The 55,737-nt window shown below is 68.4% G+C and carries 55 protein-coding genes, 1 pseudogene and 1 riboswitch (1 of these 57 only partly in view); of the genes and pseudogenes, 41 read left to right on the top strand and 15 right to left on the bottom strand.

The window, feature by feature from the left end; genetic code table 11:
• Window positions 1-452: the 5' end (the start) of a diacylglycerol/lipid kinase family protein gene (locus tag ASF72_RS19765; RefSeq protein ID WP_050683703.1), read on the bottom strand. The gene continues 613 nt to the left of window position 1, outside the view; 452 of the gene's 1,065 nt are visible here — the first part of the coding sequence; it begins with the start codon at window positions 450-452; its stop codon lies beyond the left edge, outside the window.
• A gap of 89 nt (window positions 453-541) precedes the next feature.
• On the opposite strand from ASF72_RS19765, the gene serS reads away from it, so the two are divergent.
• The gene (serS, locus tag ASF72_RS19760) at window positions 542-1,822 is read left to right on the top strand and encodes a serine--tRNA ligase (RefSeq protein ID WP_050683702.1); all 1,281 of its coding nucleotides are present in this window, start codon (window positions 542-544) and stop codon (window positions 1,820-1,822) included.
• A 10-nt stretch (window positions 1,823-1,832) separates the two neighbouring features.
• Here the strand turns inward: serS and ASF72_RS19755 are convergent, their stop codons facing one another.
• The gene (locus ASF72_RS19755; protein ID WP_056601733.1) at window positions 1,833-2,369 is read right to left on the bottom strand and encodes a GNAT family N-acetyltransferase; all 537 of its coding nucleotides are present in this window, start codon (window positions 2,367-2,369) and stop codon (window positions 1,833-1,835) included.
• Window positions 2,370-2,627: 258 nt separating this feature from the next.
• Between ASF72_RS19755 and ASF72_RS19750 the strand changes: the two genes are divergently transcribed.
• Window positions 2,628-3,062, top strand: coding sequence for a hypothetical protein (locus tag ASF72_RS19750; protein ID WP_056601732.1), 435 nt, complete (start codon window positions 2,628-2,630; stop codon window positions 3,060-3,062).
• 47 nt (window positions 3,063-3,109) lie between these two features.
• On the opposite strand, the gene ASF72_RS19745 is transcribed toward ASF72_RS19750, so the two are convergent.
• The gene (locus ASF72_RS19745; RefSeq protein ID WP_056601731.1) at window positions 3,110-4,483 is read right to left on the bottom strand and encodes a PLP-dependent cysteine synthase family protein; all 1,374 of its coding nucleotides are present in this window, start codon (window positions 4,481-4,483) and stop codon (window positions 3,110-3,112) included.
• 202 nt (window positions 4,484-4,685) lie between these two features.
• Here ASF72_RS19745 and ASF72_RS19740 point away from each other — a divergent pair, with 202 nt between their 5' ends.
• Window positions 4,686-6,191, top strand: a complete 1,506-nt coding sequence (locus ASF72_RS19740) for an MFS transporter (protein WP_082484596.1) — start codon at window positions 4,686-4,688, stop codon at window positions 6,189-6,191.
• Here ASF72_RS19740 and ASF72_RS19735 read toward each other — a convergent pair.
• Entirely contained in the window at window positions 6,188-6,574 is a 387-nt protein-coding gene (locus ASF72_RS19735; RefSeq protein WP_050683697.1) for a rhodanese-like domain-containing protein, read from the bottom strand. The genes ASF72_RS19740 and ASF72_RS19735 overlap by 4 nt on opposite strands.
• Window positions 6,534-7,679, bottom strand: a complete 1,146-nt coding sequence (locus ASF72_RS20225; RefSeq protein WP_235504802.1) for an LLM class flavin-dependent oxidoreductase — start codon at window positions 7,677-7,679, stop codon at window positions 6,534-6,536. Before ASF72_RS20225 ends, ASF72_RS19735 begins: the two co-directional genes overlap by 41 nt.
• Before the next feature lie 191 nt (window positions 7,680-7,870).
• A riboswitch (SAM riboswitch) is annotated at window positions 7,871-7,979 on the top strand.
• Window positions 7,980-8,018: 39 nt separating this feature from the next.
• Here ASF72_RS20225 and ASF72_RS19720 point away from each other — a divergent pair.
• The 9 genes from ASF72_RS19720 to ASF72_RS19680 all read left to right on the top strand — a co-directional run bounded on the left by ASF72_RS19720 (window position 8,019) and on the right by ASF72_RS19680 (window position 17,909).
• A complete protein-coding gene (locus tag ASF72_RS19720) occupies window positions 8,019-9,116 on the top strand; it encodes an LLM class flavin-dependent oxidoreductase (protein ID WP_050683695.1) in 1,098 nt (365 codons plus the stop codon).
• Between the two features lie 13 nt (window positions 9,117-9,129).
• Entirely contained in the window at window positions 9,130-10,545 is a 1,416-nt protein-coding gene (locus tag ASF72_RS19715) for an NtaA/DmoA family FMN-dependent monooxygenase (RefSeq protein WP_050683694.1), read from the top strand.
• Complete coding sequence (locus ASF72_RS19710) at window positions 10,542-12,185, top strand: ABC transporter substrate-binding protein (RefSeq protein WP_056601725.1); 1,644 nt, start codon at window positions 10,542-10,544, stop codon at window positions 12,183-12,185. The genes ASF72_RS19715 and ASF72_RS19710 overlap by 4 nt, the downstream gene beginning before the upstream one ends.
• Window positions 12,186-12,242: 57 nt before the next feature.
• The gene (locus tag ASF72_RS19705; protein ID WP_050683692.1) at window positions 12,243-13,190 is read left to right on the top strand and encodes an ABC transporter permease; all 948 of its coding nucleotides are present in this window, start codon (window positions 12,243-12,245) and stop codon (window positions 13,188-13,190) included.
• Between the two features lie 8 nt (window positions 13,191-13,198).
• Window positions 13,199-14,215, top strand: a complete 1,017-nt coding sequence (locus ASF72_RS19700; RefSeq protein ID WP_056601723.1) for an ABC transporter permease — start codon at window positions 13,199-13,201, stop codon at window positions 14,213-14,215.
• Complete coding sequence (locus tag ASF72_RS19695; protein ID WP_056601721.1) at window positions 14,212-15,897, top strand: dipeptide ABC transporter ATP-binding protein; 1,686 nt, start codon at window positions 14,212-14,214, stop codon at window positions 15,895-15,897. The genes ASF72_RS19700 and ASF72_RS19695 overlap by 4 nt, the downstream gene beginning before the upstream one ends.
• A 99-nt stretch (window positions 15,898-15,996) precedes the next feature.
• Window positions 15,997-16,854: a Cof-type HAD-IIB family hydrolase gene (locus ASF72_RS19690; protein WP_050683689.1), complete on the top strand. Its 858-nt coding sequence runs from the start codon at window positions 15,997-15,999 to the stop codon at window positions 16,852-16,854.
• Between the two features lie 12 nt (window positions 16,855-16,866).
• Window positions 16,867-17,253 (top strand): hypothetical protein, encoded by a 387-nt coding sequence (locus ASF72_RS19685; protein ID WP_327019600.1) that lies wholly within the window; start codon window positions 16,867-16,869, stop codon window positions 17,251-17,253.
• A gap of 71 nt (window positions 17,254-17,324) precedes the next feature.
• A complete protein-coding gene (locus tag ASF72_RS19680) occupies window positions 17,325-17,909 on the top strand; it encodes a histidine phosphatase family protein (protein WP_050683688.1) in 585 nt (194 codons plus the stop codon).
• A 50-nt stretch (window positions 17,910-17,959) separates the two neighbouring features.
• Here the strand turns inward: ASF72_RS19680 and ASF72_RS19675 are convergent, their stop codons facing one another.
• Window positions 17,960-18,559: a MarR family transcriptional regulator gene (locus ASF72_RS19675; RefSeq protein WP_050683687.1), complete on the bottom strand. Its 600-nt coding sequence runs from the start codon at window positions 18,557-18,559 to the stop codon at window positions 17,960-17,962.
• A gap of 121 nt (window positions 18,560-18,680) precedes the next feature.
• Here ASF72_RS19675 and ASF72_RS19670 point away from each other — a divergent pair, with 121 nt between their 5' ends.
• Window positions 18,681-21,077: a phosphoketolase family protein gene (locus ASF72_RS19670; protein ID WP_056601781.1), complete on the top strand. Its 2,397-nt coding sequence runs from the start codon at window positions 18,681-18,683 to the stop codon at window positions 21,075-21,077.
• A gap of 40 nt (window positions 21,078-21,117) precedes the next feature.
• On the opposite strand, the gene ASF72_RS19665 is transcribed toward ASF72_RS19670, so the two are convergent.
• A complete protein-coding gene (locus tag ASF72_RS19665; RefSeq protein ID WP_056601718.1) occupies window positions 21,118-21,861 on the bottom strand; it encodes a siderophore-interacting protein in 744 nt (247 codons plus the stop codon).
• Window positions 21,862-22,008: 147 nt separating this feature from the next.
• On the opposite strand from ASF72_RS19665, the gene ASF72_RS19660 reads away from it, so the two are divergent.
• Window positions 22,009-22,599, top strand: coding sequence for a GNAT family N-acetyltransferase (locus ASF72_RS19660; RefSeq protein ID WP_056601716.1), 591 nt, complete (start codon window positions 22,009-22,011; stop codon window positions 22,597-22,599).
• A 33-nt stretch (window positions 22,600-22,632) separates the two neighbouring features.
• Here ASF72_RS19660 and ASF72_RS19655 read toward each other — a convergent pair whose 3' ends face one another.
• The 3 genes from ASF72_RS19655 to ASF72_RS19645 all read right to left on the bottom strand — a co-directional run bounded on the left by ASF72_RS19655 (window position 22,633) and on the right by ASF72_RS19645 (window position 25,306).
• On the bottom strand, window positions 22,633-23,385 hold the full coding sequence (locus tag ASF72_RS19655; protein ID WP_056601779.1) for a DUF429 domain-containing protein: 753 nt from the start codon (window positions 23,383-23,385) through the stop codon (window positions 22,633-22,635).
• Between the two features lie 7 nt (window positions 23,386-23,392).
• Complete coding sequence (locus ASF72_RS19650) at window positions 23,393-24,718, bottom strand: carboxylesterase family protein (protein ID WP_056601715.1); 1,326 nt, start codon at window positions 24,716-24,718, stop codon at window positions 23,393-23,395.
• Between the two features lie 96 nt (window positions 24,719-24,814).
• The gene (locus tag ASF72_RS19645) at window positions 24,815-25,306 is read right to left on the bottom strand and encodes an inorganic diphosphatase (RefSeq protein ID WP_050683682.1); all 492 of its coding nucleotides are present in this window, start codon (window positions 25,304-25,306) and stop codon (window positions 24,815-24,817) included.
• Between the two features lie 158 nt (window positions 25,307-25,464).
• Between ASF72_RS19645 and ASF72_RS19640 the strand changes: the two genes are divergently transcribed.
• Window positions 25,465-26,997 (top strand): D-alanyl-D-alanine carboxypeptidase/D-alanyl-D-alanine-endopeptidase, encoded by a 1,533-nt coding sequence (locus tag ASF72_RS19640; RefSeq protein WP_082484601.1) that lies wholly within the window; start codon window positions 25,465-25,467, stop codon window positions 26,995-26,997.
• Between the two features lie 17 nt (window positions 26,998-27,014).
• Here ASF72_RS19640 and ASF72_RS20525 read toward each other — a convergent pair whose 3' ends face one another.
• Complete coding sequence (locus tag ASF72_RS20525) at window positions 27,015-27,221, bottom strand: hypothetical protein (RefSeq protein ID WP_050683679.1); 207 nt, start codon at window positions 27,219-27,221, stop codon at window positions 27,015-27,017.
• Between the two features lie 187 nt (window positions 27,222-27,408).
• Between ASF72_RS20525 and ASF72_RS19630 the strand changes: the two genes are divergently transcribed.
• From ASF72_RS19630 to ASF72_RS19555, 16 genes are all read left to right on the top strand, one after another.
• On the top strand, window positions 27,409-28,539 hold the full coding sequence (locus ASF72_RS19630) for a zinc-dependent metalloprotease (protein ID WP_050683674.1): 1,131 nt from the start codon (window positions 27,409-27,411) through the stop codon (window positions 28,537-28,539).
• Window positions 28,540-28,662: 123 nt separating this feature from the next.
• On the top strand, window positions 28,663-29,718 hold the full coding sequence (tilS, locus tag ASF72_RS19625) for a tRNA lysidine(34) synthetase TilS (protein ID WP_056601775.1): 1,056 nt from the start codon (window positions 28,663-28,665) through the stop codon (window positions 29,716-29,718).
• A gap of 31 nt (window positions 29,719-29,749) precedes the next feature.
• Entirely contained in the window at window positions 29,750-30,301 is a 552-nt protein-coding gene (gene hpt, locus ASF72_RS19620; protein WP_050683673.1) for a hypoxanthine phosphoribosyltransferase, read from the top strand.
• Window positions 30,302-30,507: 206 nt separating this feature from the next.
• Window positions 30,508-32,571 (top strand): ATP-dependent zinc metalloprotease FtsH, encoded by a 2,064-nt coding sequence (ftsH, locus tag ASF72_RS19615; RefSeq protein WP_050683672.1) that lies wholly within the window; start codon window positions 30,508-30,510, stop codon window positions 32,569-32,571.
• A gap of 9 nt (window positions 32,572-32,580) precedes the next feature.
• Window positions 32,581-33,213: a GTP cyclohydrolase I FolE gene (folE, locus tag ASF72_RS19610; protein WP_050683671.1), complete on the top strand. Its 633-nt coding sequence runs from the start codon at window positions 32,581-32,583 to the stop codon at window positions 33,211-33,213.
• Between the two features lie 10 nt (window positions 33,214-33,223).
• Window positions 33,224-34,144: a dihydropteroate synthase gene (folP, locus tag ASF72_RS19605; RefSeq protein WP_056601714.1), complete on the top strand. Its 921-nt coding sequence runs from the start codon at window positions 33,224-33,226 to the stop codon at window positions 34,142-34,144.
• Between the two features lie 7 nt (window positions 34,145-34,151).
• Window positions 34,152-34,529, top strand: coding sequence for a dihydroneopterin aldolase (folB, locus tag ASF72_RS19600; RefSeq protein WP_050683669.1), 378 nt, complete (start codon window positions 34,152-34,154; stop codon window positions 34,527-34,529).
• Window positions 34,526-35,071, top strand: coding sequence for a 2-amino-4-hydroxy-6-hydroxymethyldihydropteridine diphosphokinase (folK, locus tag ASF72_RS19595; RefSeq protein ID WP_056601713.1), 546 nt, complete (start codon window positions 34,526-34,528; stop codon window positions 35,069-35,071). The genes folB and folK overlap by 4 nt, the downstream gene beginning before the upstream one ends.
• Window positions 35,068-35,601 carry a DUF3180 domain-containing protein gene (locus tag ASF72_RS19590; RefSeq protein ID WP_056601711.1) on the top strand — a complete coding sequence of 178 codons (534 nt, stop codon included), beginning with the start codon at window positions 35,068-35,070 and terminating at the stop codon, window positions 35,599-35,601. The genes folK and ASF72_RS19590 overlap by 4 nt, the downstream gene beginning before the upstream one ends.
• The gene (locus tag ASF72_RS19585; protein ID WP_050683666.1) at window positions 35,582-36,094 is read left to right on the top strand and encodes a PH domain-containing protein; all 513 of its coding nucleotides are present in this window, start codon (window positions 35,582-35,584) and stop codon (window positions 36,092-36,094) included. The genes ASF72_RS19590 and ASF72_RS19585 overlap by 20 nt, the downstream gene beginning before the upstream one ends.
• A gap of 35 nt (window positions 36,095-36,129) precedes the next feature.
• Window positions 36,130-37,662, top strand: coding sequence for a PH domain-containing protein (locus tag ASF72_RS19580; protein WP_056601709.1), 1,533 nt, complete (start codon window positions 36,130-36,132; stop codon window positions 37,660-37,662).
• Entirely contained in the window at window positions 37,655-38,548 is an 894-nt protein-coding gene (locus tag ASF72_RS19575) for a Rossmann-like and DUF2520 domain-containing protein (RefSeq protein WP_056601707.1), read from the top strand. The genes ASF72_RS19580 and ASF72_RS19575 overlap by 8 nt, the downstream gene beginning before the upstream one ends.
• Window positions 38,549-38,550: 2 nt before the next feature.
• Entirely contained in the window at window positions 38,551-39,477 is a 927-nt protein-coding gene (locus tag ASF72_RS19570) for a 4-phosphopantoate--beta-alanine ligase (protein ID WP_056601704.1), read from the top strand.
• Between the two features lie 33 nt (window positions 39,478-39,510).
• Window positions 39,511-40,101: a TOPRIM nucleotidyl transferase/hydrolase domain-containing protein gene (locus ASF72_RS19565; RefSeq protein WP_056601702.1), complete on the top strand. Its 591-nt coding sequence runs from the start codon at window positions 39,511-39,513 to the stop codon at window positions 40,099-40,101.
• Window positions 40,102-40,223: 122 nt separating this feature from the next.
• Window positions 40,224-40,790 carry a type 1 glutamine amidotransferase domain-containing protein gene (locus ASF72_RS19560; protein WP_050683661.1) on the top strand — a complete coding sequence of 189 codons (567 nt, stop codon included), beginning with the start codon at window positions 40,224-40,226 and terminating at the stop codon, window positions 40,788-40,790.
• Window positions 40,791-40,932: 142 nt separating this feature from the next.
• Entirely contained in the window at window positions 40,933-42,414 is a 1,482-nt protein-coding gene (locus ASF72_RS19555) for a DHA2 family efflux MFS transporter permease subunit (protein ID WP_056601699.1), read from the top strand.
• A 111-nt stretch (window positions 42,415-42,525) separates the two neighbouring features.
• Here ASF72_RS19555 and ASF72_RS19550 read toward each other — a convergent pair whose 3' ends face one another.
• Window positions 42,526-43,365 (bottom strand): alpha/beta fold hydrolase, encoded by an 840-nt coding sequence (locus ASF72_RS19550; RefSeq protein WP_050683659.1) that lies wholly within the window; start codon window positions 43,363-43,365, stop codon window positions 42,526-42,528.
• A gap of 51 nt (window positions 43,366-43,416) precedes the next feature.
• Window positions 43,417-44,271: an alpha/beta fold hydrolase gene (locus ASF72_RS19545; RefSeq protein WP_050683658.1), complete on the bottom strand. Its 855-nt coding sequence runs from the start codon at window positions 44,269-44,271 to the stop codon at window positions 43,417-43,419.
• A gap of 68 nt (window positions 44,272-44,339) precedes the next feature.
• On the opposite strand from ASF72_RS19545, the gene lysS reads away from it, so the two are divergent.
• From lysS to ASF72_RS20745, 10 genes are all read left to right on the top strand, one after another.
• Window positions 44,340-45,878, top strand: coding sequence for a lysine--tRNA ligase (gene lysS, locus ASF72_RS19540; RefSeq protein ID WP_050683657.1), 1,539 nt, complete (start codon window positions 44,340-44,342; stop codon window positions 45,876-45,878).
• A 2-nt stretch (window positions 45,879-45,880) separates the two neighbouring features.
• Window positions 45,881-46,048 (top strand): hypothetical protein, encoded by a 168-nt coding sequence (locus ASF72_RS20750; protein ID WP_164468860.1) that lies wholly within the window; start codon window positions 45,881-45,883, stop codon window positions 46,046-46,048.
• 130 nt (window positions 46,049-46,178) lie between these two features.
• A complete protein-coding gene (locus ASF72_RS19535) occupies window positions 46,179-46,508 on the top strand; it encodes a histone-like nucleoid-structuring protein Lsr2 (protein ID WP_050683656.1) in 330 nt (109 codons plus the stop codon).
• Window positions 46,509-46,830: 322 nt separating this feature from the next.
• Window positions 46,831-49,323, top strand: a complete 2,493-nt coding sequence (locus ASF72_RS19530; protein WP_050683655.1) for an ATP-dependent Clp protease ATP-binding subunit — start codon at window positions 46,831-46,833, stop codon at window positions 49,321-49,323.
• A 145-nt stretch (window positions 49,324-49,468) separates the two neighbouring features.
• Entirely contained in the window at window positions 49,469-51,586 is a 2,118-nt protein-coding gene (locus ASF72_RS19525) for a S9 family peptidase (protein ID WP_056601697.1), read from the top strand.
• 99 nt (window positions 51,587-51,685) lie between these two features.
• Window positions 51,686-52,195 (top strand): amino-acid N-acetyltransferase, encoded by a 510-nt coding sequence (locus ASF72_RS19520; protein WP_050684788.1) that lies wholly within the window; start codon window positions 51,686-51,688, stop codon window positions 52,193-52,195.
• 229 nt (window positions 52,196-52,424) lie between these two features.
• Window positions 52,425-53,426, top strand: a complete 1,002-nt coding sequence (gene dhaK, locus ASF72_RS19515) for a dihydroxyacetone kinase subunit DhaK (RefSeq protein ID WP_056601694.1) — start codon at window positions 52,425-52,427, stop codon at window positions 53,424-53,426.
• 2 nt (window positions 53,427-53,428) lie between these two features.
• Window positions 53,429-54,061, top strand: coding sequence for a dihydroxyacetone kinase subunit DhaL (gene dhaL / locus ASF72_RS19510; protein WP_056601691.1), 633 nt, complete (start codon window positions 53,429-53,431; stop codon window positions 54,059-54,061).
• The gene (gene dhaM, locus ASF72_RS19505) at window positions 54,058-54,747 is read left to right on the top strand and encodes a dihydroxyacetone kinase phosphoryl donor subunit DhaM (RefSeq protein WP_056601689.1); all 690 of its coding nucleotides are present in this window, start codon (window positions 54,058-54,060) and stop codon (window positions 54,745-54,747) included. Before dhaL ends, dhaM begins: the two co-directional genes overlap by 4 nt.
• Window positions 54,748-54,825: 78 nt before the next feature.
• Window positions 54,826-55,002, top strand: a complete 177-nt coding sequence (locus ASF72_RS20745; protein ID WP_164468859.1) for a hypothetical protein — start codon at window positions 54,826-54,828, stop codon at window positions 55,000-55,002.
• A gap of 17 nt (window positions 55,003-55,019) precedes the next feature.
• Here the strand turns inward: ASF72_RS20745 and ASF72_RS19500 are convergent, their stop codons facing one another.
• Both ASF72_RS19500 and ASF72_RS21190 read right to left on the bottom strand, forming a co-directional pair.
• Window positions 55,020-55,505: a hypothetical protein gene (locus ASF72_RS19500; protein WP_056601686.1), complete on the bottom strand. Its 486-nt coding sequence runs from the start codon at window positions 55,503-55,505 to the stop codon at window positions 55,020-55,022.
• A 24-nt stretch (window positions 55,506-55,529) separates the two neighbouring features.
• Window positions 55,530-55,737: pseudogene (locus ASF72_RS21190) on the bottom strand (DUF3592 domain-containing protein); the annotation flags it as partial.

Genomic DNA, 55,737 nt, shown 5'->3' with positions numbered 1-55,737 from the left:
AGGTCGTGGACATCAAGGTCCACGTTCCGGGCCAGGAGGTTGCCGGTTCCCAGCGGGATCAGGCCCATGGCCACGCCGCTGTGCGCCAGCGATTCGGCGGCAACCCGCACGGTGCCGTCGCCGCCGCCCACCAGGACCACGTCCGGGCTGCCGGCCAGGGCCGCCTTCACCTGGGAATACCCCGGATCCTCGGCGGTGGTCTCGAAGAACACCGGCTCGTCCCAGCCGGCGGACAGGCAGGCGCGCTGGATGGTGGCCCTGGCCTCGCCGGCGCGGGCTTTGATGGGGTTCAGGATCACTGCCACGCGCTGCCGGGCCAGCCCGGACTCGTGCGCGTCGCCGCCCACGGCGCTGCGGATGTGCAGGGCCTTGAGCCGCCGCACCCCCCACCAGCTGGAGACGGCGAAGGCCAGCGCCGCCGCGCTCAGAAGGTACAGGATCCAGTCGCTCATGGTGCTTCAACAGTAGCCCGGCGGGCGCCGCACCCGCGCGCCCGCCCCGGCTGCCCGCCGTCGTGCGCTGGATTGGATACCCTTGGGGAGTGATCGACGTAAAAGACCTCAGCGAAAACCCGGACAAGTTCCGTGCCAGCCAGCGCGCCCGCGGCGCCGACGAATCAGTGGTGGACGCGATCATCGCCGCGGATTCGGACCGCAGGGCTGCGCTGATCCGCTACGAAAACCTCCGCGCCGAGCAGAACGTGTTCGGCAAGAAGGTGGCGCAGGCCAAGGGTGAGGAAAAGCAGGCGCTGCTTGCCGAGGTCCGCGAGCTGGCCAACTCGGTCAAGGCAGCCTCGGCGGAAGCCGACGCCGCGCAGGCCAAGCAGGAGGAACTGCTCCGCGCCGTCCCCAACGTTATTGAAGACGGCGTCCCCGAAGGCGGCGAGGACGACTTCGTGGTGGTCAAGACAGTGGGCGAGCCGCGGGAATTCGCCGGCTTCGAACCCCGCGACCATCTGGAAATCGGCGAGCTGATTGGCGCCATCGACATGGAGCGCGGCGCCAAAGTGTCCGGCTCCAGGTTCTACTTCCTCCGCGGCGTGGGCGCCCGGCTGGAAATGGCACTGCTGCAGATGGCCATGGAACAGGCCATCGACGCCGGTTTTGTCCCTATGATCACGCCCACCCTGGTGCGCCCCGAAACCATGCAGGGCACCGGCTTCGACGTCAAGCACGACGCCGAGATCTACCGTCTCGCCGAAGACGACCTTTACCTTGTGGGCACCTCCGAGGTGGCCCTGGCCGGCTACCACGCGGACGAAATCCTTGACTTCAGCGCCGGGCCCATCCGGTTCGCCGGGCAGAGTTCCTGCTACCGCCGTGAGGCGGGCTCGCACGGCAAGGACACCCGCGGCATCATCCGGGTGCACCAGTTCAACAAGGTGGAGATGTTTATCTACACCACCGTTGAGGAAGCCGCTGCCGAGCACCTGCGGCTGCTGGCCTGGGAAGAGGAGATGCTGGCCAAGTGCGAGCTGCCCTACCGCGTCATCGACACCGCAGCCGGTGACCTGGGCATGTCCGCGGCCCGGAAATTCGACTGCGAGGCCTGGGTTCCCACCCAGGGCGCCTACCGGGAGCTCACCTCCACCTCGAACTGCACCACGTTCCAGGCCCGCCGCCTCAACATCCGCGAACGCACCGTCAACGACGCCGGCGTGGCCAAGGGCACCAGGGCTGTCGCCACCCTGAACGGAACCCTGGCCACCACCCGCTGGATCGTGGCCATCCTGGAGCACCACCAGAACCCGGACGGCTCCGTCAACGTCCCCAAGGCGCTGCAGAAGTACCTGGGTGGGCTGGAAGTACTGCCCGTCCTGTAGCCAGGTGCGGTCAGCCGGCCAGGTCCAGCGTGTAGACCACCAGTTGCACCTTGGGCGCGGGCCGGGGCTTTTCCCGGTCCGGCCGGCGGATGAAGCCGAACTGCCGGTAGAGCTCCTGGGAGCCCAGGTTGTCCACGCCGGTGTCCAGGACCACGCCGCGGGCGCCGTTCCGGGCTGCGAGCTGCACCGAGTGTTCCAGCAGGAGCCGGCCCAGACCCTGGCGCCGTGCCTCCGGCAGGACCGCGAGCAGTCGAACCTCCGCCTCCCCTGGTTCAGCCTGTCGGGCCAGCGGTGATCCGTGCAGCAGTACCGTGATGGTGCCCACCAGCTTTCCCGTCCGCACGTCCTCGGCGACCAGCAGGGTGCCCGCATCTGCGCGTGCCTCCGCATCCACCAGCAGGTTCAGGCGCTCGCTGTCCGGCTGGTCCGCCGCCGGCAGGTGGTGGCCGAACCCGCGGTAGGTCAGCTCACCCACCGCTGCGTACTCGGATTCGCGGGCCCGCCTGACGATCAGCGGCTCAGTGGACGTGGTGGCGGTGGCGGTCATGGTGGCGCCCTCTCGTGTTCGGCCGGCCCCGCACCGGCTGCGCGGGTTCCCTGACCGACAGGCTAAGCATGCCGGCAGCCCGTGGTCATCCCGGGCCGCAACGGGGCGTCGCGCCTTGTCATCCAAGGAAACGGGAGGACATCTGTTGCGCCGCGCGTCGGCGGGTTGCGTCCGTGTTGGAAAGCCTCCTGCCCGGTGGTTGGCTGGTTGGAAAAGGCCCCGGGCCGCCGTCGGCCCCGCAATGAACAAGGAGACCGGATGGCCGGCACCCTCACCCACCGGATCACCAGGCTGTGCGGCGGCGAACTGGCAACCTTCCGGTCCCAGCTTGCCGCCCTGGCCCGGGAGGACATGTACAGCGGCGGCCTGGAGAGTGCCGTTACGGCGCTGCAGCGCAGGCCCGCCCTCCTGACGGAGGGTTCATCCGTCACCATTGTGGGTTTCGGAACCAAACCGGCGGCCGGTCCGCCCGTGCTGACCCTGTCCGTTTCGCTGCTGCTGGACTACCAGCGGTGGCCCCTGGATGTGTTCTGGGATGAGGCGCACGCCTGGGCGGACGCTGTGGCAGCCCCCGCCCTGGTCGTGGCGGGGATCAGTGCCCGGCACGAGGACGAAAACGGCATGGTGTTCCATTACCGGCTCAAGGCCGCATCCAGCGCAGTTCCTAAGCTTGTCCGCAGCTCAGGGACCTAAAGCCTGGGCTTTGCGGACAAGCTGACGAGACCTGGCCTGGCTTGACTTCAAGCCGGACGCAGCGCCGCGGCGGCGATCCGGCCATCCACCAGGACCGCGAGGAAACCCGGCGCTGCGTCCGGCCGGCGCCCCGGCGCCGGCTCCCCGGCACCCAGGGCCTGGTACGCCACTCCAGCCAAGGCGGCGTCTTCCGGGCTGCCGGAGCCGGCAGCCAGTTGCCGGAGGGACTCCGGCGTGACCACGGCACGGACCTCGCGGGGATGCACTGTGCCGTGCCGGGTTCCCCGGTCCAGGGCCAGGAACACCGGCGCCGTGGGTTCCAGGCCCAGTGCCGCTGCCGCCGCGATGGCTTCGCCAGCTGTCAGCGAGGCCGGGAGGATGGGCACGCCGGCCGGTTCGCGGCCCGCCAGAAGGCTCCGGACCGTTCCTGCCGGGTCCGGTGGTTCAAGGAAGCCCAGCCGGGTGAGCCAGCCGTCGTCGAAGCAGGTCGAAAGGTAGTTCCGGCCGGAATCGGGCAGGACCACCACGATGGTGTCATCCGCATCGAGGGTCCCGGCCAGCCGGAGCGCTGCGGCCAGGGCCAGGCCGCCGGTTGCCCCCGTCAGGAGCCCTTCCTCCCGGGCGGCGCGGCGGGCGGTGAAGATGGCTTCCCGGTCGCTGACCCGAACGTACTGGTCCACCACCGAAGTATCAAACGCTTCGGGCCAGATGTCTTCCGTGGAATCCGGGTGCAGCGCGTGGCCGGCACCTTCCACATACTTGAGGGCGCCGTCGCCACCGGCGTAGCGGGAGTGCTCCGGATCCGCGGCCACCACCCGGATCCGGCCGCTGCTGGCCTCCTTGAGGTGTCCACCCGTTCCGGACAGTGTGCCGCCGGTTCCCACGCTGGACACCAAATGGGTAACAGTGCCTTTGGTGTCCGCCCAGATTTCCGGCCCGGTGGATTCCCGGTGCGCTGCCGGGTTGGCAGGATTGTCGTACTGCTGCGCCAACCAGGCTCCCGGGGTGGCGGCAGCGAAGTCCGCGGCGCGGCTGGCCAGGTGGTCCGGGTGTCCGCGCGGCACAAAATCAGCCACCAGGTGGACCTCGGCACCGTATGCCCGGAGCAGGCTGATCTTTTCCGCCGCCGTGGCCGTCGGTGCGAAAATCACCGACCGGTAGCCCAGTTGCGCCGCCACCAGGCTCAGCCCGATGCCGGTGTTGCCGCTGGTCCCCTCCACCACTGTGCCTCCCGGCCGCAGGTGTCCGGCAGTTTCGGCAGCCCTGACCATCGACAACGCTGCCCGGTCCTTGACGCTGCCGCCGATGTTCTGGAACTCGAGCTTCGCGTAGATCCGCGGGCTGAGGCCGGCGCCGAGCCTGCGGAGGCGGAGCAGCGGTGTGCCGCCGATGGCGTCGAGGACTGATTCGTGAACGGTCATGGGGCCACGGTAGGGGGCAGCCGGCAGGGGCCCAAAGCTGCGTTTCCCCGGGTGTCGCAGGATGAGCCAATGCGTCCGGCAATGGCCCTGCAGCCGTCATAAATATGCCCTCCCAGGTCCGCTGATGTCACCTGCGGTCACTGGGATTCACGTTCCGACTCGAAATTCCGGAACGCCCGGAAACCCGCCATAGAGTCCGGACATGGCCCTCCGAATCCAGCAAAGACGTCAACCCAGCGGTGGCCGCAGCCAGGAAACCCCGCAGCGGCAGGTGCCGCCCCGGACTGTCCTGTGGCTGTGCCTGGGGGCCGGGTTCATCACGCTGCTGGACCAGTCGGTATTTGTCCTGGCAGTACCGGCCATGGCCGCCGGATTGCAGGCGGACGCCGGGCAGGTGCAGTGGATCCTGGCCAGTTATTCACTGGCGTTCGGGCTGGCGCTGGTACCGGCGGGCCGGCTGGGTGACCTTGTGGGCCGCCGCACCCTGTTCGTGGCAGGGCTCAGCGTCTTTGGCGCGTTCAGCCTGCTGGGCGGCCTGGCCACCGACCCGACCGTGGTCATTGGGGCACGGCTCCTGCAGGGCCTCGGTGCAGGGGCCCTCAACCCACAGGTCCTGGGCCTGCTGCAGGATGTCCATGCCGGTGCCGGCCGGGCCAAAGCCTTGGGGTACTACGCGGCGGCGGGCGGAACGGCTGCCGTGTGCGGTCCGCTGATTGGGGGCGTGATCCTCTCCGTGGGCAGCCAGGAAGGGAGCTGGCGGTTGCTGTTCCTGGTCAACGTTCCGCTGGTCCTGGTCCTGGTTCCGCTGGCCCTGGTGTTCCTCCCGCGCCGGTCCCGGTCGCCGGCGGTGCCCGGCCAACGCCGGCCCACCATCGATGCAGTAGGCGCGCTGCTCCTGGGTGCCGTGGTGCTGGCCTCGCTGGTGCCCACCATCCAGGGCCCGGGTCCGGAAACGCCCATCTGGCTGGGGAGCGGCGCCGTGGCGCTGGCCGTGTTTGCCGGCTGGGAGGTCCTGTACCACCGGCGCGGCCGGACCCCGCTGCTGGTCCCGGCACTGGTCCGCTCGCCCGGCTACGTCCTTGGCACCGTGGTTGCCTTGTGCCAGTTTGGCGTGGGCGCGGCCATGGCCGCGGTCACCGCGTTCTACTTCCTTGCCGGCACCGGCCTGCCGCCGTTGGGGGCCGCCGCGATCCTGGCGCCGCAGGCCGCAGGGATGCTGCTGGCCTCCAGCTTCAGCTGGCGGTTCCTGGGCCGCTACGGGCGGGGCGGTGTCGTCTGGGCGCTGGTGGCCGGCCTGGCCTGCCTGCCCGGCAAGGACTTGGCCGTCCAGTACCTGGACAGCGGAGCCGCTGCGATGGCGGTGGCCGCCGTCGGGCTCCTGCAGGGGCTAGCCGTGGGTCTGGTGGTGGCCCCCAACCAGACCCTGACACTGGCCCAGGCCCCGCCCGGTGCCACGGGGGTGGCCGCGGGCTTTTACCAACTCAGCCAACGGTTCACGGCGGCGCTGTGTTCAGCGGCCGCCGCTGGCATGTTCCTCACCGCCGGCGCGGACCCCCGCCGGGCCTTCCACCAGGGTGTGGTGCTCTGCTCGGTGCTGCTGGGCGTCGCTGTGCTGGCCGGCAGTGCGGACTGGCTCCGCACAGCCGCTGTCGCCGGGCGGCAGGCCACCCGCCGGCAGCCTTCGAAGCGCCGGCGGGCCGGTCCTTAAGCGGCCGGGCTCTGGGCGCCCGGGTCCGTGGGGCCTGTGGTGGGCACCCCGGCCTCCCGCAATGCCGGGAAGCCGCCGTCCACATGGACGGCGTTGGCGTAGCCCAGCACCTTCAGCTTCTCGGCTACAGGGCGGGAGCCGTTGACGGAGCCGCAAAACACCACTATGTTCCGGCCCGCGGCTTCCACTTCGGGCAACAGTTCGGGGGAGTCGGGGCCGAAGTCCTGGTCCACCCGCTCCCGGTTGACCACCAGCGCCCCGGGGATCGCCCCGGTGCTGTTCCGGCCGGCGTCACTGCGGACGTCAACCAGCAGGGCCCCTTCGGCGATGAGGCGGGCGGCGTCAGCGGCGCTGACCAGTTGGGTGTCGGTTTCGGTGCTCATGGTTCTCCTTTGAGGATGGGTTGGTTGGACCGGGGTCTAGCCGCGGGCCCAGGCGTCGGCAAGCAGCCCGTAGGATGCCACCCGCTCCGCCTGCCCGTGGGCGATGGTGGTGATCAGGAGCTCCTGGGCGCCCGTGGCCCGCTGCAGCGCCCTCAGGTGGGCGGTGACCGTCCCGGGGGCGCCCACGAACCGTGTTTCCACGCGGTCCCGGACCAGCTCCGGGGAGCCCACCGCGGCGTCCAGCCGGCCGCCGGGCGTCCTGTTCGCGTTCGGCCACCAGCACGTCCGCGGATACCGTGACGTACGGTTCCGGCACCGCCGCCGAGGGCCGGAAGTGGGCCCGGTATTCGGCCACCGACTCCAGTACCGTGGCCGGCGACACGTGGTAATTCGCGCCGAACCGCAGGCCCAGCTTCCCGGCAAGCCGGGCGCTGGGCCCCGCCGTGGAACCGTGGAGCCAGAACTGCGGGGCATGTCCCAGGGCAGGTGTCACCGTGATCCCCTCGCCGTGCCGGGTGCGGTAGCCGCCGTCGAAAAAGCCGATGACGTCCTGCACGTCGCTCTCGAAGTTGTCCGCATCCCCGGGCTCCCGGCCCAGGAGCTCGGCCTGGAGCCGGAACTTCCGGGGCAGCACGGAACTGAACGGCTGCCGTTTGGCGGGGACCACCAGGCCCGCCACCACCCGGCCCGCGTCCTCCGGCGCGGGTTCGCCGGCAGTCCGGAGGTCTTCCCCGCCGGTGCTTGCCGGCGGGGAAGCGGGTTGGCCGGAGCGGCCAAATCCCAGATCGATCCGGTCCGGGAACACTGCCGCCAGGGTTCCGACGTTTTCGGCTACCTGCAGCGGCCGGTAGTTGCCCAGGATGGTGGCAGCCGTCCCCACCCGGATGGTCCGGGTGGCGGCAGCAACCAGGGCGGACAGCACATGCGGGGCGGAACCCGCGACGCCGGGATTGAGATGGTGCTCGGCCAGCCAATAGCGGTGGTAGCCGAGGTCCTCGGCAGCGACGGCCAGCTCCACGCTGTTGCGCAGCGCCTGCCCGGCGTCCACCCCCGCCGGGATGGGGCTCAGATCGAGAACTGACAGCAGGGCATCCGTTGGGCTCATGACTTGACCCTACGGACGCCGGCTCCGGCGCCCAAAGCGCCATGTCACCGGACTCAACGGTGCGCAACAGGCCGTCACAGGCGCCGCCAGATGACGGTTTAAGCCGTCGCTTGACGTGGCGTTTCGCGCGTTGACCTCGTGCGACAACGGCGGTTGCGGGGGTCATTCGGGGATCGTACATTCGAGCCATAGGTCAAGAGTCAGCACGCCAAGGACCGGCTCGTGCTGCGGCAACCCTCAGGCATTTAGTGGCGGGGTGCTCCGGAAACAGACCTGGCCGCACTGCGGCAAGTGAAATGTCGTCCCGGCCGCACCAGCGGCCCCTGAAAGAGGAAAGCCATGCCTTCACTACCAGTACCCGAAAACCGTCCCAACGTGGTGGCCGTTGAGCTCGACGGCGACGGGGCGCACCCCGCCGCGTGGCGCCACGCCCACCACCTTCCGGACGGACTGCTGGGCGGTGCCCGCATCAGCGGCACCGTCCAGGCCGCAGACATCGCCGGCTTCCACCTGGCCACCTTCCGCGATTCCCGCGTGGTGGATGCCGGCACGGCCGGGATTCCCGGCCGGATCGATGCCGTGCAACGGGCCGCCTTCGCTGCCCCCATCACCGGCTCGATCGGCCTGGTACCCGAGGTGGACACCCTCTACACCGAGCCATTCCACGTCGCCACCCAGCTGGCCAGCCTCGACTACGCCTCCCAGGGCAGGGCGGGCTGGCTGGTCAGCGCGGCCAACGCGCCCGAAGAAGCCCGCGCCGTGGGCCGTGAGCAGCTGGCCGCCGCCGCAGCGCCCCTCGAAGCCGCGGACGCCGTGGAAGCCGGCCGCCGGCTCTGGGATTCCTGGGAGGACGACGCCGTCATCCGCGACGCCTCCACCGGTCGCTACCTGGACCGCGACAAACTGCACTACGCCGACTTCGAAGGGGAGCGCTTCGCCGTCAAGGGCCCGGCGATCATTCCCCGGCCATTGCAGGGGCAGTTGGTGGTCATCGCTCCGGCGGCGCTGCTCTCCACCGTGGAAGCCGACGTGGCACTCGCTTCAGCCGCCACCGTTGACGGGCTCGCCGCAGCAGCCTCAGCGGCGGCCGCCACCGGCGTTCCCCGGACCCTCGTGGAGCTCGACGTGATCCTCGACGCCCGCGGCCAAACGGCCGCGGAACGGCTCGCGGAGCTGGACCGCCACGAGCCGTGGACCGGCGGCGCCCGGTACGTGGGCAGCCCCGCCGGCCTCGTGTCCCTGCTGGCCCGGCTCTTCGATGCCGCGGACGGCGTCCGGCTGCATCCCGCCGTCGTGGACGTCGACCTGCCGGAACTGGCGCTCAACGTCCTGCCCGCGTTGCGCGCCGCCGGCCTGGTCAGCGCGCCCGCCGCCGGCACCACGCTGCGCCGGTCCTTCGGCCTTCCCCGCCCCGCCAACCGCTACGCCGCGGCCTGAAAGAGAGCATCCCATGACCACGCACCGTCCCACCGGCAACGGCCGGATCCAGTTCGGCGTCTTCTTCCAGGGCGTCAACCACACCACCGTCTGGAAAGCCCCGGACAGCGGCTCCCAGACCGACTTTGAATCCTTCCGCCGCGTGGCCCAGACCGCCGAACGCGGGCTGTTCTCAGCCTTCTTCCTGGGCGAAGGACTGCGGCTCCGTGAACACCTGGGCCGGATCCACGACCTGGACGTGGTGGGCCGCCCGGACGCGCAGACCGCCCTGGCGGCACTCGCCGCCGTCACCACCAACATCGGCCTGGTGGCCACCCAAAACACCACCTACAACGATCCCGCGGACCTGGCCCACCGGCTGGCCAGCCTCGACCTGCTCTCCGGCGGCCGCGCTGCCTGGAACATCGTCACCACGGACAATGCCTGGACCGGCGCCAACTTCCGCCGCGGCGGGTTCCTCAAGCACGAGGACCGCTACGTCCGGGCCGAAGCCTTTGTCCAGACCGCCAAAGCGATCTGGGACTCCTGGGCCGACGGCGCAATCGCCGGGTCCCGGAGCGACGGGCGCTGGCTTCGGCAAGGAAGCATCACCCCGGTGCGCCGGAACGACGCAAGCTTCGACGTGGACATCACGGGACGGCTGCCGCGGTCCGCCCAGCACCACCCCGTCCTCTTCCAGGCGGGGGATTCACCCGACGGCCGCGACTTCGCTGTCCGCAACGCCGACGTTATCTTCTCCCGGCACGCGGAACTCGAGGATGCGAAGGTGTTCCGGGCGGACATCGTGGCCCGCACACTAAAGGCCGGCCGCCCCGCGGATGACGTCAAAATCTTCCCGGGCCAGGAATTCATCCTGGCCGCCACAGAAAAGGAGGCCGCGGAGAAGGAACACTGGGTCCGGGAGCAGCAGGTAGGCCCGGAGACGGCAATCGCCTACCTGGAACAGTTCTGGGGCCGGACCCTGGACGGGTATGACCCCGACGGGCCGCTGCCTGAGATCGACCCCGTAGTGGACGTCACGAACCCCACCCGCGGAAACGCCTTCCACGGCAAAAGCGCAAGGGAACTCGCTGGCCAGTGGCGGGACGAGGCCCGCGGGAAGGGCCAGTCCATCCGCCAGTTCGTTGCTGCCCGGTCACGCCTGAACGGCCGCGGCCTGGTGGGCTCCTACGACGGCGTCGCCGACCTGCTGGCTGAATACGCCAGGACCGGAGCGGTGGATGGATTCAACATCACCCCCTGGCTTGTCCCCGGCGGGTTGGACGACATTGTCAACGAACTCGTCCCGCGCCTGCAGGACCGCGGCGTCTACCGGACCGAATACGAAGGCACCACCCTCCGCGAAAACCTGGGACTCCGGGTCCCCTCATCACACCGGCGCGGCACCCTGTCCGCGGCCGGCCGCCAGGAAAGCGAAAACGTCGCATGAACCCCTTCAACCCCGCTGGAACCACCGCCAATCGCCCCACCAGCAGGCCCGCCGTCGTGGGCGGCCTCCTCGCTGCGGCCCTCCTCTTGTCCGCCTGCGGCGGGACGGCCGGCGCCGGCACCGAACCGGCCGCCGATGCCACCCCTGTTTCCGGCGGAAACCTTAACTTCGCCCTTTCTGTGGACCGCGGCTGCATTGACCCGCAACAGGCGGGCAACAACGACGCCATCGCCGTGGCCCGGCAGACAGTTGCCTCGCTGACGTCGCAGGACCCGAAAACAGGGGAGATCGTGCCGTGGCTGGCCGAAAAGTTCGAGGCCAACGCCGACGCCACCAGCTTCACCTTCACCCTCCGGGACGGGGCCACGTTTGCCGACGGAGCCGCCATCGACGCGGCGTCCGTGAAGACCAACTTCGAGGCCATCAAGGCCCTCGGCGCGAAGGCCACCCTGGGTTCGACCTACCTCAGCGACGTCAGCGCCATCACGGTGCCGGACGCCAAAACCGTGGTGGTGGACTTCTCCAAGCCCAACGCCCAGTTCCTGCAGGCCACGTCCACGTTCACCCTGGGCCTGCTCTCCCCGGCGGCCGCCGCCCTGTCCGAAGCGGACCGCTGCGCCGGTAAATTCTCCGGTTCCGGACCGTTCAGCGTCCGCAGCTACACCGTGGATAAGGAAGCAGTCCTGGAACGCCGGCCCGGCTACTCCTGGCCTGCAGCCACCAACACCAACAAGGGCGAGGCGTACCTGGACACTGTCACGTTCAAGATCATCCCCGAGGCCGGGAACCGTACCGGGTCCCTGCAGTCCGGCCAGATCGACGCCACCGCGGCCATCTCCGCCGCGGACGTTGCCCTGTTCAACGGCAACGGCTTCAGCACCGAAACCCGCGCCAACCCCGGGGTGGTCTACAACCTCTACCCCAACGAGTCCAGCCCCAAGCTCAAGGACACCGCCGTCCGGCAGGCCATTTCCAAGGCCATCAACCGGGAGGAAATCACCAGCACCCTGCTGACCGATGCCGACCAGCCGGCCAAGGGCGTCCTGTCCCACACCACGCCGTACTTCACGGACCTCAGCCCGCTGCTGGCCCATGATCCCGACGGCGCCAGGAAACTTTTGGACGCCGCCGGCTGGAAGGAAGGCCCGGACGGTGTCCGGGAAAAGGAGGGCGAAAAGCTCTCCTTCCAGGTCACCTACTGGCAGTCGCCCAAGGAAGTCCTGGAACTGGTGCAGCAGCAGCTCAAGGCCGTGGGGGTGGACCTGCAGCTGAAATTCACCACCATCGCGGATGTCACGGCCGCCCAGGCGGACAAGACCTATGACTTCTCCTACGGCAACCTGACCCGCAGTGATCCGGACGTGCTGCGGACAGTGTTCTCCTCCGCCACCGCCCGCGGCGGCAGCAACCTGAGGGAACAGCTTCCGGTGGACGACACCCTGGGCGAACAGGCAGCAGCCCTGGACCAGGCCGCCCGGCAGAAGCTGGTGGACCAGGCCCAGGAAACGCTGATCAAGGACGCCCACTCCATCCCGCTGTACGAGCTCTCCACCACCATCTCGGCCAGCGAAAAAGTGCACGGCCTGACCTTCGAGGCGTCCAGCCGGCTGGACTTCTACGACACCTGGCTCAGCAACTAGGCAGCAGCGGCGGCCGGCCCCTCACAGGCCAGCCGCCGCCCGATCCCAAGGACCACCATGATCCGCTTCATCGGACGACGCCTGCTGCAGGGAGCCTTCGTGCTCTGGGCGGCCTACACCGTGTCCTTCTTTATCCTCTACCTCCTGCCCGGCGACGCGGTCAGCATTATGGCCAGCGGCGACGAGCAAAACGCGGTTGACCCCGCGCTGGTTGCCCGGCTCCGAAGCGAATACGGGCTGGACCGGCCACTTCCCGAGCAGTACCTCATTGCGCTGGTCAAGGCGCTGCAGCTCGATTTCGGCATTTCCATCAAGAACGGCGTCTCCGCCACGGCGGCCGTGGCGGAGGTCCTGCCCGAAACAATCAAGCTCGCCGCGGCCGGTTTTGCGCTCGCCGTCATCCTGGGCAGCGCCCTGGCCATCGGGGCCGCGTTCAGCAGGAACCGCTGGCTCCGGCAGGCCTTTGCCGCCCTGCCTCCGCTGGGCATCGCCGTGCCCACGTTCTGGATTGGGCTGCTGCTCCTGCAGTTTTTTTCCTTCCGGTTCCGGCTGTTCCCGGCCATCGGGAACGACGGCGTGGCGAGCCTGGTGCTGCCCGCCCTGACGTTGGCGATTCCCACCGCCGCCGTGATCGCCCAGCTGCTGTCCCGCAGCCTGCACCGGACGCTGGGCGAGCCCTACATCGAACAGATCCGGGCCAAGGGCGCCAGCGACGCCCTGATCCACTTCGGTCACGCCCTCCGGAACGCCGCCATCCCCACCCTGACCATGCTGGGGATCCTGGTGGGCAACCTGCTGGCGGGCGCCGTGGTCAGTGAAACCGTCTTCTCCCGCGCCGGCATCGGCCGGCTCACCGTCACCGCTGTCAACAGCAGGGACATCCCGGTGGTGCAGACCCTTGTGGTCCTCGCCGCCGCCATCTTTGTACTCACCAGCCTGCTGGTGGACCTGATCTACCCACTGGTTGACCCGCGCATCAACACCGCCCGCCGGGTATCGGTTTAGGAGGCACCATGCCGCAGCAACTCGTCCGGCCCAGTCCGGCACAGACCCGTCCCGGGGACCCTGCAGTTGAGGGTACCGGTCCAGTCCCAACGGCTTCCGGTCCCGCCCCGGACGTCTCCCCGGCTTCGCCGGGAACGCCCGGAACCGGCCGCCGCGCACCCGGCCGGGCTGCCGGCGTCGGGCGCGCAGCGCTCCCGCGCCTGGCCGCCGCCAGCCGCAGGCTGGGCCGTGCCCCCGGCCTGGTGCTGGCCGGCCTGGTCCTTGGTGTGGTGGTTTTGTGGGCCGTGGTGCCCGGGGCTTTCTCGTCCTGGCCGCCGGACACCGGGGTTCCGACCGACCGGCTGCAACCGCCATCAGCCGCCCACTGGTTCGGCACCGACAGCCTGGGCCGCGACCTTTACTCGCGGGTGGTGCACGGAGCCGCCACTTCGCTCGCGGCGACGGCCGTCGCCGTTGGGGTGGGCCTGGTGGCAGGCTCCCTCCTGGGGCTGCTGGCCGGCTCGCTGCGCGGCTGGGTAGATGACGCGATCATGCGGGTCATGGACGTCCTGCTCGCCATCCCCAGCCTGCTGCTCTCCCTGGCGCTCATCACCGTGCTCGGGTTCGGCACGGTGAACATTGCCATCGCCGTGGGGGTGGCAAGTGTTGCGAACTTCGCCCGGATCATGCGGGCGGAGGCCCTGCGGGTGGGGACCGCCGTATACGTCGAAGCGGCGCGCTCCGCCGGCGTCCGCTGGCACACCATCCTGCTCCGGCACGTGCTGCCCAACGCCGCCGGCCCGGTCCTGGCACTCTCGGCCCTCGAATTCGGTATGGCGGTGCTGTCCATCTCCTCGCTGAGCTTCCTGGGCTTCGGCGCCCCGCCCCCGTCGGCCGAATGGGGATCCCTCGTGGCCGGCGGGCGGGACTACCTTGTGGCCGCCTGGTGGCTGGTGACGCTGCCGGGCGTGGTGATTGCCGCCGTCGTGCTGGCCACCAACCGCTTATCGCACGCATTCGCCAACCCCGAAAGGAACCGGACATGACCGGCACCCAGCCGTTGCTTAAAGTCGAGGACCTGCGCGTCAGCTACCGCGTCAACGGGGAAACCACCGAAGCGGTCCATGGTGCCAGCTTCGAGGTCCACGCCGGCGAGGTTGTGGCGATTGTGGGCGAATCCGGCTCCGGCAAAACCACCACCGCGCACGCCATCATCAACCTGCTGCCCGCCAACGCCAGCACTGACGCCGGCTCCGTGGTGTTTGCCGGCGCCGACCTGGCAAAGCTCACCCGGAAGGAATGGCAGGGGGTACGGGGCAAGGAGATCGGCCTGATCCCGCAGGATCCCACAGCTGCCCTGGACCCCTTGCAGCGCGTAGGAGTCCAGGTGGCCGAGGCGCTCACCATCCACCGGCTGGAGCCGCGGAAGGTGGCCCGGCAAAGTGCCGTGCGGCTGCTGGCCGAAAGCGGCATCCCGGACCCGGAAACGCGGGCCCGGCAGTTTCCGCACCAGTTTTCCGGCGGGATGCGCCAGCGGGTGCTGATTGCCACGGCGCTCGCCGCCTCGCCGCGGCTGGTGATTGCGGACGAACCAACCAGCGCCCTGGACGTGACGGTGCAGCGGCAGATCCTGGACAACATCTCGGCCCTCACCGCTGAACGCGGAACCGCCGTCCTGCTGATCACCCACGACCTTGGGGTGGCCGCGGACCGGGCCGACCGGATCATCGTGATGCGCAGCGGCGACATCGTTGAACACGGCCCGGTGGCCAACGTCCTGGGCAACCCGCAGCACGCCTACACCCGCCAGTTGATTGCGGCTGCGCCCGGGCTGAACCCGCGACGGCTGCGGCCGGCGGTTGCCGGTGGCGTTAGCACCGATGTGCCCGGCGCCTTGTCCGATCCCGCCGGCCTGCCCCGTGCTGCTGCCGCTGCTGCGGAGCCGCTGGTGGTGGCCACGGACCTGCTTAAGCTCTTCCACCTGCCCCGCACCGCCAAGGGACCCAAAACCCTGACGGCCGTGAACAACGTTTCGCTCCAGATTGGCCGGCGCGAGACGCTGGCGCTGGTGGGGGAGAGTGGGTCGGGAAAAAGCACCGTGGCACGGCTGCTCCTCCGGCTGGACCGGCCAACCTCCGGCTCGGTGCACTTTGACGGGGTGGACCTCGCCGCTGCCAGGGGCGAACAGCTGCGCCAGCTGCGGCGGCGTTTCCAGGTGGTTTTCCAGAGCCCCTACGCTTCCCTGGACCCGCGTTTCAGCGTCGCGGACAGCGTGGGTGAACCGCTCCGGGCGTTCGGGGAAGGCACCACGGCGGACCGGCGGGCACGTGTTGCCTCGCTGCTGGAGGCAGTGCACCTACCGGCGACTTATGGTGCCCGGCAGCCTGTCGAACTGTCCGGCGGACAGCGGCAGCGGGTGGCCATTGCCCGGGCGCTGGCGCTCCGGCCCGACCTGGTGGTGCTGGACGAAGCGGTGTCGGCACTCGACGTGTCGGTACAGGCCCAGATACTGGCGCTCCTCGCCGAACTGCAGGCCAAGGACGGCCTGAGCTACCTCTTTATCTCGCACGACCTCGCCGTGGTCCAGCAGATTTCGGACCGCGTGGCCGTGATGCGGGGCGGGGAACTGCTGGAGGAGGGACCCGCCGGGGTGGTGCTGGAGCGTCCCGCACATGAGTACACCCGGGAGCTGATCGCCGCCGTCCCGGGCCGGGGCCGCCAGGGTTAATACCCACACCGGGGACAACCTGTGAATATTAACCGGACGTTCAACAAAGCTGTGGCGCGCGTCCTAGCGGCCATGCCGGGCGTCTGCTTCACTTGTTCAATGACAACGCTGACTGAATCCTCAGTCGCCGGCAACGATGACCGGCGAGAGAACCCCAACAACAACGACACCCGGCTGATGGTGGCCCTGGACGTGGACGGCACCCTGGTCAACCACGACGGGCACATGTCCCCGGCCGTCCGCAACGCAGCCCAGGCCGTGGTGGCCGCAGGCCACGAAGTGATGATTGCCACCGGCCGGTCCCTGAACGCCACGCTGCCCATCATCGAGCTGATCGGCATCGAACACGGCTACGCTGTCTGCTGCAACGGCGGCGTGACCCTCCGGCTGCACCCGGAGCTGGACAAGGGCTACGAGATCATCCACAAAGCCACGTTCAACCCCGCTCCCGCACTCCGCGCCCTCCGCGAGCGGCTTCCGGCAGCCAAGTACGCGCTGGAGGACGAGGACGGCAACTTCCTCTCCACCGAGCGGTTCCAGGACGCCAGTTTTGGTGTTGAGGCCGTGGGCGTCGACTTCCAGACCATGCTTGCTGCCACGGCCGTCCGCGTGGTGGTGTTCAGCACGGACAACACCCCCGAGGAGTTCAACGAGGCCATCCGCCACATCGGCCTCGCCGGCGTCACCTACTCCGTGGGCTGGACTGCCTGGCTGGACATCGCCGCCGCCGGCGTCACCAAGGCCAGCGCGCTGGAAAACCTGCGCACCCGGCTGGACATCGGGCCGGAGCAGACGGTCGCCATCGGTGATGGCCGGAACGACATCGAGATGCTCACGTGGGCCGGCCGCGGCGTGGCCATGGGGCAGGCGCCGGAGGAAGTTCTCGCCGCTGCGGACGAGGTCACCCTTTCCGTGCACGACGACGGCGCCGCCCGTGTGCTCCACAGCCTCCTTTAGCGCCACACCGGGATGACAGTGGTCCAGACGGCGGCGCTGGCCGCCTGCGTCCTGCTTGCCGGACTCGCTGTCTTCCAGGTTGCCCTCATCGCCGGCGCGCCCGTGGGCCGGTTTGCGTGGGGCGGCCAGCACAAGGTCCTGCCCGCAAAACTGAAGGCCGGAAGCGCCGTCTCGATCCTGCTCTATTTTGTTTTCGGCTGGCTGGCGCTGGGCCATGCCGGCCTGCTGCCGGTGCCCGGCGGCAGGACCCTGACGTCCGTCGCCGTCTGGGTGCTGACGGGCTACTTCGCCCTGGGGGTTGCCATGAACGCCATCTCGCGGAGCAAGCCGGAGCGCTTGGTCATGACTCCGCTGGCCTTGGTCCTGGCAGTGCTGTTCCTGGTCCTGGCCCTCAACTGAACAAGCCAGGGAACGCCGGTTCCAAAGGGCCGGTTCCCGTCCGGGCCGCCCCGCAAGGCAGAATGGAAGCCATGAGCCTCACCACTTTCGCCCTGGTCCGCCACGGCCAGACCGACTGGAACGCCGAACGCAGGCTGCAGGGTGCCACCGACATCCCGCTCAACGACGTGGGCCGCGGACAGGCGCGCGACGCCGCAGCCGTCCTGGCACCCTACGAATGGGACGCCGTTGTGTCCTCGCCGCTGAGCCGCGCGGCGGAAACCGCCGACCTGATTGCCGCGGGGCTGGGGCTGACCGTGTCGCGGCGCGTCCCCGAACTGACCGAGCGCAGCTTCGGCCCCGCGGAGGGCATGCAGGCGGGTCCTGAACTTGAGGCGCTCCGCATTCCCGGCGGGTTCCGGGGAGCCGAGAGCGAAGACGAAGCGGCCACCCGCGGCCTGGCAGCCCTCGAAGCCCTGGCCGACGAATTCCGCGGCCAGCGCGTCCTGGTGGTCACGCACGGCACCCTGCTCCGCGTCAGCCTGGGGCGGGCCACCGGCCGGACCCTCGCCAGCGTGGACAACGCCGCACTCAACCTGGCCCACCACCACGCCGTCCACGGCTGGGAACTGGAATTCTTCAACGGCGAACCGGTTCTGGCCACCGCAGGCAGCTAGCACCTGACAACGCCCAGCCGGCCCGCGGAACACAAAGCAGCCGGCGCCGGCTACCTGGCTTCGAGGATTAACGCCAACAGCCGGGCAGCGGCAGGCCTGGCGGCGTGCTCCTCGTTCCACTGCGCCCGCGCCACCGCCTTGCTGACGGCCTGCGTGGTGATGCCCAGCGCCTGGGCCACAGCTTTTTGCTGGCCACGGACCCCTGGTGTGAGCAGGTCCAGCACCCGCCACTCGGCCCCTGACCGGTCCCGGACTATCAGGCCCAGCAGGCGCAGTACGGCTTCGGCGTCGTGCGCAATGTCCGCCACCGGGCCCTCCACCGCAACAGGCACCCGTTCCTTGCCGTTCCGGAGCCGGTCCACGGCCCGCCGGGCATAAACCAGGCCATGCCCGGAGGCGTCCTTGATCTGGTTGGGCAGCGGCTCGTTCACCGGCCCCACCCCGATCCCCACGAACCAGGAGCCGCAACGCAGGGCCACCAGGGCTGCTTCCACTGCCTGGTGCGGGCAGTCCACAATGCCTTGGACTTCATCTTCCACGGACCTGTCGAAATCCAGGCGCGCGGGGATGTGCCGCAGGTCCTTCAACAGCTGAGGGACGCGGTCGCCGTCGCGCCGGCTATCCGTTTGGTTGATGGTCAACGTGAACATTGAACCAAAGACTACCCGTTGGCAGTGCCGGGCAGGCAAGCAGGGTTGCACCAGGTTTCCCCATCTGGTGCGATGGGTGGTAATGCCGTCCCAGGGCGGCGCCATCGACGGAAGGACCATCATGGCCGGCAGCATGGGACCGAACGAACTGGACCTCCTGGACAGATGGTGGCGGGCGGCGAATTACCTGTCCGTGGGCCAGATCTACCTGCGAAGCAACCCCCTTCTGCGCGAACCGCTCCAACCGGGGCACACCAAAGCCAGGCTGCTGGGACACTGGGGCACCACCCCCGGGCTGAACTTTGTTTATACCCACCTGAACCGCGTCATCCGGCGTGAAGCCGCCGAGATGCTCTTTGTTGCCGGTCCGGGACATGGCGGTCCCGCCGTCGTCGCCAACTCCTGGCTGGAGGGGACCTACTCGGAGATCTACTCCCACGTGGGGAACGATGCTGACGGTATGGCCGAACTGTTCCGGCAGTTCTCCTACCCCGGCGGCATCCCCAGCCACGCGGCGCCGGAAACTCCCGGTTCCATTAATGAAGGCGGCGAGCTGGGGTACTCGCTGGCCCATGCTTACGGGACCGTGTTCGACAACCCCCAGCTGGTGACGGCCGTGGTGATCGGGGACGGCGAGGCGGAGACCGGACCACTCGCCGCGAGCTGGCACTCGCACAACTTCCTGGACCCCGTCGCGGACGGGGCAGTGCTGCCCATCCTGCACCTGAACGGCTACAAGATTGCCAACCCCACCATCCTGGCCCGGATGCCCGAACAGCAGCTTGACCAGCTGCTCCGCGGCTACGGCCACGAACCGTATTTCGTCACGGTGGCGGATCCGGACGCCACGGAACAGGCCCACCAGGACTTCGCGCAGGCACTGGACGCCTGCATGGCGGACATCCGAGCCATCCAGGACCGGCGCCGGAACCCCGCCGGCCCCGCCGGAGCGGACGGTGCCGGGCAGGACCCGGCACCCCGCTGGCCCATGATTGTGCTGCGCTCACCGAAGGGCTGGACCGGTCCGCGGGTTGTGGACGGACTGCAGGTGGAAGGGACCTGGCGCAGCCACCAGGTGCCACTCTCGGAGGTGCGGACCAACGCCGGGCACCTGAAGATGCTGGAGCAGTGGCTGCAGTCGTACCGGCCGGAGGAACTGTTCGACGCCGACGGGAGGCTGCGTGCCGACGTCGCCGAGGCTGCCCCCGCAGGGGATTTCCGGATGAGCGCCACACCGCATGCCAACGGCGGCTTGCTCCGCAGGGACCTTTTGTTGCCCGCCTACCGGGACCACGCCGTCGAGGTGGCCCGGCCCGGAACGGAACGCGTCAGCCCCATGATCACGCTGGGTTCGTGGATGCGGGACGTGATCGCACTGAACATGGAAAACTTCCGGCTTTTCGGCCCGGATGAGACGGCCTCGAACCGCCTCCAGGACGTCTATGAGGTCACCGACAAGGTCTGGCAGTACCGGATTGAGGACGTCGACCAGAACCTGGCGCGTTCCGGCAGGGTCCTGGAGGTGCTCAGCGAGCACCTCTGCCAGGGCTGGCTGGAAGGCTACCTGCTGACCGGGCGGCACGGCGTGTTCAGCTGCTACGAGGCGTTCATCCACATTGTCGACTCCATGTTCAACCAGCATGCCAAGTGGTTGAAGGTGCACCGGACGCTGCCGTGGCGCCAGCCCATTGCCTCCCTGAACTACCTGCTGTCCTCCCACGTGTGGCAGCAGGACCATAACGGTTTTTCCCACCAGGACCCGGGCTTCATAGACCACGCGGTGAACAAGAAGGCGGAGGTGATCCGTGCCTACCTGCCGCCGGATGCCAACACGCTGCTCTCCGTGATGGAGCACTGCCTGGCTTCCACGGATTATGTGAACATCGTGGTCAGCGGCAAACAGCCGTCACCCACCTGGCTTGGCCCGGCCGACGCCGCCAACCATTGCCGCCGCGGCCTGGGAATCTGGACGTTCGCCGGCTCGGAAGTCCCCGGAGAGGAGCCCGACGTCGTGATGGCCTGCGCCGGCGATGTGCCCACGGTGGAAACCGTCGCGGCGGCGGAACTGCTCAGGCTGGGAGCCCCTGGACTCAAGGTGCGGGTGGTGAACGTGGTGGACCTGATGCGGCTCCAGGACGAATCCGAGCACCCGCACGGGTTGCCCGCCAAGGACTTCGATGGCATCTTCACCACGGACAAGCCCATCATTTTCGCCTATCACGGCTACCCTGCGCTGATTCACCGGCTGGCTTACCGCCGGACGAACCAGGAGGGCCTGCACGTGCGGGGCTACAAGGAAGAGGGGACCACCACCACGCCGTTCGACATGGCCATGCTCAACGGGATCGACAGGTTCCAGCTTGCCATCGACGCGATCGACCGCGTGCCGGGACTGGCGGCGCGGCACTCGATCCTGCGCCAGGACCTGTTGGACCGCAAAAACAAGGCCTTCGAGCACACCCGCACGTACGGTGAGGATCCGGAGGAAATTACCGGCTGGACCCTCGGCGGGGCGTAGGCAGGAGGGCGCCCGACGGCGGGGCCGCGCCGCCGGCGGGTCAGGAAGCTTCGCCGGACCGCCAGTAGCCCAACGCGTTGATCCGGCGTTTGTCCACGCCCAGGGTTTTCCGCAGGTGCCTGGTGATGGCGCGGGTGCTGGCGGCCTCGGCAGCGAGCCAGTAATAGCCGGTATCCATGCCCGCGCCGGTCGCTTCGGCGCGGGCGGTCAACGCAGCGCAGACCTCGCCAACCAGCCGGTCGCCGCCGTCCTGGCGCGGCACCCAGGACACCGTATCCCTGGCCCTGGCATGTACCGGCAGGGAACGGTCCGGGTGGTGGCTGTATTCGAGCCAGATGGTGGCAGGTATGTCGCCGAGGACCGTTAGCAGTGAGTTGATGGCCGGGATTGAGGCGGGATCGCCCACCAGCACCGCGGCCGTGGGCGCCGGGTCCGGGAGGTCGAATTTGCTGCCCTGGACGGTGGCCTCGATGGTTTCCCCGGCCTTTACGGCCCGCGCCCAGTCGGCGGCCCGGCCCTCGTGGAGGGCGAAGTCCAGGCTGAAGGTCCCGGCCGCGGCATCCGGGTTGACCAGGGTGAAGGCGCGCTGGTGCGGTTTGCCGTTGTCGTCGAACCACAGCCGGATCCACATGGTGGGATGGACGCCGCAGTCAGCCAGCAGCGAACCGCCGTCCACGTGGATCCGCATAAACTGCGGGCCGATCTGCTCGCGGCCCGTCACGGCCAAGGAAAAATCCTTGGCCCCGAAGACTTTGAGGACGGCGCCCTCCCAGCTGCGCTTCATGGTTCTCCTTCTGCCCGGACGCTGTGCACGCAAAACGGGAATCGATGCTTTAATGAGGACAGCCTAACCTAACCTGCGCTTTCCGCTGGTCCCGTTGCAGCGGCGTTACGGCAAAATTCAGCCCGCAGGACTATTCCGAGGAGAGCCATGTCCACCAGCCCAATCGCGGCACCCGAAGCCGCCCGGCGGACCCCTGTTTACCAGGAGGAGTTCGAAACCTGGGGGCTGTTCCGGTTGCTGCCCATCGACCCCGTGGCGGACGCCGCTGTTCTCCACGGCTGGGTCACGGCGGAGCGCGCCAGGTTCTGGGGCATGTCCGGCTATACGGTGGCGGAAGTCCGGGAAGTCTACGAATTCCTGGCCGGGCTGGACACCCACCACGCCTACCTGATCGGCCTGGCCGGCGAACCATTCGGCATTTTCCAGACCTACCAGGCCATCCACGATCCGGTGGGCGAGGCCTACCCTGCACTGCCCGGTGACACGGGTACGCATCTGCTGCTGGGCCCGGCGTCGAGGTTCATCCCGCATTTCACCCCGGTGCTGGCGGCGGCGCTGACCCGGTTCGTCTTCGCGGACCCGGGCACGGAGCGCATCATCGCCGAGCCCGACGCCCGCAACGGCAAGGCCATCCGGCGGCTCCTTGCCTCATCCTTCGAGCTCGGCCCCGTTGTTCAGTTGGCGGACAAGCAAGCCCAGCTGGCTTTCCTGACGCCGGCCATGCTCGCGGGTAACTGACAGCCCCGCTTGCTGGAGCCAGGCCGGCACGCGTCAGTCCGGCAGCCCGTCGAGCCCGCACGAGGGCAGATGGATCCAGCCTTCGGTCCCCGCCGCCGCAGCGTGCGCAGCGTCGGGGCGCAGGGTCAGGTTGCAGGCCACGGCGCGTGCCGTCAGGGCGGCCACGACGGCGTCAAACAGGTCATCAGACCCTGCCAGCCGGGCCTCGTTCCCGGCCAGGTCCAGCCAGGGCGCCTGCGCACGCAGCTCCGCGAGGAGTGCGGCCAGCCGTTCTGTTTCGGTGCTGCCGCGGCCCTTGTAGCCGCGCCCGTTCAGGCCCCAGATCCGCAGCGAAGCGGCCGGGTACACCTCGGCGAGCCTGCCTGAGCCGTCTTTGGGCTGGGGTCCGTGCAGGCCGGCGATTTTGGCCTGGAGCACAGCGCACCGCATGGCGGGGTGCGCCAGCCGGTCAGCCGAGACGCTCAGCGGGATCAGGCGCGTCTGTGCGGTGACGAACCGATCGGTGTCGCGGTAGGCCAGGAGCCGGCGCCCGGCGATGCCGTCGTGCTGCAGGACCGGTCCTGCGTCGGACGCCAGGTGCCCGGTCAGGAAGGGGAGCAACGCGTCCGGCCAGCCCACCGGGCAGTCGATGCCGGTGACGTCGGTGGCGCCGAAGAGGTCAACGATCTCCTGGTCGTCCACCCCGAGCGCCAGATGGGCCAGGGAAGCCCCGCCCGGGCCCCACTCGAGGACCGCCACAGCAGTCTTTGCGTCCGCCGCGGCGAGGTCAACACCCAGCGACTTCACGGCGCACTCACGCTGCCCGGTACCGCAGGACGCCCGGAATGCCGCCCGCGGCATCCAACTTCCCGTCCCGTGCGAAGCCTGCCCACAGCGCCCGGACCTTCCGGCCCACGGCGTCCACCTCGTCCCACGTGGCGCCCCGGATCAGGCCAACCCCGTCCCAGGTGCCCCGGTTGCCGAACAGCAGGGGCAGGTCGATGGTGTGGGCCGAGCCGTAGACGTTGTCCGGTGCGTGCCAGTCCAGGACGTAGTGGTGCGCCGTGCCGCCGGCCGCAGCGTGGCGGCGTGCGAACCGCCTGGACGCCCGGCCGTAGACGGCCTCGGTGACCACCCGGTTGACGGCGCGGAGGGCGCCTTTGCCGGCCAGCGGAACCTGTTCCAGCCGGCCGAGGAACGGGCTGCGGGGCAGGAAGAGCCGCGCTTCCTGGGACGTGTGCCCGATCAGCACCTCGATTCCCGGCGCTGTCCGGTCCCAGGCTGCTTCGATGTCGGCTTCCGCCGGAAGGGGGTCATGGCCGTACTGGGTGCCGAACGGCATGGCTGCCAGCATGCCGAACCTGCGGGCCACCTGTGCCACGTTTTCCTCGACGGCCACCACGTCCATGGCCGGGGTGTCCGCTGTGACGGACCCGGCTGCGATCCCCATGGCGTGGTTCATTTTGGCCCGGCCGCGGGAGATGCCCAGCGGCGCGCTCTGGATGATGGCGCGCTGGAACAGCCGGGGCGCCTCGGGGACGGCCATCAGGTGCGCAATGGCGTCGCCGCCCGCGGACTGCCCAAAGGCCGTGACCCGGCCCGGGTCGCCGCCGAACGCCGCGATGTTCCGCTGCACCCAGCGGAAGGCCTCAAGCTGGTCCAGCAGGCCCAGGTTGCCCGGCCTGCCACTGTGGGTGGACAGGAAACCGAACAGCCCCAGCCGGTACGTCACCGACACCACCACCACCTTGTTCTCCGCTGCCAGCACTGCCGGATCAAAGATGGCCAGGTCGCCCGAGCCGGTGGTGTACGAGCCGCCGTGGATCCACACCATGACCGGCAGCTTTGCGTCCGGCGGGGTGCCGGCCGGGAGGGTGATGGACAGGTTCTGGCAGTCCTCGCTGCCGGGCAGCTCGCCGTATTTGGTGCCCAGCACGTCGTCCAGGAACGGCACCGGCGCCTGCGGGCAGGCCGGCGCCGGGGACGTGGCAACCAGTGGCGCTGTCCGGTCCGGCGCATGGGTGGGCGGCTGGAACCGGGCCGCCGTTGCGTAGGGGATGCCGGTGGCGCGGATGACCTCGCCGTCGCGGCGGCCGATGACCGGTCCGGAGGGCGGGGCGAAAAGGGGTTCGGAGCTCACCCTCCACCTTAACCACAACACGGGGCCACTTCCGGTCCGATGCAGCGGGTGCATCGAACCGGAAGGGGCCCCGCGGTGATTGGCGGCTGCTGGACCTTAGTGGCCGGCTGCCGGCACGTAACGCTTGATGGAGGCTTCGAGCTCGGCTTCAGCGGCGGCGCGGTCGCCCCAGCCTTCGGCCTTGACCCACTTGCCGGGCTCCAGGTCCTTGTAACGGGTGAAGAAGTGCTCGATTTCCTTGATCAGGAAGTCGCTGACGTCACTGATTTCCTGGATGTGGTCGAACCGGGCATCCACGGGGACGCAGAGGACCTTGGCGTCGCCGCCGCCGTCGTCCGTCATGTTGAAGACGCCGATGGGCCGGGACTCGACGATGACGCCGGGGTGCAGGTCGAAGTCCTGCAGGAGCACCAGTGCGTCCAGCGGGTCGCCGTCCTCGCCCAGGGTGTTCTCGAAGAAGCCGTAGTGGGTGGGGTACTGCATGGAGGTGAACAGGACGCGGTCCAGGCGGACGCGGCCTGTCTCGTGGTCAACTTCGTACTTGACGCGGGATCCCTTGGGGATCTCGATGGTGACGTCATGCTTCATGGAAATGCTCCTCGGCAATGGCAGGGGGTGCGCGGCACAGGGGAGACCGCCGCCAAAAATGGGGTGTCCGTGCCGCCGACTATTATTGAGGATATAGCGAGCGGCCCTGGAATCAGGAACTTGTGGGGATATTTCAGGACGTGAGGACCGGCACTGGCATGACCAAAACAGCAGGCGCGGAACCCCGGCGGCACCGTGCCCGGAGGGCTGCCGCCGCGGTGGTGGCGCGCGTCCGGAAGTCCTGGCCGGCGGCGCTCCTGGTCGCGGTCCTGTTGGCAGTGGCCATCCCCTCGGCGCTGCTGGTGGTGCCGGGCTTCCTTGCCCCGGACCAGCCCGCCCCGGCGCCGGCGGCACCCGCCTGGCAGCAGGTCCCGGCCACGTTGTCCGCCGTGCCGGCGTTGGCGCCGCTGTCGGCTGCCGCAGCCATCCCGCGGCCCGCAGCCGTCGCGGCGGAGCTGGATCCGCTCCTGGCGGCCGACGGCGGCGGAAACTTTACGGGGCAGGTCCAGGATGCGCTCACCGGCGAAGTCCTGTTCGACAGGGGCGGCGCGGACGCCAGGGTGCCGGCCTCCAACCTGAAACTTCTGACCGCCGTCGCTGCCCTTCGCACCCTTGGCCCCGATCACCGGTTCAGCACCAAGGTCCTTTCCGGTCCGGACAACCGCCAGGTGGTCCTGACCGGCGGGGGAGACGTGCTGCTGGGGGCCGGCGCCTCGGACCCCGACGGGGTGCGCGGCCATGCCGGCCTGGCGACGCTGGCCGCGCGGACGGCGGATTCCCTGCGCAGTGCCGGGGTGACGGGCGAAATCACGGTGCGCTTTGATGATTCGCTGTTCAGCGGGCCGGCCTTGAATCCGGCCTGGGGCCTGGGGGACGTGGCCGCCGGCGAAGTGGCTCCGCTGGCTCCGCTGGCGCTGAACGCGGCCCGCTACGATCCCGCCGTGACCACCGGGCCGCGGCCCCAGGACCCGGCGGCGGCCGCGGCGGCCGAGTTTGCCGGCCAACTGCGGGCGGCAGTCGAACCGGCGGGATTGACGGTGGCGGCCGCCGTCGAACGCGCGCCTGCTCCGGCCGGAACCGGAACCGGAACCGGAACCGGAACCGGGGGCGAGGCAGGGCAGGAAGTCCTGGCCGCGGCGGACTCGGCCACCGTGGCGGAGCAGGTAGGGGCAATGCTGCAGGATTCCGACAACTACCTGGCCGAGGCACTGGGCCGGTTGGCGGCACTTGCGTCGGGGCGGCCCGGCAGCAATGACGGGGCCACCGCCGTGGTCGGGGCGGAGGCCGTGGCGGCGGGCATCGCCCCGGCGCCACTGCAGCTGGCGGACGTGTCCGGGCTGGCCATGGGAAACCAGGTCCCGGCAGGCACGTTTGTCCGGGCGGTCACTGCCATCACCTCCGGCCCGGATGACCGGCTCCGGGCTGCCCTGGCCGGGTTCCCGGTGGCCGGCGTCTCCGGCACCCTCGACTCACGGTACGGCGACGACGCCACAGCCCGCGGTGCCGGGCTGGTCCGGGCCAAGACAGGGACGCTGAACACTGTGATCGCGCTCAGCGGATATGTGGTGGACGCCGACGGCCGGTTGCTGGTGTTCTCCTTCATCGGCAACGGACTGACCCCCGGCGCGGCAGGGAACCGGGCAGCGCTGGACCGGGCCGCGACGGCCCTCGCGGCCTGCGGCTGCCGGTAGGCGGCAACAGGGTCGGGTCAGGACTCCCGGCGGACGGGTTCCGTGGCCACCAGCGGGGTGGCGGCGGCTGCGGCCGCCACGGAAGACGCCGTGCCGGTGTCGGCAGCCAGGGCCGCCGGAGCCGTGGTGCCCAGCAGGGCTGCGAGGACAACGGCGGCCAGCACGGACGTCCAGCCCTTCCGCGGGCCTGCGGTCAGGGGAGCGATGGGACGGTACGGGATCATGGGGTCCTCCTGGCGAGTGTGTGGGGTCCGTGCGGGGGAGCCGCCGGTGTGCTTGATGGGTCCAACATTGCCCGGCGTGCATAGGCCGGGGCTTTCGCCGGCCTATGCGCCCGCTGTGAGTCGCGGGCTGTTCGCCGGTCAGCGAACTTAAGGCCGATCAGCAGCATGCTGTGTTCTGATGGGACTTATGGAGACCACCGCGCGCGAGTCGGCACAACCGTTGTCCGCATCTGCCCAGTCCCTTATCAACTGGGACCTGGCCGCGTCCACCGCGGCCCGGCTCACCCCCGCCGGGCCAACACTGTCCCCGGCGGACATCGGCAAGGCCGTGGACAGCCTGCGGGAACTGGCTGATAAGTCCGTTCCGCACGTCCACGAGATCACCGGGCTGGAGGCAGCGCGGGACCTCCGGGACTCCTCCGTGCTGGTGGTGGACAGGGCTTCCTGGGCCAAGGCCAACACCCAAAGCTTTGCCGTGATGCTCCGGCCGGCCATGGAAAAGATGGTCGAGAGCCGGCGGGGCACCATCAGCCCGGCCGCCGCCGGGGTCAGCGGCGCCATCACCGGCAGCCAGTTGGGCGCCGTGCTGGCGTTCCTTTCCAGCAAGGTCCTGGGCCAGTACGATCCCTTTGCCGCGCTCGCCGAAGGTTCCAAGGCGCCCGCCGGCGGCAGGCTGCTGCTGGTGGCCCCCAACATCGTCTCCGTGGAGCGCGAACTCAACGTCACGCCGGAGGACTTCCGGCTGTGGGTGTGCCTGCATGAGCAGACCCACCGGGTGCAGTTCGCCGCTGCCCCCTGGCTGCGCCACCACATGCTGGCGCAGATCGATGACCTCAGCGGGCACCTGCTGGGCAACGTCGATTCCCTGATGGACCGGGCAGGGGCAGCAGCCCGCTCGCTCAAGGACCGCTCAGCAACCGGCGACACCCCGGGCCGCGGCGCCATCCTGGACCTGTTGCAGGACCCGGAGGAGAAGGCGGCCATCTCGCACCTGACCGCCGTGATGAGCCTGCTCGAGGGGCACGCCAACGTGGTTATGGACGCCGTGGACGCCAGCATCGTGCCGTCCGTGAAGACCATCCGGCAGCGGTTCAACGCCCGCGGCAAGGACCGCGGTGTGCTGGAGAAGTTCCTCCGCAACCTCCTGGGCCTGGACGCGAAGATGCGCCAGTACTCGGACGGTGCCCGTTTTGTCCGTGCCGTGGTGGCCGCCGCCGGCATGGAAGGCTTCAACCGGGTCTGGGAATCGGCGGACCACCTGCCCACCGAACCCGAGATCCACGACGCCAAGCTGTGGCTTGAGCGGATGGGCCTCTAATTGCCTGACGTTCCCGCCGGCAACGCCGGTGTCCCGGCCGGCAAGGCCGCTGTCCCCGGCGTCCAGGGCGGACGACGGCGGCCCGGCAGGTTGGCGCCGGTTGTGGGCACTGCGCGGAAACGGTTGCAGGAATCCCTGGCCGGGGCCGGCTACCCTTCGCACGTGGTGGTGGCCTGCAGCGGCGGACCCGATTCCCTGGCGCTGGCCGCCGTGGCCGGGTACTTCGCCCGGCGCGGCCACGTGGACGGCCACCCGGTCACCGTGGGCGCCGTGGTGGTGGACCACCAGTTGCAGGAAGGGTCCGCCGGGGTGGCCGCCCACACTGCGGCAGTACTCAAGGACCTGGGCCTGGAACCGGTGCAGGTCCGCACCGTCACGGTGGACCGCACCGGGATGGGCCCCGAAGCCGCAGCCCGGGACGCCCGGCACGCCGCGCTGGACGCCGCAGCCAGGGACCAGGGCGCCGGCGCTGTCCTGCTGGGCCACACCCTGGATGACCAGGCCGAACAGGTGCTGCTGGGCCTGGCCCGCGGGTCCGGCACCCGGTCACTGGCAGGCATGCGGCCCGCCCGGGGCCTGCTGCTCCGGCCGTTCCTGACCCTGCGCCGCGCGGACACCGAGGAGATCTGCGACGTGGAGGAGCTCCAGCCGTGGCACGATCCCACCAACTCCGATCCCGCCTTTGCCCGGTCCCGTACCCGCGTTGATGTCCTGCCGCACCTCGAAGCCAACCTGGGCCCGGGGGTGGCCGAATCCCTGGCCCGCACCGCAGCAATCCTGCAACTGGACGCCGACTACCTCGAAGATGTGGCAAAAACCACCTTCGAGTCCCTGGTGGAGCGGGACGGAACGGACGTGGCCCTGCCGGAGGAGCCGCTGCGCGCCCTGGCCCCGGCCATCCGGTTCCGGGTGATCGCCCGGGCGGCGGCCGACGTCGGCGGCCAGCAACCCAGCTACCAGCGGCTTTTGGCGGCGGAAGCGCTGCTGCGCCGGAAGGGATCCGCCGGCCCCGTGGAACTGCCCGGCGCGGTGTCCGTGTACCGGCTGTCGCTGGCACAGCTGCAGGACGCCACCGGAGCAGGCGGCCCCGCAGGGCAGGCGCCGCAGGCCACCGGTCCCCGCGAACCCGCGCGCTGTGGGAAGCTAGTATTCCGGTCCAAAAAACCGCCCAAGAATTAGTCGCACCCCCGCATCTACACAGGAGCCATTGGTGGATTCAAACGACGTCCATGCAGATCTCAAGCACGTTCTCTACACCAAGGAGCAGATCCAGCAACGGATCACCGAGCTCGCTGCCCAGATCGACAAGGACTACGAGGGCCGCGAACTGCTCATTGTGGGGGTGCTGAAGGGTGCCGTTATGGTCATGGCAGACCTGGCCCGGGCCCTCCACAGCCACGTGTCCATGGACTGGATGGCTGTGTCCTCCTACGGCTCCGGCACCCAGTCCTCCGGCGTGGTCCGGATCCTCAAGGACCTGGACACGGACCTGATGGGCAAGGACGTGCTGATCGTTGAGGACATCATCGACTCCGGCCTCACCCTGTCCTGGCTCAAGACCAACCTGGAATCGCGCGGCACCGCCTCGGTGGAGATCTGCACCGCCTTCCGCAAGCCCACCGCCGCCAAGGTGGAAATCGACGTCAAGTACGTGGGCTACGACATTCCCAACGAGTTTGTGGTGGGCTACGGCCTGGACTACGCCGAGAAGTACCGCAACCTGGACTTCGTGGGCACCCTCGCCCCGCACGTTTACGAGTAAGGCGCAGGGGACTTAAAGCGCGCTGACGACGGCGGCCTCCGGGCCGCCGTCGTGCGTTAAGCCGCTACGCCCACAGGGAACTTTTGGTTTCCACCGAGCGTGATTTACTCCGGACGGTGTATAGCTAGAAGCTGACGCAGCACCATCACGCGCGAAACACACGCCGTGCAGCACTACCGGAAGGGACGGGGCCAGCCCCCGAACAGATGAAAGCTAAGAACTTCTTCAAGGGCCCGGGCATCTGGATCATCGTTGTGGTCGGCCTGCTCCTTGTGGCTTTTGCAACGCTTGCTCCCGGCGGTGCGGCACGGATCGACACGGACAAGGGCCTGGAACTGCTCACCGGCGACAAGGTGGAGCAGGCAAAGATCTTCGACGGTGAAAACCGGGTGGACCTGACCCTGAAGGACAACTACCAGGTGGACGGGCAGGACAAGGGCAAGAGCGTCCAGTTCTTCTTTGTGGATGCCCGCGCCGCGGACGTGGTCAAGGCCGTCACCGACGCCAAGCCCGCCCAGGGCTACACGGACCAGCCGGTGGAAAGCAACTGGTTCTCCGGCCTGCTGTCGCTGCTGATCCCGGTGATCCTGCTGGGTGCGCTGTTCTGGTTCCTGATGACCCGGATGCAGGGTGGCGGCTCCAAGATCATGCAGTTCGGCAAGTCCAAGGCCAAAATGGTCAGCAAGGACATGCCGCAGGTGACCTTCGCCGATGTTGCCGGCGCCGATGAAGCCGTGGAGGAACTGCAGGAGATCAAGGAGTTCCTCCAGGAACCCGCCAAGTTCCAGGCCGTGGGCGCCAAGATCCCCAAGGGTGTGCTGCTCTACGGCCCTCCCGGTACCGGTAAAACGCTCCTGGCCCGCGCCGTGGCCGGCGAGGCCGGCGTCCCGTTCTTCTCCATCTCCGGCTCCGACTTTGTGGAAATGTTTGTAGGTGTGGGTGCTTCCCGTGTCCGTGACCTCTTCGAACAGGCCAAGGCCAATTCCCCGGCCATCATCTTTGTTGACGAAATCGACGCTGTGGGCCGGCACCGCGGCGCCGGCATCGGCGGCGGCAACGACGAACGCGAGCAGACCCTCAACCAGCTCCTGGTTGAAATGGACGGCTTCGACGTCAAGACCAACGTGATCCTCATCGCCGCCACCAACCGGCCGGACGTGCTGGACCCCGCGCTGCTGCGCCCGGGCCGCTTTGACCGGCAGATCTCGGTGGAAGCGCCGGACCTGATCGGCCGCGACCAGATCCTCCAGGTCCACGCCAAGGGCAAGCCCATGGCGCCGGGCGTTGACCTCAAGGGTGTTGCCAAGAAGACGCCCGGCTACACCGGTGCGGACTTGGCCAACGTCCTGAACGAAGCCGCGCTGCTGACCGCCCGCTCCAACGCGAACCTCATCGATGACCGCGCCCTGGACGAGGCAATTGACCGCGTGATGGCCGGCCCGCAGAAGCGCAGCCGCGTCATGAAGGAACACGAGCGCAAAATCACCGCGTACCACGAAGGCGGCCACGCCCTGGTGGCAGGTGCCCTCCGCAACTCCGCGCCGGTCACCAAGATCACCATCCTGCCCCGCGGCCGCGCCCTCGGCTACACCATGGTGGTCCCGGACAACGACAAATACTCCGTAACCCGCAACGAACTCCTGGACCAGATGGCCTACGCCATGGGCGGCCGCGTCGCCGAGGAAATCGTCTTCCACGACCCCTCCACGGGTGCGTCCAACGACATCGAGAAGGCCACCTCCACGGCCCGCAAGATGGTCACCGAATACGGCATGAGCGAGCGGATCGGCGCCGTCAAGCTGGGCCAGGGTGCCGGCGAACCGTTTATGGGCCGCGACAGCGGCAGTGACCGCGGCTACTCCGACCAGGTTGCGTTTGTGGTGGATGAGGAAGTGCGCCGGTTGATCGACCAGGCCCACGACGAGGCCTACGCCATCCTGATCGAGAACCGCGATGTCCTGGACCGGCTCGCCGTGGAACTGCTGGAACGCGAAACCCTGAACCAGGCGGAAGTGGCGGAGATCTTCACGGATGTCCGCAAGAGCGATTTCCGCCAGGTCTGGCTGTCCAAGGACACCCGCCCCGTGCAGGCGGCGGGTCCCGTGGAAAGCCGCCGCGAAAAGGCTGAGCGCGAAGCCCAGGAGGAAGCCACCCAGGCCCGCCTGGATGAACCGCTGGACGCCCAGCCCCCGCACCCGCAGGGCGTCAGCAACGACGCACCGTTCCAGGGCGGCGTCACCGGCTCGGGGCCGGACACCCTTCGCGGCTAAGCTTTCCCTGTGACTTTCTTCGACGACGACGACGTGCCCCCCTCCGCCGGATACCAGGCGGAGGGCGGGTCCCACCCTGCGGTTGACCGCCCCAGGATCGAAGCGGCCGTCCGCGAAATCCTGCTGGCCATCGGCGAGGATCCGGGCCGCGGCGGCCTCCTGGACACCCCCAAGCGGGTGGCCAAGGCCTACGCGGAGATGTTCGCGGGCCTGCACCACGACCCCGCCGACGTCCTGTCCACCACTTTCGACCTGGACCACGAGGAACTCGTCCTCGTCAAGGACATCCCCTTCTACTCCACCTGCGAGCACCACCTTGTGCCGTTCCACGGCGTTGCCCACGTGGGCTACATTCCGTCGCACGAAGGGAAAGTGACGGGGCTCAGCAAGCTGGCCCGGCTGGTGGACATCTACGCCCGCCGCCCCCAGGTCCAGGAGCGGCTCACCACCCAGATCGTCGAAGCGCTGGTCAGCCACCTCAAACCCCGTGGCGCGATCGTCGTTATTGAATGCGAACACATGTGCATGTCGATGCGCGGTATCCGCAAGCCCGGAGCGAAGACCGTCACCAGTGCGGTCCGCGGGCAGCTTCATGACCCGGCTACCCGTGCCGAAGCCATGAGCCTCATCCTCGGAAGGTAACCAACAAACCATGGATTCACTCGCCGCAAACCCGGGCACCGGGCCCGCTACCTCCCCGCTGCCCGTCCTGCGCAAACCCCGCCCGGCAGCCCGCTTCGATGACCTGCCAACCGGCCGCACCCTGGTCATGGGGATCCTCAACGTCACCCCGGACTCCTTCAGCGACGGCGGCAAGCACCCTACGGCGGACACTGCCATCGCCGCCGGGCTGCGGATGTTCTACGCGGGAGCGGACATCATCGACGTGGGCGGCGAATCCACCCGGCCCGGCGCCGAGGAAGTCAGCCCCGACGAGGAACAGCGCCGTGTGCTTCCCGTTATCGAAGCGCTGGTGAAGGCCGGCGCGCTGGTCAGCATCGACACTGTGCGCACTGCCACGGCCGCGGCTGCGGTCAAGGCCGGCGCGGCCATCATCAACGACGTTTCCGGCTTGACCATGGAACCGGAGATGGCCGAGCTGGTAGCGGCCACCAAAGTTCCCTACATCCTCACGCACCGCCGCGGCGATGCCCGCACCATGGATTCGCTGGCCGAATACACCGACGTCGCCGGGGAAGTGGCCGCGGAACTGGCCGGTGTCCGGGACAAGCTCCTGGCCGCGGGCGTGGCAGCGGACCAGATCATCGTGGACCCGGGATTGGGCTTCGCCAAAAACGATGCGCAGAACTGGGAGCTGCTCCAGCAGCTGGACCGCCTGGACGGCCTGGGCCACCGGGTCCTGGTGGGCGCCTCCCGCAAACGGTTCCTCGGCACCCTCCTTACCGTGGCCGGCAAGGCTGCCGCACCGGAGGAACGCGACGCCGCCACCGCCGCCATCACCGCCGTCAGCGCTTTCCGCGGCGCCTGGGCGGTCCGCGTGCACAACGTCGGTCCCAGCCTTGACGCCGTCAAGGCCGCTGCACGCATGGCCCCGCCACGACCCTCCCGGTAGGCGCGCCATGGACAGGATTACGCTGACCGGAGTGACCGCCGTCGGCCATCACGGCGTCTTCGACTTCGAACGCCGCGACGGCCAGCCCTTTGTGGTGGATGCCGTGCTGTACCTGGACTTCGGTCCCGCCGCCGCGTCCGACGACGTCAGCGACACCGCGCATTACGGGGAAGTGGCGCAGCGGATCACCGACCACATCACCGGCGAGCCGCTGAACCTCATCGAAGCCCTGGCCGTGCGCATCGCGGACAGCCTGCTGGCGGAATTCCCGCTGCAGGCGGTGGACATCACCGTCCACAAACCCCAGGCGCCCATCGAGGTGCCGTTCGGCGATGTCACGGTCGCCGTCCACCGCGAACGGCCCGCCGCAGGGGTGCCGGCATGACCGCCGGCTACGCCAAGGCAGTGCTCGCCCTGGGCAGCAACCTGGGCGAACGCAACGACACCCTTTCCGGCGCGGTGGCAGACCTGGTGGACCCGCCTGAGGTCCGGCTCCTGGCGGTCTCCTCCGCGGTCCAGACCAAAGCCGTGGGCGGACCCGCGAACCAGCCCGATTTCCTGAACATGGTCATCACCGTCGAAACCAGCCTGAGCCCCCTGGAACTGCTGGCCCATTGCCAGGCGGTGGAGAACAAGCACCACCGCGTCCGGGAGGTCCGGTGGGGGCCGCGCACCCTCGACGTGGACATCATTACCTACGGCGAGCTCTCCAGCGATGACCCGGTCCTGACCCTGCCGCATCCGCGGGCGGCGCTGCGCGCCTTTGTGCTCTACCCCTGGTCCACCATTGAACCCGCCGCCATGCTGAACGGTGAGCGCGTCAGCACCCTGGCCGCCCGGGCCGCCGACTTCGGCGACCTGGTCCCGTTCGACGGGTTCGGCGACTTCGACGGCCTGCCCACGGCTGGTGCGGTGGAGGAACGATGAAACCCCTGAGCCCCGTCCGCCTGCTGCTCATTGTGGTGATCCTGGCGGTGGCCGGCTGGTCCGCCACGGTGGTGACCGGCCGCTACAGTATGGCCACCCCCGTCCTTCCCGCCACAGCGCTGGCCACCATGGGGGTCATTGTGGTGATCACCCTGGTCCTGGGCATCCGGGTGCTCCGCTGGCGCAACAGCACCATCAAAAAGACTGTGCTGGACCCGCTCCTGGCCGCCAGGACCCTGGTCCTCGCCCAGGCCTGCGCCTACGCCGGCACCGTGCTGCTGGGCTGGCATGTTGGCATTTTCCTGGACCAGTTGCGGATCTGGACGCTGCGGAGCAACCAGGGCATCACCTGGCTGGCCCTGGCCATGGCCGGCGGCGGCCTGGTGATGATCGTTGTGGGCCTGCTCGTGGAGCGGTTCTGCAGGATCCCGCCCGAAGACACCGACACCAAGAACATTGACGGAAAGCCCGGCCGGGCAGTCCGCGGAGAAGCCACGGGGGAAGGCGAATATGCGTACAGAGGCGATTGATCCACCAGGGATAACCTGGGTCCGTGTGTCACCGAAGTACGTCACCGTCAGGCTGGTGCAGTGGGCGCTGGCCAACCTGCTGAGCATCCTCGTCTTCTGCCTGCCCCTGGTCTTTGTCCTCCTGGGCTGGTGGCGGTGGCCGCCGCTGTGGCTGGCCATCACTGTTCCGGCGGTGCTCCTGGTGGCCGCCCTGTGGCGGCTGGTCCTCATTCCGCGGCAGGTCCGCGCCATCGGCTACGCCGAACGGGATGATGACCTCCTGGTCCGGACCGGCATCTTTTTCCAGCGGACCATGGCCGTGCCGTATGGCCGTATGCAATACGTCGACATCGGCGTGGGGCCGGTGGAGCGCGGGCTTGGCCTGTGCACCCTGAAGCTGCACACCGCATCGCCCGGCACCAACGCCCACATCCCGGGCCTTCCTGCAGCGGAGGGGGCACGGCTCCGTGAGCAGTTGACGGCGCGCGGCGAAGCAAGGCTGGCCGGGCTGTGACGGAGCGTCCTTCAGCCCTTGACGGGGCGGCTTCCTTGGACGGGCCGGCGCCGCTGGACGGGCCCGCCGTTGAAGCGGCCGACGGCGCGTGGCTGCGCGTGCATCCGGCGTCGCCTTTTGTGCGCGGCTGGGTGGCCCTGGCCGCCATCGCATTTTTCTTCGGCAGGGACATTTTTGAACGAACCCTGCAGGGCCGGCCGATGTTCGAGGGCAACTTCGCCGCCCGCGCGCCGTGGCTGATCGCCGGCGGCGGGATTGTGCTGGTCATCGCCGTTCTCGGTTTTGTCCTTACCTGGTACTTCACCAAGTACCAGGTGTCCGGCGGGTATGTCCGGGTCAACTCCGGGTTTGTGTTCCGTCAGCAGCGGCAGGCCCGGCTGGACCGGGTGCAGGCCATCGACATCGTCCAGCCCCTGCTGGCACGCATCTTCGGGCTCGCCGAGCTTAAGTTCGAAGTGGCCGACGCCGGCGAGTCCGCCGTCCGCCTGGCGTACCTCAAGGTGGACCAGGCCCGCCAACTGCGGGCCACCATCCTGGCGCGCGCCGCAGGCGTCACCGTCGGGCCGGACACCCCGGACGCTGAGGCGCCCGAGGCGCCGGAACACCAGGTCCTGTCCGTTGCGCCGCCGCGCCTGATCGGGTCGCTGTTGCTCAGCGAGCAGAGTTTCTTTGTGCTCCTGGGCGGCGTGGGAGCGGTGGTCCTCTCCGCGGTAACCGACAACCGCGGCTTCTACTTTTACCTGATTCCCGCGGCACTGGGCCTGGCCGCCAGTTACTGGAGCCTGTTCAACAAGGGCTACAACTTCACCGCGGCCATTTCCCCGGACGGGATCAGGCTTCGCTACGGGTTGCTGGACACCCAGGCGCAGACCCTCCCGCCCGGCCGCATCCAGGCCCTCAAAATCAGCCAGCCGCCCTTGTGGCGGATCTTCGGCTGGTACCGGATCCAGCTCAACGTGGCCGGCTACGGAGCAGTGGAAGGCGCCGGCGGCAATTCCGCACGGACCACGCTGCTGCCTGTCGGCAAGAAGGCAGATGCCATGGCCATGCTGGCCCTGGTGCTTCCCGACCCGGGCACCAGCGAGCCGGACGTGGTTTTCGGCGCCGGGCTGGCGGGGCTGGATTCCGATGGTGGCTTTGTCACCACGCCCCGCGGGGCCCGGCTGCTGGCTCCACTGGGCTGGCGGCGGAACGCGTATGCGGCCACGGACACGGCGCTGCTGATCCGCTCCGGCCGCTGGTGGCGGGCCCTTGTTGTGGTCCCGCATCAGCGCACCCAGTCCATGGCGCTGCACCAGGGGCCGCTGGCCCGCCGGTTCGGCGTGGCCGACCTGGTCCTCCACACCACGGCAGGGCCAGTGGCGCCGCGCCTCTACCAAGCCGGACTGGAGCAGGCCCGGACCCTGTTCAACGATCAATCCGCACGTGCCCGGCTCGCCCGGAAACGGCAAACCACCGAGCAATGGCTGCGGGAGGTGGCGCCGCCGGGCAGCAGTGTTGCGGCGGCCGCCCACAGCGGCCCGGAACACCCATCCCTCCCGCCACAGGAAGGCCACCCCCATGGCTAAGCCCGGACGCCTGGGCGTCGGAATCATCGGCGCAGGCAAAGTCGGCGCGGTCCTCGGCGCTGCCCTGCGCGGCGCCGGACACGCCGTCATCGGCGTTTCGGCCGTCTCCGAGGCGAGCCGGGACCGGGCCGAGGCCCTGCTGCCCGGCGTGCCCGTCCTTGAGGTCCAGGACATCGTGGAGCGCGCGGAACTGGTGCTGCTCGCGGTGCCCGACGATGCCCTGCCGGACCTGGTGGACGGCCTGGCCAAGCTGGGCGCGTGGCAGCCGGGGCAACTTGTGGCGCACACTTCCGGGCGGTTCGGTGTGGGGGTGCTGCGTCCGGTGCGGGCCGCCGGTGCCATCCCGCTGGCCCTGCATCCGGCCATGACGTTCACGGGAATGAGCCTGGACCTGACCCGGCTGCTGGACTGCACCTTCGGGGTGACCGCGGATGCGGCCATGCTTCCTATCGCGCAGGCACTGGTGGTGGAGATGGGCGCCGAGCCGGTGGCCATCGCCGAGGCGGACAGGGCGCTGTACCACGCTGCCCTGGCGCACGGGTCCAACCACCTGGTCACCCTGGTGGCGCAGGCCTCCGAGCTGCTCCGCGAAGTGGCCGTCGAATTCCCCGAACGCATGCTGGGCCCCCTGCTGCGCGCCACGCTGGAAAACGCGCTGGCCTCCGGTGAATCAGCCCTTACCGGCCCGGTGGCGCGCGGGGACCTGGGAACAGTCAGCGCACACGCGGAGGCGCTGCGGGAGTTCGACGCCGGGGCACACGGCGACGTGCTGGCCGCCTACACGGCCATGGCCGGCGCCACGGCCCAGCGCGCGGAACGGCGGGGACTGCTGACACCGGACCAGGCTGCCGGCCTCCGCCAGGCCCTCGACACCACGGAAGACTGAGCATGGCCATCGAACTCGTCACAACGGTCACCGGCCTGCAGGCCGCAAGCGCCCGCCTCTTGGCCGCCCGGAGCGGGGCTTCGCAGGCCCTGGTGCCCACCATGGGCGCCCTTCACGAAGGACACGCGGCCCTGGCGCGGGCCGCCGTCGAAAACAACGACGTGGTGGTGGCGTCCATCTTCGTGAATCCGCTGCAGTTCGGGGACGCCACGGACCTGGACCGTTATCCCCGCACCCTGGAAGCGGACCTGGCCCTCCTTGAAGCGGAAGGTGTGGACCTCGTGTTCGCCCCCTCCGTGGACGAGGTCTACCCGGGCGGCGAACCGCTGGTCCGGCTGACCTCAGGCCGGCTTGGCGACAAATGGGAGGGCGCGTCCCGTCCCGGCCACTTCGACGGCGCCCTCACCGTGGTGGCCAAACTGCTGCACTACGGCACCCCCGCGGCAGGGCTGGCCGCAGGCGCCCCCACACCCTCAGCTGGAGCAGCGCTGACCGCCTACCGCGCGTACTTCGGGCAGAAGGATGCCCAGCAGCTGGCCCTGGTCCGGCGTATGGTGGCTGACCTGAACTTCCCCGTGGAAATCGTCGGTGTGCCCACCGTCAGGTCTGCGGAGGGGCTGGCACTCTCCAGCCGCAACCGGTTCCTCTCCCCGGCGGAACGGGACGCTGCCCTGGTCCTGTCCCGGGCCCTGCGCCTGCTCCAGGAACGCGCCAATGCCCGCGAACCGCTGGACCTCGGCTCGGCGCAGGCGCTGGTCGCGTCGCAGCCGCTTGTGGAACTTGATTACTTCGACGTGGTGGACCCGCGCACCCTCGAACCGTTGGCCGAGAACTGCCGCGAAACCCCCTTCAGCGGCGAGGCGCTGGCCCTGATCGCCGCCAAAGTAGGCCCCGTGCGGCTGATCGACAACCTTCCACTCAGCTCCTGATCCGGACGGGCAGGCATCAGGCATACTGATCTGATGCAGGCGACAACGGTGTTGGTCGAAGGCGAAAGTGACCGGCTGGCGGTCGAGGCGCTGGCCCTGGGTCTTGGCCACAACCTGGCAGCGGAACAGGTCGCGGTGGTGCCCATGGGCGGTGCCACCAGTATCGGCAGGTACCTCCGCCGCTACGGCCCCGGCGGCGCCGGCCACCGGCTGCTGGGCCTGTGCGATGCAGCCGAGTCCCCGTTCATTGCCCGCGCGCTCGGCAGGGCAGGCCTGGGGCCGGGCACCCTGGCGTCGCTGGGCTTCCAAATCTGCAGCTCCGATCTGGAAGACGAGCTCATCCGCTGCCTGGGCGTGGAGTGTGTGCTCGGCATCATCGAGGCCCAGGGCGAACTGCCGTCCTTCCGGCTCCTGCAACGCCAGCCTTCCCTCCGGGACCGGACCGAAACGGCGCAGCTGCACCGTTTCTTCGGCGGCCGCAGCGGCAACAAGATCAGGTACGCGCCGCTGCTGGTCCGTGCCCTGCCGGCCGGGCACGCGCCGGAGCCGCTGGCCCGCCTCGTGGCCTGCTTCCCGGCGGCAGCGGCGACAGCAGCCAGCACCCCGCACTCGGGACCCAGATAGTCAGCTTGCTTATCACTTTGATTGTTCCTAGGCTGGAAACCGTCAGGCAAGCAACTCTTGGAGCGGCCATTGCCGCGCCCTTCCGGGCGCGGTCCGGTCCCGCTCCGCACCGAGGAGGACCAATGTCAGAACACAGCATCAGCGGTAAAAAGGTAGCGTTCCTGCTCACGGACGGCGTGGAGCAGGTCGAGCTGACCAGCCCCTGGCAGGCCGTCAGGGATGCCGGCGGCGAACCCACCCTGGTGGCACCCGCCAGCGGCCGGCTGCAGGGCTATAACGGTACGGACAAGGGCGACACCTTTGAAGTGGACCTCACCGTGGCCGAAGCCAACGCCGGCGACTACGACGCGCTGGTCCTTCCCGGCGGCGTGGTGAACGCCGACCACCTCCGCGTGGACCAGGACGCACAGCGCTTCGCCCGGAACTTCTTCGAACAGCACAAGCCGGTGGCCTCGATCTGCCACGCCCCATGGTTGTTGATCGAGGCAGGCGTGCTCAACGGACGGAACGTGACCTCGTACCACACGCTCCGGACCGACCTGGTCAACGCCGGCGCCAACTGGACGGACGAGGAAGTGGTGGTGGACCAGGGCCTGGTCACCAGCCGGAACCCGGACGACCTGCCGGCCTTCAACGCCAAACTGGTGGAGGAGATCGCCGAAGGGCAGCACGCAGGCCAGACCGCCTGATCTCCGGGCCCAGGCCCCCAGTGTTCCCTCAGGGTTAAGGAAAATATTCCGTGCGGAGGAATTAGTCCGGCCGCTAGAATGTTTGCATCTGCAGCGGCGATTCCCGCGCACCCACTTCTTCTTACTCCCTGAGGGAACACCCATGTCTACCGAAGTATCGCCCAACACCAGCGGACAGCCAGCTCCGGCCGCGGCAACCACCCCTGCCGCGCCGGAGAAGATGTCCCGGGAATCCGTGACGGTCATCGCCACGCTCCTGGTGGCCACCTTCGTGGTGATCCTCAACGAAACCATCATGAACGTGGCGATGCAGCGCCTGATGGTGGATCTCCAGGTGGATGCCCCCACCGTGCAGTGGCTCTCCACCGGCTTTATGCTCACCATGGCGATTGTCATCCCCACCACGGGCTTCATCCTGCAGAGCCTTTCCACCCGGGCCGTGTTTATGCTGGCCATGGGACTCTTTTCCGTAGGCACCGCGCTGGCCGCAGTGGCCCCGGGCTTCGAAATCCTCCTGCTGGCCCGCATCATCCAGGCCGGCGGCACCGCCATCATGCTGCCGCTGCTGATGACCACCATCCTTACGCTGGTTCCCATGTCGCGTCGCGGCGCCGTGATGGGCAACGTCAGCATCGCCATCTCCGTGGCGCCGGCCATGGGCCCCACCGTCTCGGGCCTGATCCTTGAGCACTTCACCTGGCGGTTCATGTTTGTGTTTGTCCTGCCCGTGGCCCTCGTGGCGCTGGCCATCGGCGCAAAGTACCTCACCAACATCGGTGAAGCCGAAAAGACCAAGCTGGACATCGTCTCAGTACTGCTCACCGTTCCCGCCTTCGGCGGCCTGGTCTACGGCCTGAGCCAGATCGGCGGCGGCCATGGCGGCGACGCCGGGCCCGCCACCACGGCGATCGCGGCCCTGGTCATCGGCGTCGCGAGCCTGGCCGTTTTTGTGCTCCGCCAGGTCCGGCTGCAGAAGTCCGCGGCGCCCCTGCTCGACCTGCGCGCGTTCAAGCTGCGGATGTTCACCGTCTCCGTCCTGCTGATGGTTGTGGCCATGATGGCGCTGTTCGGCGGCGTGATCCTGCTGCCGCTGTACCTGCAGGAAGTCCGGGGCCTCGGTTCACTGGAGACCGGCCTGGCGCTGCTCCCCGGTGGCCTGGCCATGGGCCTGCTTGGCCCCGTGGTGGGCCGGCTGTTCGACCGGATCGGGCCGCTGCCCCTCACCGTCACCGGCTCCGTCATGATGGTCCTGACCCTGTGGCAGTTCTCCATGCTCGACGCCGGCACGCCCGTCTGGTGGATCATCACCCTGCACGTGGGACTCAGCCTGGGCCTGGCCCTGCTGTTCACGCCGGCCTTCACCACCGGCCTGAACCCGCTGCCGCCCCACCTGTACTCACACGGCTCAGCGATCATGAGCACCACGCAGCAGGTGGCCGGCGCCGCCGGCACGGCGCTGCTGGTGTCCATCTTCTCCGTGGTGTCAGCGACGTCCGGGCTGGTTGCCGGAATGAGTGCCGCCTTTATGACGGCGACGGTGATTGCCCTGGCTGCCGTTGTCCTGTCCGCCATGATGCGCAAGACGGACGCTGCGGGCGCGGCCGGCGGTCACGGCACCCACTGACCCCCGCCCCAACTAGCTCGCAGTTGTTGTCGTTTAGACCCGTCAAAACGACAACAACTGCGAGCTAGTTGGGATGCTCAGGGAGGTTGGTGAGCCGGGGCGCAGGAACCGTCAGCCTGCGAAGAAGTCGCTCAGCTCCTGGATCAGCCGGTCCGGGGCCTTGATCACACCGTCGTGCCCCATGCCGGGCAGGATGGTGTAGCTGGAGCCGGAGAGCACGTCGTGGATCTGGCCGCAGGCCACGCCGAAGTAAGCGGGGCTCTTCTCGCCCACCACGATCAGGGTTTCCAGCGGCAGTTCAAGGAACGGCTCGGCGGGCATGTCCGCGGCGATGATGGCCTTGATTTCGCGGACGCCCGTCCGCATCATGTCCCGCTGCTGCCGGCCCTCGCTGGTGCCGGCGGTCAGCTTGTTGGCGAGCGTCAGCATGGACAGCGGCATCCGGGACGAGAAGCTGCTGCCGCCTGACTCCAGGCCGCGCTTCATTACGGCCAGGGCGCGGTCGTCGTCGCCCGCAGCGGCGGCGCGTTCGTATTCGGCGGTCCAATCGGCGGTGACGCTGTGGTTCACGGACACCGCGGGGTCGTACACGGCGAGCCGCTCCACGGGCAGGGTCCGCGCCGCGTGCAGCGCCACGGCGCCGCCGAAGCTGTGCCCGAACACGTCAGTGCTGGACGTGTGCTTCATGATGGTGTCGAGGTCCCGGATATCCACATCCAGCGTGTAGTCCTCCGGCTGGGGTGAGGAAGAACCCCGCCCGCGGCGGTTGAACGTGTGGACGGGGCGGCCCAGGGCAGCGCTGAGCTTCTGGGCGAACTTGGTGTAGTCGGCAGCCGTCACCATGGACGGTGGCACCACAACGATGCCGGAACCGGCCTTGGCCAGTTCAGCGCCGGTGGAAAAGAGCTCCAGAGTGCCGCCGTCGGGGGTCCTGATGTTCTCGCGCGTCATGGTCGAAGCCTAGCCGAGCAATCCGGACGCAGGCGATACGCACCCTGATGCTCAGCCCTTGAAGTACTCCGAAATGTCGGTGACCAGTTCATTCACCGCGGCCGGGATGGAGCCGTGGAATCCCTTCGGCGAGAGTTCATAGGTGCTGCCGGGAACGGCCGCGTGCAGCCGTTCGGCGGTGACCTTGTAATAGCCGGGGCTTTTCCCGCCCGCCATGAAGTGGGTGTTTGCCGGCAGCACCCGGAAATCCCTGGCGGATTCGGCCTCGTTGTACGCGGCCCGCAATTCGCCCACGGCGCTCGGCATAACGTCGCGGAACACCTTGTTCACCTTGGTCCGTGACACCAGCGCCATCAGTCCCGCCAGGATGGGCTCGGGGACACGGGCCATTGCCGATCCGGGATTGACCGCCCGTTTCGCATGAGCCAGGGCATGGCCCAGCTTCCCGTCGTTGACCGCCGCCTCAAACCCGTCCAGCCAGGCGGTGTCGATGCTCCCATCAATGTTCACGGCGGCGTCGTACACGGCCAGCTTGTCCGGAACGTACGCCGTCCCGGTGAACTCCTGGACGGCGTTCAGGGCCACCGAGCCGCCCAGGCTGTGGCCCAGGATATTCCGGGCGCCGGTGGCGTCCAGGACCGTCCGGACGTCTTCGATCTCCGTGGCCATGGAGTAGCCGGGAGGCTGCGGGGTGGAACTGCCCCGGCCGCGGCGGTCGTAGACGTCCACGGCCCAGCCCGGTCCCAGCCCGTCGGCCAGCGCAATCGAAAACGGCCGGTAAATCAACGCCGTGAGGAAAGCGCCGCCGATAACCACCACCCGGCGTTCGCCCGGCGCGTCCTCGGTGCCGTAACTGTACAAAGCCAGCCGGCCGCCGTCGTGCGTTGGAAGTGCCTGTTCTTTCACCACCCCATCCTAGGCTTCCGGCCCCGGACGGCCCGGCAAGCCCGGATGGGTGGCGTCCCGTAAACTTGATGACTGTGACTTCCCAAAACACCCCCGCCCCCAAAAACGCACCCGAGCCCCTCGACGCCAGCGAGCAGATGCGGATCCGCATGGAGAAGCGCGCCAAACTGATCGAGCGGGGCGCCGAGGCGTATCCGGTGGGAGTGGAACGGACCCACTCGCTGACGGAGATCCGCGAAAAGTACTCCCACCTTGAGGCCGACGACGCCTCGGGGGAGACCGTAGGCATCACCGGGCGCGTGGTGTTTGTCCGCAACACCGGAAAGCTTTGCTTCGCTACCCTCCAGGAAGGCGGCGTGGACGGCAAGGGTGCACGCCTGCAGGCGATGCTCAGCCTCGCCAACGTGGGCGAGGAGGCGCTGGCCGACTGGAAGGCGCTGGTGGACCTGGGTGACCACGTGTTCATCAAGGGAGAGGTGATTTCCTCCCGCCGCGGTGAACTCTCCGTGATGGCCGATTCCTGGTCCATGGCTTCCAAGGCGCTGCGCCCGTTGCCGGTGCTGCATGCAGAACTGAGCGAGGAAACCCGCGTTCGCCAGCGCTACGTTGACCTGATGGTCCGTGACGAGGCCCGCGAGATGGTCTACACCCGCGCGGCGATCACCCGCTCCATCCGTGAGACGCTGTTCAAGCGCCGCTACGTTGAGGTGGAAACCCCGATCCTGCAGCTGGTCCACGGCGGCGCCCTCGCCCGGCCCTTCGAGACCCACATGAACGCCTTCGACCAGAAGATGACCCTGCGGATCGCCACCGAGCTGTACCTCAAGCGTGCCGTGGTGGGCGGAATCGACCGGGTGTACGACATGGGCCGCGTGTTCCGCAACGAGGGCGTGGACTCCACCCACAGCCCCGAATTCACCACGCTGGAATGCTACGAGGCCTGGGCGGACCAGTTCGTGATGGCCGAACGCATGCGCGAAATCATCCTCGACGCCGCAGATTCCGTTGGCGCCGGCCGTGTGCTGCAGACCGACGCCGGGGAGATCAACCTCGACGGCGAATGGGCCTGGCTGTCCGTCTACCCGGGACTTTCTGACGCCGTTGGCCAGGAAGTCACGCCGGACACGTCCGTTGAGGTGCTTCGCGGGATCGCCGAAAAGCACGAAGTGAAGGTTGACCCCAAGTGGGATGCCGAGAAGCTTGCCGTGGAGCTCTTCGGCGAAATCGTCGAACCCACCCTCCTGAACCCCACGTTCGTTTACGACTACCCGCCCTCGGCGCAGCCGCTGGCCCGCCCGCACCGCGAGGACGGCCGGCTCATCGAGGCCTGGGACCTCATCATCGGCGGCATGGAGCGCGGCACCGCCTTCTCCGAACTGATCGACCCCGTCATCCAGCGGGACCGGCTCACCGAGCAGTCCCGGCACGCCGCCGCAGGCGATGACGAGGCCATGCAGCTCGACGAGGACTTCCTGCGGGCCCTGGAATACGGCGCCCCGCCCATGGGCGGCATCGGCCTGGGCATCGACCGGCTGGTGATGCTCTTCACGGGTGCCGGCATCCGCGAAACCATCCTGTTCCCACTCCTGAAGCCCGAAGGAAACTGACCGTGGAGTATGTAGCTGTCCTTGTACCCTCCCTGGTGGTGGGCCTGCTGTTCTGGTTCGCGATGAAGTCAATCTTCAATGCGGACAAATCCGAGCGGCAGGCAGAGGCGCGTGCGCAGGCCGAGGCGGATGCCAAAGCGGCCGGCCACGGTCCGGTTTCCAATAACTAAACCCTGTGAACTTTCCGGGAATATAGCCAGGAACCATTGCGTACTTTGACGCGTTGCCATAAAGAGAGTAAAACTTTTTAGGAAACATCCTGCTTCTCTGAAAATCCACCCCTCACAAGGAAGTCTTTTAATGGCACAGAAAGTAAACATCATCCTCGTTGATGATCTGGATGGGGGATCCGCAGACGAGAATGTAAAGTTTGGCCTTGACGGGGCCAACTATGAGATCGACCTCTCGGCAGCTAATGCCGCCGAGCTCCGCACTTCGCTGGAGCGCTTTATCGACGCCGGCCGTAAGACGTCCGGTGGCCGCGCGGCCCGCGCCAAGGCGCCCGCTGCCGGCCGGAACAATGATTCGGCGCAGATTCGCCAGTGGGCCCGTGATAACGGCTACACCGTTAACAGCCGCGGCCGAATTCAGGCGGAAATCCAGGAAGCCTACCAAAAGGCAAATTCCTAGCCCTGCGCAGTGATGCACGGAAAGCCGCGCCGCCCGGACTCCGGGAAGCGCGGTTTTTTGTGTTCCAGCCGCGAATGCGGTCCGGCCCGCAAAAACCGCATACTTTGTTGTGGCTAACCGAAGCGGCACCGGATTTGTCAATTCATTTGGGCCGGGGTATTTTTTCCTCCCGCCGGATGCTGCCGGCACCCCCCGGAAATGCCGGCAACGGCGGCCGGCTGCTATTCGGGACCGGTCCCGGTTTCCCCCGTGGCGAACACGCTCCCCATCTTGTAGCGGGCCACGTAGCATCAAAGTACGTCGTAGCTAGGAGTGTGGCGAAATGTTTGAGCGATTTACGGACCGTGCCCGTCGCGTAGTGGTGCTTGCCCAAGAAGAGGCACGCATGCTGAACCACAATTACATCGGTACCGAACACATCCTCTTGGGTCTGATCCATGAAGGTGAGGGCGTTGCCGCCAAAGCTCTTGAGTCCTTGAGCATTTCGCTCGACGGCGTTCGCGAGCAGGTGCAGGAGATCATCGGTCAGGGCCAGCAGGCCCCGTCCGGCCATATCCCCTTCACCCCCCGCGCCAAGAAGGTCCTGGAACTCTCGCTGCGCGAGGCGCTCCAGCTGGGCCACAACTACATCGGCACTGAGCACATCCTGCTTGGCCTGATCCGGGAAGGTGAAGGCGTTGCCGCCCAGGTGCTGGTCAAGCTCGGCGCCGACCTCAACCGGGTCCGCCAGCAGGTCATCCAGCTGCTGTCCGGCTACCAGGGCAAGGAAACCACCGGCGCAGGCGTCGGCCCGGGCCAGCCCGAAGGCACCCCTGCGGGTTCGGTGGTCCTGGACCAGTTTGGCCGGAACCTCACCCAGGCTGCCCGCGAGAACAAGCTGGACCCGGTCATTGGACGCGAGCAGGAGATGGAACGCGTTATGCAGGTCCTCTCCCGCCGCACCAAGAACAACCCGGTCCTGATCGGTGAGCCCGGCGTCGGCAAGACCGCCGTCGTTGAGGGCCTCGCCCAGGCGATCGTCCGCGGCGACGTCCCCGAGACCATCAAGGACAAGCAGCTGTACACCCTGGACCTCGGTTCACTGGTGGCAGGCTCGCGGTACCGCGGTGACTTCGAGGAGCGCCTGAAGAAAGTCCTCAAGGAGATCCGCACCCGCGGCGACATCATCCTCTTCATCGACGAGATCCACACCCTGGTGGGTGCGGGTGCCGCCGAAGGTGCCATTGATGCTGCGTCCATCCTCAAGCCCATGCTGGCCCGCGGGGAACTGCAGACCATCGGCGCCACCACGCTTGATGAGTACCGCAAGCACATCGAGAAAGACGCCGCGCTGGAGCGCCGCTTCCAGCCGATCCAGGTCAAGGAACCCTCCGTGGCGCATGCCATCGAGATCCTCAAGGGCCTGCGTGACCGCTACGAGGCACACCACCGCGTCACCATCACCGACGGCGCCCTGGCCTCCGCGGCCAGCCTCGCCGAACGGTACATCTCCGACCGCTTCCTGCCGGACAAGGCGATCGACTTGATCGACGAGGCCGGCGCACGCCTGCGCATCCGCCGCATGACCGCGCCGCCGGAGCTCAAGGCCATGGACGAGCGCATCGCCAAGCTCAAGCTGGAAAAGGAGTCCGCGATTGATGCGCAGGACTTCGAGGGTGCCGCTTCGCTCCGTGACAAGGAGCAGAAGATGATCACCGAGCGGGCCGAAAAGGAACGCCACTGGAAGTCCGGCGGCATGGACGACATCTCCGAGGTGGATGAGGACCTCATCGCCGAGGTGCTGGCGAACTCCACCGGCATCCCCGTCTTCAAGCTCACCGAGGAAGAATCCTCGCGACTGCTCAAGATGGAAGACGAACTGCACAAGCGCGTGGTGGGCCAGAACGAGGCCATCAGGGCACTGTCGCAGGCAATCCGCCGGACCCGCGCCGGACTCAAGGACCCCAAGCGTCCGGGTGGCTCGTTCATCTTCGCCGGCCCCACCGGCGTCGGCAAGACCGAACTGGCCAAGGCCCTCGCGGAATTCCTGTTCGGTGAGGAGGACGCCCTCATCACCCTGGACATGTCCGAATACTCCGAGAAGCACACCGTCTCGCGGCTCTTCGGTGCCCCTCCGGGCTACGTGGGCTACGAGGAAGGCGGCCAGCTGACCGAGAAGGTCCGGCGCCGTCCGTTCTCAGTGGTCCTGTTCGACGAAGTGGAAAAGGCCCACGCGGACCTCTTCAACTCCCTGCTGCAGATCCTGGAGGACGGCCGGCTGACCGACTCCCAGGGCCGGGTGGTGGACTTCAAGAACACCGTGATCATCATGACCACCAACCTGGGCACCCGGGACATCTCCAAGACCGTGGCCACCGGCTTCCAGTCGGGCACGGACACGCAGACCGGCTACAACCGGATGCGGGCCCGCGTCACGGAGGAACTCAAGCAGCACTTCCGCCCCGAGTTCCTGAACCGCGTTGACGATGTTGTGGTGTTCCCGCAGCTCACCCAGGACGAGATCATCGAGATCGTGGACCTGTTCGTCAACCGCCTGGAGAAGCGGCTCAAGGACAAGGACATGGGCATCGAGCTCACGCCCGCGGCCAAGGTCCTCCTCGCCACCCGCGGTTACGACCCCGCCATGGGCGCCCGGCCGCTGCGCCGGACCATCCAGCGCGAGATCGAGGACCAGCTCTCCGAGAAGATCCTGTTCGGCGAGATCCACGCCGGTGACATCGTGGTGGTGGATGTGGAAGGCGACGGCGACGAAGCCAAGTTCACGTTCGCCGGTAACGCCAAGCCACGCATCCCGGAGATCGCTCCGAGCGTCTAGCGCCAGCGACGAAAGCCCCGCCCTCTCCCACCAGGAGAGGGCGGGGCTTCCGCGTTTAACCCGGGATCCGTTCCCTGGCCGGGCCCGCCGCGACGAAACCATGCGTACTGTGTCCTGGCGCACAAAACGTGTTTGAATCGGACGCATGGCTACCCTGAAACCGGAGACCCCGGAAGAGCAACCACTGACCCCGTTCCACAACCTCGACCACTACCTCTCCATCCCCCGGGTAAGTGGCCTGAGCCTGAGCCCGGACGGCACCCGCCTGGTCACCGCCGTCGGCACCCTGAACAGCAAGGGCACCGCATTTGCCTCCGCCCTGTGGGAAATCGACCCGGCCGGCCGGCAGCAGGCCCGCCGCATCACCCGCAGCGCCAAGGGCGAGGCCGGCGCATGCTTCGCCGCCAACGGTGACGTCTACTTCACCTCCGCCCGCCCCGATCCGGAGAGCCCGGAGGACGAGCCCGTCAGCGCGCTCTGGCTCCTGCCCGCGGGCGGCGGCGAAGCCCGGATCGTCCTGAGCCGGCCCGGTGGCGTGTCGGCCGTGAAAACCGCCAGGAACGCCGCTGCGGCCTTCGTGACCGCGGACGTCCTGGCCGGGTCCGCAGACGAGGAGGACGACGCTGCGCGCCGCAAGGCCCGCAAAGACAACAAGGTTTCCGCCATCCTGCACAGCGAATACCCGGTGCGGTACTGGGACGAGGACCTGGGCCCCGGCCAGCCCCGCATTTTCGCCGTGGAACCCGGGGCCGGCGATGCTCCAGGGAAGCCCGCCACGGTGGACGCCACCGCGCCGCTGGCCCTCCGGAACCTCACCCCGGACGCCGGTGCCAGGCTCCGGGAAGCGGAAACGGCTGTGAGCCCTGACGGCCGGACCATTTACACCAGTTACACCAAGCCGCTGGCCAGGGCAGACAGCCGGTTTGTGCTGGTGGCCGTGGACGTGGCGTCCGGCACGCAGGAAGTCCTACTGGACCAGGAAGGCATGAGCTTCTTTCCCGGCCCCGTCAGCCCGGACGGCAGCACGCTGGTGGTGGTCAGTGAGAGTGATTCCACTCCCCACCAGGCGCCGGAAATCAAGCTGCACCTGCTGGACGTATCAGCGGGCCGGGGGGTTGTGGCGCTGCAGCCGCTGGCGCACGACTGGGACCGGTGGGCCAAGCCCGCGGCCTGGCTCCCTGACGGGTCCGCCCTCCTGGTGACCGCGGACGACGACGGCGCGTCGCCGGTTTTCCGGATCAGCGTCCCGTCCGCTGCGGCTGAAGTCGGTATCACCCGGGTAACGCAGGACGCCGCGGCGTATACCGACGTTGTGGTGTCCCCGGAAGGCCGCACAGCCTATGCCCTGCGGAGCTCCTACGAATTCCCGCCCGAAGCGGTCCGGATCGACCTGGCCACGGGCGAGACCACACGGTTGCCGGCCCCCACTGAGCGGCCCGTGGCCTCCGGACGGCTTGAACGGATCGCCGCCACCGCCGCCGACGGCTCCCGGGTGCCCGCGTACCTGGCACTGCCGGAGGGTGCGTCCGCAGCCTCGCCCGCCCCGATGCTGCTCTGGATACACGGCGGTCCGCTGGGATCCTGGAACGCGTGGACCTGGCGCTGGAACCCCTGGCTGCTCACGGCCAAGGGATACGCCGTGCTGCTCCCGGACCCGGCATTGTCCACCGGCTACGGCCAGGCCTACATCCAGCGCGGCTGGGGAGCCTGGGGCAAGGCGCCGTTCACGGACCTTATGGCCGTCACCGACGCGGCAGAGGAACGGGTGGACATCGACGGGACCCGCACGGCCGCCATGGGCGGGTCCTTCGGCGGATACATGGCGAACTGGGTGGCAGGACAGACCGACAGGTTCAAGGCCATTGTGACCCACGCCAGCCTTTGGGCGCTGGACCAGTTCGGCCCCACCACCGACTCCTCCCAGTACTGGCTGAAGGAAATGACGGAGGAGATGGCGCGGGAGAACTCCCCGCATCTGCACGTCGAAAAGATCAGCACCCCCATGCTGGTCATCCACGGGGACAAGGACTACCGCGTGCCCATCGGCGAGGGCCTGCGGCTCTGGTACGAACTGCTGTCCAAATCACAGTTGGCAGCCGACCGGGACGGGCAGACCCCGCACCGGTTCCTGTACTTCCCGGACGAAAACCACTGGGTCCTCCAGCCCAACCACTCGAAGATCTGGTACCAGGTGGTGGAGTCATTCCTGGCCCGCAACGTGCTGGACCAGGAAACCGAACTGCCCGGGGAGTTGGGTCTCTAGCCGCCCCCGTACCCTACGGCACCGTCATCCGGGCCGCTTCCTTGAGCGGAAGAAGCCCGGATTTCGGTGCCGTTGCAAGGCCCCAACTAGGATTGGCCTGTGACGAATTCCTTCGAGATCCGCCCTGCCCGCACCGATGATGTTTCCGCCATCAAGAAGCTTGTGGCGCCCCTGGCCGAGGAGCGGATCCTGATGGCCAAGGAAACCGTCGCCTACTACGAAAGCCTCCAGGAGTTCCTGATCGCCGAGTCCGCCGACGGCGAGGTGATCGGCTGCGGCGCCCTCCACGTGATGTGGGAGGACCTGGCCGAGGTCCGCACCCTTGCGGCGTCGCAGGACCGGCGTGGCCAGGGCATCGGCCATGTGCTGGTGGAGAGCCTCCTGGAGCGGGCCCGGGCCCTCGGAGTCAACCGGGTCTTCTGCCTGACGTTCGAGGTGGACTTCTTCAAGCGCCACGGCTTCGAGGTTATGGCGGACCAGTCGGCGGTGGACCCTGTGGTCTACTCAGAGCTCCTGCGTTCCCACGATGAGGGCGTCGCGGAGTTCCTCGACCTGGCGCGGGTCAAGCCCAACACTCTTGGCAACACCCGCATGATCCGCGTCCTCTAGGCCGGAATTCCAAATAAGACGTCGAAGGCAGTACTGTCTTGGCTTTATTCGATTTGATGGATAAACTAGCGGTGGCCGGGAATGGGGGCCCGGAAAGGGACAGTCATTGGGGGCTGTCCCTTTTTCGTGTTGAAACACCCCAGGGCCCGGCCGGTGCCTACCTTTGCCCGGCCTGCCGGTAGTAGGGTCGTCTGTGACATCCTTCAGGAGCACAGCCAGGAGCAACGCCGTGAAGAAACTCATCAACGATCCCCGTTCAGTGGTCGGGGAAAGTGTTGCCGGCTTCGGCCTGGCGCACGCTGACCTCGTGAGCGTTAACGCCGATCCGGCCTTCATCACCCGCAAGGATGCGCCGGTGGCAGGCAAGGTGGGGTTGCTCTCCGGCGGCGGCAGCGGCCATGAGCCCCTCCACGCCGGATTTGTGGGCCGTGGCATGCTCGACGCCGCCGTCCCGGGCGCCGTGTTCACCTCGCCGACGCCGGACCAGATCCTGCCCGCCACAATGGCCGTGGATTCAGGCGCCGGAGTGGTGCACATCGTGAAGAACTACACCGGCGATGTGCTGAATTTCGAGACCGCCGGCGAACTGGCCGAAGCCGAGGGGATCCGCGTCCGCACCGTCCTGGTCAACGATGACGTGGCTGTGGAGGATTCGCTCTACACGGCGGGCCGGCGGGGTGTGGCAGGGACCTTGCTGGTGGAAAAAATCGCCGGCGCGGCGGCCGAACGCGGCGATGACCTGGACACGGTGGCCGGAATCGGCGAACGCGTCAACCTCAACGTCCGCACCATGGGGGTGGCGTTGTCCGCCTGCACCGTACCGCACGCCGGGACGCCCAGCTTCGACCTCGCCGGGGACGAAATCGAGATCGGCATCGGCATCCACGGGGAACCCGGCCGGCACCGGATTGCCATGGAAAACGCCGACGGCATCACTGACCGGCTGCTGGAGCCCGTCCTGTCCGACCTGAAGATCGAAGCGGGTGAGCAGGTGCTCCTGTTTGTGAACGGCATGGGCGGAACCCCGTTGAGCGAGCTGTACATCGTGTACCGGCGGGCAGCGCAGGTACTGGTTGACCACGGGGCCGTGGTGGCCCGCTCGCTGGTGGGCAACTACGTCACGGCCCTGGAAATGCAGGGCTGCTCCATCTCGGTCCTGCGCCTGAACGATGAACTCACCGCCCTGTGGGACGCGCCGGTCCACACCGCCGCCCTGCGCTGGGGGGCCTGAGCATGCTGCTGGATACTAACTGGACCCTGAAGTGGCTGACGCTGTGCGCGCAGGCCATGGCAGGACACCGGATGGAACTGATCGAGCTGGACCGGGCCATCGGTGATTCGGACCACGGCGAGAACATGGACAGGGGATTCCAGGCAGTCCTGGAAAAGCTCGCCGAAGCGCCGCCGGAAACACCGGGTGCCGCGCTGAAGCTGGCCGCCATGACGCTGATGTCGAAGGTGGGCGGCGCCGCCGGGCCGCTGTACGGCACGGCCTTCCTCCGCGCCGCAACCGCCCTGGGTGACGCCACCGAGATTGATTCCGCGGCATGGGCCGCTGCGCTGGCCGCAGGGCGGGACGGCATCGTGGCCCGGGGCAAGGCCGAAACCGGCGACAAAACAATGGTGGACGCCTGGACACCGGCGGTGGATGCCGCCCGGGCGGCCGTTGACGCCGGCGCCCCGGACGTCCTCACGATCCTTGTGGCCGCCGCAGAGGCCGCCGAAGCGGGTGCTGCGGCCACAGACCCGCTGGTGGCACGCAAGGGCCGGGCCAGCTACCTGGGGGAGCGCAGCGCCGGGCACCGCGACCCGGGAGCTGCTTCCAGCGCCTTGATCTTCCGGGCAGCAGTGGGGGCCGCGGCATGACCATCAGCCTGGTAGTGGTGTCCCATAGTGAAAAAATTGCCGACGGCGCCGCGGAACTTGCCGCCCAGATGGCCCCGGATGTGCAGATCCTGGCAGCCGGGGGCACCATGGACGGCAGCATTGGCACCAGCCTGGAAAGGGTCCTGGCGGCCCTCGAGAAGGCTGCGGACGGCGGGGTGGTGGTCCTCGCGGACCTGGGCTCGGCCGTGATGACCGCCGAATCGGCGATGGAGTTTGTGGATAATCCGCACGGTGTGGTGCTGGCCGACGCGCCCCTGGTGGAAGGCCTGGTGGCTGCGGCGGTCGCAGCCCAGGGCGGGGCCGGGCTGCACGCGGTAAAGCGGGCGGCCGAGGCAGCGGGCGCACCGCCGCGCAGCCCGGAGGTTCCGGCGGCGCAGGTGGCCGAGGGCTCCGTCACAGGTCCGGGCCCGGACTTCACCGGCGACTTTGAGCTCATCAACCAGGCCGGCCTGCACGCCCGGCCGGCGGCCAGGATCGCCGGCGGCGTCGCAGCACTGGATGCCAGGGTAACCCTGAACGGTGTGGACGCGGCATCGATGACGGCGCTGATGACCCTCGCTGCTGGCAAGGGCCAGGGTATCCATGTCCAGGCCTGGGGTCTGGACGCGGAACGGGCGGTGAACTACATTGGCGGGCTGGTGCAGGCCGGCTTCGGCGAGCCGTAGGCCGGACCCCACCCCAATCAGGCGCCCGGCGGTGTGTTCAGGGCGGCATTGTCCGGCCCTGGCCATAAGCTCGATGCCATGGAACGGCCCCACCTGGAAGAAACCCCTGCCGAGATCGAAGTGCTTGACGGACAGATGTCCGTTGAGGAGCTCCTGGCTGAGCTCGGCTTTGACTGGCACGCCTGCACCTCGCAGCCGCAGGCAGTCTCCGGAGCAGCTGCCGAGGATCCCTTCGGCCAGCCTGCCCTCTTCTGACGGCGCCCCGGACAGCATCAGGAAGCGGGCTGCAGCCCCGCACTGTCCAGGATCACGGACGCCGAGAGGTATCGGGGGCACTGCTCCCCGAATGGATACCCCGCGCTGGGCTTGAACACCAGGGAGCGGACGGGCAGGGCGCCGCCGGCCGCGGTTCCGGTCACCGTTGCGGTGATCGGGGACTCGGTCAGGACACCCAGGTCGAGGTTTCCCACTTTGGTGCCGTCCGGCGAGGCCGTGGCGGAGCAGACCCCGTCGGTGGTGCAGCCCTGGTCCACGGAGGTGCTGCCCGGCATCAGCTCAAGGTCGGCCTCGTGGCAACCGCCGTCCTGGCAGGCCACCAGGTGCACCACGTCAACCTGCGCCGCGTAGTTGGCGGCAACGGTGAGGGCCACACCGTTTGACTGGCCCAGGTCCGGGCACGCCACGCCGCCGGCGCCCGGCCCGCACGCGGTGAGTCCCGCCGTCGTGATCAATGCCAGAAGAACCCCGGGCCTGCGCATGCCTTCAGCGTAGGGCAGTTTGGCCTAGGGCAGCGGGAAAAAGCTGATGAAGAGGAACGAAGCCACACCGAAGACGGCGAAAAACGGGAGCAGGCAGCCCAGCGCAACCTTGGAGGCGGCCGAAACCTGCAGGGATTCGTTGGGATTGGCCGGGTTGTAGGCGACCTCAAGCGGGGACCCCGGTGTGGGGGCTGCTGCCCGGGAAACCTCGGATTTGCCCACAAAGAGCGTG

Source organism: Arthrobacter sp. Leaf141, assembly GCF_001424565.1.
Classification (GTDB): domain Bacteria; phylum Actinomycetota; class Actinomycetes; order Actinomycetales; family Micrococcaceae; genus Arthrobacter.
Note: the sequence above shows the minus strand (reverse complement) of the source record. Positions and strands in the feature narration are given on the sequence as shown.

Excerpts from the sequence above, each read along its gene's own strand:
- ASF72_RS19755 (WP_056601733.1), bottom strand. The coding sequence starts at position 2,369 with ATGACCGCCACCGCCACCACGTCCACTGAGCCGCTGATCGTCAGGCGG.
- ASF72_RS19750 (WP_056601732.1), top strand. The coding sequence starts at position 2,628 with ATGGCCGGCACCCTCACCCACCGGATCACCAGGCTGTGCGGCGGCGAA.
- ASF72_RS19745 (WP_056601731.1), bottom strand. The coding sequence starts at position 4,483 with ATGACCGTTCACGAATCAGTCCTCGACGCCATCGGCGGCACACCGCTG.
- ASF72_RS19740 (WP_082484596.1), top strand. The coding sequence starts at position 4,686 with ATGGCCCTCCGAATCCAGCAAAGACGTCAACCCAGCGGTGGCCGCAGC.
- ASF72_RS19735 (WP_050683697.1), bottom strand. The coding sequence starts at position 6,574 with ATGAGCACCGAAACCGACACCCAACTGGTCAGCGCCGCTGACGCCGCC.
- ASF72_RS20225 (WP_235504802.1), bottom strand. The coding sequence starts at position 7,679 with ATGAGCCCAACGGATGCCCTGCTGTCAGTTCTCGATCTGAGCCCCATC.
- ASF72_RS19720 (WP_050683695.1), top strand. The coding sequence starts at position 8,019 with ATGCCTTCACTACCAGTACCCGAAAACCGTCCCAACGTGGTGGCCGTT.
- ASF72_RS19715 (WP_050683694.1), top strand. The coding sequence starts at position 9,130 with ATGACCACGCACCGTCCCACCGGCAACGGCCGGATCCAGTTCGGCGTC.
- ASF72_RS19710 (WP_056601725.1), top strand. The coding sequence starts at position 10,542 with ATGAACCCCTTCAACCCCGCTGGAACCACCGCCAATCGCCCCACCAGC.
- ASF72_RS19705 (WP_050683692.1), top strand. The coding sequence starts at position 12,243 with ATGATCCGCTTCATCGGACGACGCCTGCTGCAGGGAGCCTTCGTGCTC.
- ASF72_RS19700 (WP_056601723.1), top strand. The coding sequence starts at position 13,199 with ATGCCGCAGCAACTCGTCCGGCCCAGTCCGGCACAGACCCGTCCCGGG.
- ASF72_RS19695 (WP_056601721.1), top strand. The coding sequence starts at position 14,212 with ATGACCGGCACCCAGCCGTTGCTTAAAGTCGAGGACCTGCGCGTCAGC.
- ASF72_RS19690 (WP_050683689.1), top strand. The coding sequence starts at position 15,997 with ATGACAACGCTGACTGAATCCTCAGTCGCCGGCAACGATGACCGGCGA.
- ASF72_RS19685 (WP_327019600.1), top strand. The coding sequence starts at position 16,867 with ATGACAGTGGTCCAGACGGCGGCGCTGGCCGCCTGCGTCCTGCTTGCC.
- ASF72_RS19680 (WP_050683688.1), top strand. The coding sequence starts at position 17,325 with ATGAGCCTCACCACTTTCGCCCTGGTCCGCCACGGCCAGACCGACTGG.
- ASF72_RS19675 (WP_050683687.1), bottom strand. The coding sequence starts at position 18,559 with ATGTTCACGTTGACCATCAACCAAACGGATAGCCGGCGCGACGGCGAC.
- ASF72_RS19670 (WP_056601781.1), top strand. The coding sequence starts at position 18,681 with ATGGCCGGCAGCATGGGACCGAACGAACTGGACCTCCTGGACAGATGG.
- ASF72_RS19665 (WP_056601718.1), bottom strand. The coding sequence starts at position 21,861 with ATGAAGCGCAGCTGGGAGGGCGCCGTCCTCAAAGTCTTCGGGGCCAAG.
- ASF72_RS19660 (WP_056601716.1), top strand. The coding sequence starts at position 22,009 with ATGTCCACCAGCCCAATCGCGGCACCCGAAGCCGCCCGGCGGACCCCT.
- ASF72_RS19645 (WP_050683682.1), bottom strand. The coding sequence starts at position 25,306 with ATGAAGCATGACGTCACCATCGAGATCCCCAAGGGATCCCGCGTCAAG.
- ASF72_RS19640 (WP_082484601.1), top strand. The coding sequence starts at position 25,465 with ATGACCAAAACAGCAGGCGCGGAACCCCGGCGGCACCGTGCCCGGAGG.
- ASF72_RS20525 (WP_050683679.1), bottom strand. The coding sequence starts at position 27,221 with ATGATCCCGTACCGTCCCATCGCTCCCCTGACCGCAGGCCCGCGGAAG.
- ASF72_RS19630 (WP_050683674.1), top strand. The coding sequence starts at position 27,409 with ATGGAGACCACCGCGCGCGAGTCGGCACAACCGTTGTCCGCATCTGCC.
- ftsH (WP_050683672.1), top strand. The coding sequence starts at position 30,508 with ATGAAAGCTAAGAACTTCTTCAAGGGCCCGGGCATCTGGATCATCGTT.
- folP (WP_056601714.1), top strand. The coding sequence starts at position 33,224 with ATGGATTCACTCGCCGCAAACCCGGGCACCGGGCCCGCTACCTCCCCG.
- folB (WP_050683669.1), top strand. The coding sequence starts at position 34,152 with ATGGACAGGATTACGCTGACCGGAGTGACCGCCGTCGGCCATCACGGC.
- folK (WP_056601713.1), top strand. The coding sequence starts at position 34,526 with ATGACCGCCGGCTACGCCAAGGCAGTGCTCGCCCTGGGCAGCAACCTG.
- ASF72_RS19590 (WP_056601711.1), top strand. The coding sequence starts at position 35,068 with ATGAAACCCCTGAGCCCCGTCCGCCTGCTGCTCATTGTGGTGATCCTG.
- ASF72_RS19585 (WP_050683666.1), top strand. The coding sequence starts at position 35,582 with ATGCGTACAGAGGCGATTGATCCACCAGGGATAACCTGGGTCCGTGTG.
- ASF72_RS19575 (WP_056601707.1), top strand. The coding sequence starts at position 37,655 with ATGGCTAAGCCCGGACGCCTGGGCGTCGGAATCATCGGCGCAGGCAAA.
- ASF72_RS19570 (WP_056601704.1), top strand. The coding sequence starts at position 38,551 with ATGGCCATCGAACTCGTCACAACGGTCACCGGCCTGCAGGCCGCAAGC.
- ASF72_RS19565 (WP_056601702.1), top strand. The coding sequence starts at position 39,511 with ATGCAGGCGACAACGGTGTTGGTCGAAGGCGAAAGTGACCGGCTGGCG.
- ASF72_RS19560 (WP_050683661.1), top strand. The coding sequence starts at position 40,224 with ATGTCAGAACACAGCATCAGCGGTAAAAAGGTAGCGTTCCTGCTCACG.
- ASF72_RS19555 (WP_056601699.1), top strand. The coding sequence starts at position 40,933 with ATGTCTACCGAAGTATCGCCCAACACCAGCGGACAGCCAGCTCCGGCC.
- ASF72_RS19550 (WP_050683659.1), bottom strand. The coding sequence starts at position 43,365 with ATGACGCGCGAGAACATCAGGACCCCCGACGGCGGCACTCTGGAGCTC.
- lysS (WP_050683657.1), top strand. The coding sequence starts at position 44,340 with ATGACTGTGACTTCCCAAAACACCCCCGCCCCCAAAAACGCACCCGAG.
- ASF72_RS19535 (WP_050683656.1), top strand. The coding sequence starts at position 46,179 with ATGGCACAGAAAGTAAACATCATCCTCGTTGATGATCTGGATGGGGGA.
- ASF72_RS19530 (WP_050683655.1), top strand. The coding sequence starts at position 46,831 with ATGTTTGAGCGATTTACGGACCGTGCCCGTCGCGTAGTGGTGCTTGCC.
- ASF72_RS19525 (WP_056601697.1), top strand. The coding sequence starts at position 49,469 with ATGGCTACCCTGAAACCGGAGACCCCGGAAGAGCAACCACTGACCCCG.
- dhaL (WP_056601691.1), top strand. The coding sequence starts at position 53,429 with ATGCTGCTGGATACTAACTGGACCCTGAAGTGGCTGACGCTGTGCGCG.
- dhaM (WP_056601689.1), top strand. The coding sequence starts at position 54,058 with ATGACCATCAGCCTGGTAGTGGTGTCCCATAGTGAAAAAATTGCCGAC.
- ASF72_RS20745 (WP_164468859.1), top strand. The coding sequence starts at position 54,826 with ATGGAACGGCCCCACCTGGAAGAAACCCCTGCCGAGATCGAAGTGCTT.
- ASF72_RS19500 (WP_056601686.1), bottom strand. The coding sequence starts at position 55,505 with ATGCGCAGGCCCGGGGTTCTTCTGGCATTGATCACGACGGCGGGACTC.